Genomic DNA, 57671 nt, shown 5'->3' on the forward strand with positions numbered 1-57671 from the left:
CCTGATGGAAATCCAGCTCCCCTTCGCCGCACTGCGGACAGCTGTCGCCGGTAACTGCATTGCGGAAATCCCCTACCTGCGTCAGCGGGAAGTCCCGGCCAGGCACCACTCCGCGCAGATGGTAATCCTCTGCCCCCGCCCCTGTGACCGCTTCAGTCATGGCTGCAACAGCAGCATCCACCAGGATAGGCACGGACAATCCGGCAGGACCGACATAACCGCTTCCGGTTCCGGCAGCCTCCTGCACATGCTCATAATCAGCCAACGTAATGTCACCGCAGCCGAGGTACTTTTGCACCTTCAGCTCATTCACCTCATGATCTCCACGGACCAGCACGGCAAATGTCTTGCCTCCGCCCGTGTAGATTAATGTCTTGATGATATCCTGCGGTCTGAGCTGACTCTCCTGCTCCAGCTGCTGAATGGTCTTCTGGGCAGGCGTATGGAATCGCTCAGGGGCAGGCCGCCCGGCAAAATCCGGTCTATGCGGTGCGGCCCCGCTCTGCACTTCCACCTGCTCCAGATTCGCGGCATATCCGCACAAGGAGCACACAGCTATCGTATCCTCGCCTATCTCTGACAGTGCCATGAATTCATGATTCTGGCCTTTCCCGCCAATCGCCCCGGCATTCGCCTGCACCGCCCGGTACTTCAGGCCGCAGCGGTCAAAGATCCGCTCATAAACGCTGTACATCACCTGATAAGCCTGATCCAGGCCATCCCAATCCGTATCAAATGAATAGGCATCCTTCATCAGGAACTCTCTGCCCCGCAGAAGCCCCGAGCGCGGACGACGTTCATCCCGGAACTTTGTCTGGATCTGATAGACAGTGACCGGGAGCCGCCGGTAAGAGCTGATCTCTCCGCGCATTAGCGCTGTAACCACTTCCTCATGGGTCGGACCCAGCACGAACTCACGGTCGTGACGGTCCCGGAGCTTCATCAGCTCTTTGCCGTACACCTCATAACGTTCCGATTCTCTCCAGAGCTCTGCTGGCTGTAAGGATGGCATAAGCACCTCCTGCGCACCGGCTGACTCCATTTCCTGGCGCACGATCTGCTCCATCCTGCGCAGCACCCGCCGTCCGAGCGGCAAATAGGTGTATACCCCGGCAGCCACCTGCCGGATATATCCGGCACGCAGCAGCAGCTGGTGGCTCCTTGTCTCTGCTTCGGCAGGAGCTTCGCGCAGAGTGGTAACTAATAGATTGGTTTGACGCATACAGATCAGCCTCTTTCGTTGATAAGTGTGTAAGGGTCCAGATTATTTCGCTGCGTTCATGAGAACGCAAAAAAGGCGCATCCGTCAGGGACGAATGTGCCGTGTTACCACCCTGTTTCAACCCCAAGACTATCCAAGCCTGCGGTCCTCAATCCGGATAACGGCCGGGTCCGGCAGAATTATGCCCATCTTCAGCATAAGCTGCAGCTTCCAAGGCAGGGTTGGAGTCTTACGCACTCGGGGGATCTTTCAGCCGGTGAATCCCCTCTCTGCTTCCGGCGCTTACGGATACCAGGTCCTTGGTCAACGCTGTTACGTTATAAATGTTGGTACTTAATCTATACGATATTCCAGGCCGCGTCAAGCCAGCGATGTATGGATTGTGAATGCAATTAAATAATTTACACCAAATCCTTAAGATATGAAAAGAATGTGTCGATAAACCGAATATATGAGTAGAGTCATTCAGAGAGAAACGGCTACCGATGCTACCAGCCGATTTCCATGTACCAGAGGGGGAACCATTCCAATGTTCAAGTCAGTCAACCGCTTCATCCAACACAAGCTAAGATCACGATCGCTGCAACGAAAAATGATGATGCTGTTCACCATTATGCTGGTGATCCCGATCCTCCTGGTCAGTTATTTTTCTTATTCCAGTGCTAAACAGGAATTGGAAACCAAAATGCAAAAAGCCACACATTCCAGTGTCGATCTGGTCGCCGGGACCATCCAAGAATATGTATCCGCTGCTATGCGGAATGTAGATTTGCTCAGCCGCCAGATCCAATCTTCCGAGGTCGATGGTAAGGCTCCCGCAACACGCACACTCATCGATCAGTTCATGAAGGCACATCCCGAGCTTGAGATTCTTACGGTGGGCAACGAGCAAGGTGCCTGGATGAAGGCCCCGGACCCCGGCAAACAGGATTATGATCCGCGTACACGGGACTGGTATAAGGCGTCCATGCAGAATGCCGGTAGCACTACAATCATTGATCCTTTTGTCTCAGCAACAACCGGCAACTATACGCTGTTCATCTCCCATTCGCTGGAGGATGGCAAAGGAGCTGTGACCACCAGCCTCAATCTCAAGGCAATGAGTGAAAGAATCCATACCACCCATCCAGGTGAAACCGGCTACTTCTACATTGTGGACCGTAATCATAAATTCGTCTCTTATCCCGGCAAAGCTGCAGGTGAAGATGTAGCAGATTATATAGTGAAAATGCTGGTTAACGACAGCGGGGACCTGCACTATACCAATCCGGACACGGAGAAGGAGATGCAGGGTTACTATACAACCGATCCGAATACCGGGTTCAAAATCGTCGGCATCCTGCCTACCCAAGAATTCTCGGATGCCTCACAGCCCATTATCTATACAGGACTTAAGGTTCTGGCCATTGCCCTGCTGGTCGCCCTAACCCTGATGTACCTGATTGTCCGCTCCATCACGAAGCCGATCCGCCGTCTGAACCGTTCTGCACAGCGGGTAAGCGAAGGCTATCTGAATGAGCAGATTCAGATCAACCGAATGGATGAGATCGGTCAGCTGGCACAGAATTACAATCTGATGGTAGGCTCCCTGCGCGGCATCGTCTCGGATATTTCGGGCACCTCGGGACAATTGGCAGCCTCCAGCCAGCAATTGAATGCCACAACAGAAGAGAACTCCAGAGCCACCGCTTACGTGGCTGAACTGGTGCAGGACTCCTCCGAGGGTGCGCAGACACAGACCTCAGCCATGGCAGAAACCTCGCGCGCGATGGAGGAAATGTCCTCCGGTATTCAAAAGATCGCCGAAGCCGCCGCCTCCATCGTCGATTCTTCCGCGAACACTGAAGCAGATGTGCGCAGCGGCAGCCGGAAGATGGAACAGGTCAGCCAGCAAATGGATGCCATCCGGACCTCTACTCACCACTCTTCGCAGCTGATCGGGCAATTAAACGGCCTTAACGATGAGGTATCTGCGATGAGCAGTGCAATTACTACGATCGCTGTACAGACGAATCTCCTGTCGCTGAACGCCGGCATTGAAGCGGCCCGGGCCGGAGAGCAGGGCCGGGGCTTCGCCGTCGTGGCGGCAGAGGTACGGAAGCTGGCCGATCAATCGAAGAATACCGCCGGGGATATTCAAGATACCCTCCAGCAGATGACCCGGTTGATCGACCAGACCTATGAAGCGATCCGGCATACCGTTTCAGCCGATGTGGAGCTGGGTATTCGGGTTACCGCCGAAGCCAAGGAATCGTTCATCAGCATTGAACAGTCTACGGCCACAATCAACAGCCAACTGCATGACATCTCAGCTATCACCGAGCAGATGTCTGCGGGAGCGCAGGAGGTTGCCGCTTCCGTACACGAAATCTCCAGCATCTCCCGGTCCACCTCAGACGCCTTCCAGAGTGTAACGGCAGCTACAGAGGAACAGCTCGCTTCCATGGAAGAGATCTCTGCCTCCTCGATGGAGCTGTCCAAAATGGCGGGCGATCTGCAGCTTAAGATTGAACGGTTCAAGCTGGAAGACTAACCCGGTGATTTTAAGAGCGGTGTATGCCGTTCATTCTCTTAGCCGCATGACAAAAAGCCGTCCCTCAGCAATGCTGAAGGACGGCTTTTTGGTGTATATTCAGTTAAGCAAGTACAGTCGAGCCCATCAGGTATTTATCCACTTCACGCGCTGCTTCGCGGCCCTCGTTGATGGCCCAGACGACCAGACTCTGTCCGCGGCGCATATCTCCGGCTGCGAATACTTTATCCACATTCGTATTGAATTTGCCATAACGGGCCTTCACATTAGTGCGGCGGTCCGTATCCAGCTTAAGCTGCTCAATGATATCCTGCTCCGGTCCGTCGAAGCCAATCGCAATCAGCGCCAGCTGGGCCGGATAGACAGCCTCGGTTCCCGGAACCGGCTGGTAGATCTTCCGTCCCGTCTCGTCTACTGTCCGGCGGATCTGCACTGTGTGCAGCTCCTTGAGGTTGCCTTCTTCATCGCCGACGAACTTCGTCGTCATGATAGAGAATTCACGCGGGTCTTCACCGAAGACCGCCTTGGCTTCCTGCTGGGCATAATCAAGGGTGTAGACATTTGGGAACTGCGGCCAAGGGTTAGCAATCGGATCACGCGTAAGCGGCGCTTTGTCATGGGTGCCGAACTGGGTGATGCTGTTGCAGCCATGCCGCAGGGAAGTCGCTACACAGTCGGAGCCGGTGTCGCCCCCGCCCAGTACGATTACGTCCTTGCCTGCGGCGGATACGTAATTGCCATCCTCCAGATTAGAATTCAGATAGCTCTTGATCGTGCCGTTCAGGTAATCCATGGCATACATAACCCCTTTGAGGTCATTGCCCTCCACGTTGAAGCGTCTTGCCTTGGTAGCACCGCCGCAGAGAACAACGGCATCATATTCATCAACCAGCTGCTGCGCCGGAATGTCTGTGCCAATTTCCGTATTCACCACGAATTCGATACCTTCTGCAGCCAGCAGATCAACGCGGCGCTGTACGACACGTTTGTCCAGCTTCATCGTAGGAATACCGTACATCAGAAGGCCGCCAACCCGGTCACTGCGCTCAAAGACCGTTACCGAATGACCTGCTTTGTTGAGCTGGGCGGCAGCGGCCAGGCCTGCCGGTCCGGAGCCGACAATAGCGATCCGTTTGCCTGTACGCTTCTCCGGCGGACTCGGGACTACCCAGCCCTCTTCAAAGCCCTTGTCCACAATGGCCAGCTCAATTGTCTTAATCGTAACAGGCTGTCCAATCAGACCGACGGTACAGGAGCCCTCGCAGGGTGCAGGACAGATGCTGCCGGTGAATTCAGGGAAGTTATTCGTCTTGTGCAGGCGCTCCAGCGCTTCCTTCCACAAGCCACGGTAGACCAGGTTGTTCCACTCCGGGATCAGGTTATGCACGGGACAGCCTGAAGTACCGCCGCTCATATCCATGCCGGTGTGGCAATACGGTGTGCCGCAATCCATACAACGGGCACCCTGAGTCCGAAGCTCGTCCTCGGTCAGATGCTCGTGGAATTCTTCCCAGTCCTTCACGCGCTGCTCGGGATCGCGGTCCCCTGGGAGCTGGCGCTTATACTCCATAAATCCAGTAGGTGTAGACATATATACGTTTCCCCCATCCGTTCTCTTCGTGTTGATGTATAGTACACCATTTCTAATTTTAATTATATTAGCATTCAATACTTTCGCACTGTAATGGACTAATCTGTTGATTATTTGTACTATTTCACATCTGGTGTCAGAGAAAACGCTTCATTGTCACTCCTTGCGTTCGTAAACGAAAAAACGGTAATCATACGGATTCTGCTCATTCTTGAGTCCCGATGTATTGGAGACTTCCTTCCACTGGCTCCAGTCTACCTCAGGGAACCGCGTATCGCCTTCAATCTCCGCTTCTATCCGTGTAACACGCAGCTTGTCGGCATAGGGCAGCATCAGGCTGTAGATCTCGGCTCCACCGATCACCATCAGCTCATCCTCCTTACGCCCCTCTGTCAGCGCTTCTTCCAGCGAATACACAACCTCAGCCCCTTCGGGCGCGAAGTCCCGGTCACGGGTCAGAATCAGGCTGGTACGGCCCTTCAGCGGCTTGCTGCCCAGCGACTCCCAGGTTTTGCGGCCCATTAGCATCCGCTTGCCGAGTGTCTCTGCTTTGAAATAAGCAAAGTCCAGCGGCAAATGCCAGGGCATATCATTATTTTTACCAATTACGCCATTCGAGGCCATCGCCCAAATCATGGTAATGCTCATATAGCAACCGGTGCCTTGATCCCCGGATGATGGACATAGTCAGTAAATTCAAAATCCTCAAAGGTATAATCAAAAATGCTGTCAGGTACTCTGCGAATCTTAAGCTCCGGCAACGCATATGGCTCGCGCGCGAGCTGGGTGGCTACTTGCTCCATATGATTTGTATATATGTGCACATCTCCGCCTGACCAGATGAATTCTCCGACCGCAAGCCCCGTCTGCTGGGCAACCATATGGGTAAGCAGCGCGTAGCTGGCAATGTTAAAGGGAAGCCCCAGGAAGGTGTCTACCGAACGCATGGTAAGCATACAGGACAGCTTGCCGTCCGCTACATAGAACTGAAACACGAAATGGCAGGGCGGAAGCTTCATCTGCTCAATCTCGCCTACATTCCATGCACTGACGATATGACGGCGTGAATCGGGATTATGCTTAATTGCCTCAATCACATTCGCAATCTGATCAATATGCTGCCCGTCCTTGCTCTCCCAGGCCCGCCACTGCGAACCGTACACCGGTCCCAGCTCCCCGTTCTCATCAGCCCATTCGTCCCAGATCGAGACGCCATTCTCCTTCAAATACGAAGTGTTGGTATCCCCTTTGAGGAACCATAACAGTTCATGCACCACCGACTTCAGATGGATGCGCTTGGTGGTCATCAGCGGGAAGCCCTTCGACAGATCGAAGCGGAGCTGACGCCCGAATACAGACACTGTACCTGTACCGGTCCGGTCGCCTTTGGCTGTACCGTTATCCAGAATATCCTGCAATAAATCCAAGTAATTACGCAAGCAGTATCGCACCCCACTCTCTTTTTCTTCTACCAGTTTACCATGAGCTGACGGTCGTTGTAACTTCCCTAACGATAAAAAAACACAAAAAAACATACATTTCTCTACCCGAATTGGGCTGACTGCCAGCTATTTCCGAACGTTAATGACAGAGACTTTCTTCATCAGCAAGTGGAAACGTCTTTGCCGTCCTTTTAAAGGACGGTACCTTTTCAGCGAGAAATAGAAGGATAAGTTATCATGTGAAACATATAATTTCTTATATTTTCAAAAAAGGATGTTCCCTGACCATCTGCATGGCTTCGGAAACATCCTCTTGAATTCAACCCGCATAAGCTTAAGTGGTTATTATTTCATTACGTGAATCGGGTGGCCTTCTACCAGCTCAGCCGCTTCCATAACGATCTCGCCAAGGGTTGGATGCGCATGGATGGTCAGTGCGATATCTTCAAGCGTTGCGCCCATTTCAATCGCCAGACCCAGCTCAGCGATCAGGTTGGAAGCTTCGATACCGACGATTTGCGCGCCAAGCACCTGATTGTTGTCGCTCTTCGCTACAATCTTGATGAAGCCTTCAGGAGCATTCAGAGACACGGCACGGCCGTTGCCTGCGAACGGGAACTTGCCGGCTTTCACCGCATAGCCCTTATCCTTCGCTTCCTTCTCGGTCAGACCAACGCTCGAGCATTCAGGATCTGTGAATACTACAGCCGGCATTACCTTGTAATCCACAACCGATTTATGTCCGGAAATGGCTTCCGCAGCAATCTTACCTTCGTAAGAAGCTTTGTGTGCCAGGGCAAGACCCGGAACGATATCGCCGATTGCAAAAATATTAGGAATGTTAGTCCGTCCCTGATGGTCTACCTTCACCAAACCACGGTCGTCCAGCTCAACGCCGATCAGATCCAGGCCCAGTTCGCCGTCAGTGTTAGGACGACGGCCGACAGTTACCAGCAGGTACTCAGCAGTTACTTCTTTGGACTCTCCGCCTACGGAGTACTTCACAGTAACTTCCTTGTCGTTCTGAACTGCAGATTCCGCTTTGGCGTTGGTTACAATTTCAATGCCGGTCTTAGCCATATTCTTGGCCACCAGACGGGTCATGTCTTTGTCGAAGCCAGGCAGAACAGTATCCAGACCTTCGATGATTGTAACCTTGGTGCCGAATTTAGAGTACATCTGACCCAGCTCTGCACCAATGTAGCCGCCGCCAATAACGATCATGCTCTTAGGGATTTCAGGCAGATCCAGCGCTTCCGTGGAGGACAGGATGCGTCCGCCGAACGGGAATGGCTTCAGTTCAATCGGACGGGAGCCCGTTGCGATAATGCAGTTGTTGAACTTGTAGCGTGGGGATTCATGATCATTGAACAAACGGGCTTCGTTTGTGCTAATGAACATAGCTTCTCCGTTGAATACTTCGATCTTGTTGCCCTTCATCAGGCTAGTAACGCCGGAAGTCATTTTCTTGACTACGCCGTTCTTGAAGGCCTGAGTCTTGGACCAGTCTACCTTAACGTTCTCGGCAGTAACCCCGAATACTTCCCCGTGCTGGGCAGCCTCGAATTGATGAGCTGCCGAGATCAGGGCTTTGGAAGGAATACAGCCGCGGTTTAAGCACACGCCGCCGAGTTCCGATTTATCTACAATGATGACCTTCTGGCCGAGCTGGGCGGCACGAATTGCCGCCACATACCCGCCGGGACCTGCACCAATTACCAATGTGTCGATTTCGATTGAAGCGTCTCCGACTACCATTAATTACACCTCCATAACTAACATATCAGGATTTGAAAGCAGGGTCTTAATGTAGTTCATGAAATTCTGTGCTGTTGCGCCGTCAATAATACGGTGGTCAAAGCTCAGGGACAGAGCCATTACAGGTGCCGCTACGATTTCGCCATTCTTCACAACAGGCTTCTCAGTGATACGTCCGGTTCCGAGAATAGCAACCTCTGGGAAGTTGATGATCGGAGTGAAGAACATACCGCCGGCAGAGCCGATGTTGCTGATCGAGATCGTGCTGCCCTTCATTTCGTTAGGGGCCAGCTTGCCGTCGCGTCCGCGCACAGCCAGATCTGTAATACTACTAGCGATCATCCAGATACTCTTGCGGTCAGCGTCCTTAATGACAGGAACGATCAGGCCGTTGTCTGTATCTGTAGCGATACCGATGTTGTAGTATTTTTTGTAGACAATTTCGTTCGTAGCTTCGTCAATCATTGCGTTAAGCGCAGGGAACTGGCGGGAAGCGGCAACGAGTGCCTTCACGATGAACGGAAGATAAGTAACCTTCACGCCCTTCTTCTCGGCTACCGGCTTCATGCGGGCACGGAAGGCTACAAGCTCCGTAACATCCACTTCGTCCATGATGGTAACATGCGGAGCAGTGTAAGCCGATTTAACCATAGCATTGGCAATCGCTTTACGGATACCCTTGAATGGTACGCGTTCTTCTTCCAGGCTTGCATTACCGGAAGCTGCAGCTGGTGCTGCTTCTTTCGCTTTGGCTTGCGGTGCTGCTGCCGCCGCTGGTGCAGATGCTGCCGGAGCCGCTGCCGCAGGGGCAGAGCCGCCCTTCAGGAAAGCTTCCACATCTTCAAGTGTGATCTTGCCGTTCTTGCCGGAGCCGTTCACCTTGGAGATATCTACGCTCTTGTCACGGGCATATTTGCGCACGCTTGGTGTTGCCAGCACTTCACGGTCAGGGGCTGGAGCTGCTGCCGCTGCAGGAGCTGTTCCTTGGGAAGGAGCTGCTGCCTGGGCACCGGATGCTTCAGCATGTCCGCCCTCCTGGTGAGGAACATCACCTTCTGCAGCAATGATAGCCACAACTTCACCTACGCGGCAGACCTGGCCGTCTTTGGTGAACACTTCGACTACAGTACCGTTGACTGGAGAAGGAACTTCCACCACCGCTTTATCATTCTGAACTTCCATAATGATATCGTCGTCAGTGATTTTGTCTCCAACCTTGATGTGCATCTTGATGATTTCCCCTTCATGCAGGCCTTCGCCCAGTTCAGGGAACTTGTATTCGAAGTTCGTTGCTCCGCCAGTAGCCGGGCTGCTGGTTGCCGGAGAAGAAGTTGTATCTGCTCCGCCTTTGGCTGCGTCAGCTTCCTGGGAAGCCTGTTCTGCCGGATGGCCGCCCTCTTGCTCAGGGATATCGCCTTCTGCATCAATAATCGCTACAACTTCGCCTACACGGCATACTTGGCCGTCCTTGGTGAAGACTTCAAGCACTGTGCCGTTGACCGGACAAGGCACCTCTACTACCGCCTTGTCATTCTGAACTTCCATTACGATATCGTCATCGGTTACTTTATCGCCGGCTTTAATATGCATTTTGATAATTTCGCCCTCATGCAGACCTTCGCCCAGCTCAGGGAACCGGTACTCAAATTTTGCCACCTTGATAACCTCCTAAAAGTTATGTTGAGATCTTCCGAGCTATTCCGTCAATCGCAGAAACGGCTGCCGCCCTTTTTCAAGGACGGCAAGGTCGTTACTTCCTAGAATTCCATGACTTTCTTAACTGCCGCAATGACGCGTGCAGGTGTAGGAATCCAGGTATCTTCGATTTGTGCGAATGGGTAGATCGTATCAGGACCTGCTACACGAAGCACTGGGGCTTCCAGGTGCAGCAGAGCTTTTTCGTTAATCTGAGCAATGACCTCTGCGGCTACGCCAGAGCTCTTCTGCGCTTCTTGTACAACAATCGCACGGTTGGTCTTCTTAATAGAAGCAACAATGGTGTCGATATCAATCGGGCTAACGGTACGCAGGTCGATAATTTCGGCTTTGATGCCGTCCTTCTCAAGCTGATCAGCCGCTTTGGTAGCAGTATGCACCATTAGGCCGTAGGTAATAATGGAGACATCCGTACCTTCGCGTACTACATTAGCTTTACCAAGTTCAACGGTATATTCACCTTCAGGCACTTCTGCACGGAAAGCATGGTACAGATTCAAGTGTTCCATGAAGAATACAGGGTCATTATCGCGGATCGAAGCGATCAGCAGTCCTTTGGCATCGTAAGGGTTGGAAGGAATAACCACCTTGATCCCCGGACTCTGGGCAATCAGGCCTTCAAGGGAATCGGTATGAAGTTCAGCAGCTTTAACGCCGCCGCCGAATGGAGTGCGGAAGACTACAGGAGCATTAAATCTGCCCCCGGAACGCCAGCGCAGGCGAGCCGCCTGAATAACGATCTGATCAAGAGCTTCAAAGATGAAGCCCACGAACTGGATTTCGGCAATCGGACGGAAGCCCTGTACGCCGAGACCGAAGGCCAAACCGCCAATAGCGGACTCTGCCAGAGGTGTATCGAATACGCGTTCTTCGCCAAATTCCTTCTGCAGCCCTTCCGTTACACGGAATACGCCGCCAACATTACCAACGTCTTCTCCGAAGATAAGAACATTAGGGTCACGAGTCAGTTCAACGCGCATTGCGTCACGGATTGCTTCTTTCATATTCATCTGTGCCATTGCCTGATATCCCCCTTATTCAAAATCGGCTTTTTGTTCTTCAAGATGTTTCGGAGTTACCTCGAACATGCTGTCGATCAAGCCGGGAATGGTCATTTTTTCGGTCTGTTCTGCTTTTTTAATCTGCTCGTTTACAGTAGCTTTCGCTTCTTCTCTTACGCGCAGAGTGTCTTCTTCGGTCCAGAGGCCTTTTTTCTCCAGGTACTTGGCAAGACGGGCAATCGGATCTTTCTCATTCCATTGTCCTTCTTCTTCCTTCGTACGGTACTTACTGGCATCGTCGGACAGGGAATGCGGACGGAAACGGTAAGTTACTGCTTCAATCAGCGTCGCACCTTCACCCTTACGGGCACGTTCAGCAGCCTGCTGTACAGCAGCGATTACTGCAAATACGTCCATACCGTCGATCTTGATTCCGGGAATCCCTGCGGCAACCGCCTTGTGGGCGATGGATTTCGCTGCCGTCTGCTTCGAGAACGGAGTGGTGATGGCATAGCCGTTGTTCTGAACAAAGAAGATCACCGGCAGCTTAAAGACTCCTGCATAGTTAAGGCCTTCGTAGAAGTCGCCTTCAGACGAACCGCCGTCACCGGTGTATGTGATCGCAACGTTCTGCTGTTTCTTCAATTTGAAGCCCATAGCAATACCGGTAGCATGAAGGATCTGTGCTCCGATAATGATCTGCGGCATAAGTACATTAACGCCTTCAGGAATCTGTCCGCCATGCTGATGTCCGCGGGAATACAGGAAAGCCTGATATAATGGAAGTCCATGCCATACGAGCTGCGGAATATCGCGGTAGCCCGGGCAGACGAAGTCTTCCTTCTGCAGAGCGAACTCGCTGCCGATCATTGTCGCTTCTTGTCCGGATACCGGTGCATAGAAGCCCAGACGGCCTTGGCGACCCAGATTGACAGCACGGTCATCCCAGGTACGGGTAAATACCATACGGTACATAATTTCTTTCAGTTGGTCGTCGGTAAGGTCAGGCATCATTTCCTTGTTGATAATTTCTCCATCCGGGGAAAGAACCGAAAGGGCCTCAACGTCCTCTGTATACACTTCATAGGGAACCTTAGTCATTATCTTCACCTCAATAAAAAAATTTGAATATCAGTGGTCTCTGTTATAGAATTATTATACACCTGTTGTATCTGTTTCGTCAAAGAAATACGCATAAAATTTATGTTTCCATAAATTTTGTATGTATAACAGGCGTTTTAATATCCTATAACAGATTAAAGGATATTTATCAAGTAAATGATATATCCCACATTCTCTGCTTGGGTATTTTTAACGTAACACTAAGTTTTAAGCAAAAAATTCGACATGAAAGGCGACGATTTGACAATGAGCGAACCTGTTTTTCTGAAACGTACAATTGTGAAACAAACACTGTGGAGCGAACACCTGCAGGAAGAGCGCAAGCTGCGTATCTATCTTCCCCCCGGATATAATGAAGTACTCAGCTATCCCGTCATCTACTGCCAGGATGGGGAAGAATTCTTCAACTTCGGCCGGATTGCTACCCTTGCAGGCCAGCTGATTCTGGAGCAGGATGTGGAACCCTTCATTATAGTGGGCGTTGAAGTCAACGTGGCTGTCCGCACCGCCGAATACGCTCCGTTCGGCAGCCGCTTCAAGCAGTACCTCGCATGCTTCGCCGAAGAGATTATTCCCTACATTGAACATAATTATCCTGTCCGGCGTACACCCGGGGAACGAATCGTAGCCGGTGATTCCCTTGGCGGCAGTGTCTCCCTCCACCTCGCGCTGGCCTATCCGGGATTGTTCAGCCGTGTGCTCAGCCTCTCCGGTGCTTACTATCCAGAGACCCGTGAGCTGATAGCACAAGAAGAGGATCTCTCCTGGCTTCAGATCAATATGGTTGTCGGGCTTCAAGAGAGAGACTACAAGACCGATACCGGAGTCTATGATTTCGTTGAAATGAACCGGGAGACCAAGGCAATGCTTGAATCCAAAGGAGCCACCGTATCCTACCGCGAGAAGGATGGCCAGCATCTTTGGGGTTTTTGGCAAAAAGAGCTCCCGGAATCATTACTCTATTTCTTCAGCTCCTGAAACAGCAAATAGAACCCCAAAAGTGAACATCTTACGAACTTATGTATGCGGCATGATTGACTACGCTTTCATCGCCAGACGGACGCACGGTGCCGATCCTTCAATCATGAGGACGGCAACCGGTCCGGCTGTAGCACTATGCCTGCTGTAGCTTCTCCTGAATAATCCGTTCCAGCAGCACATCACAACCGGCATTTATTAAATCATAGACCTGCTCGAAATTTCCGGTGAAATACGGGTCAGGTACTTCACGCAGCTCCTCATCAGGCAGCAGGTCCATGAAGAACAGCAGCGTCGACTGCTCACCGCCGGGAATTTTGCGCACATTCTCTCCATTGGACTTGTCCATGCAGATGATGTATTCGAATTTCTCGAAATCCTCACCGGCTACCAGTCTTGCTCTCATATTCTCATAGCTGATGCCATGCAGATCAAGAATACGCCTTGTTCCTTCATGCGGCGCTTTCCCGATATGCCAGTCTCCGGTTCCTGCAGAATCCACAGTGATCTGATCCGCAAGCTGACGCTGCTCAATCTTATTGCGCAGCACAGCTTCTGCCATCGGCGACCTGCAAATATTCCCCAGACATACAAACAACACGTTAACGATCCCTCTCACCTCCTGCGATCTAGCATCCTTATCATCCATGACGGATGGGTGCAGCGAACCGCACTAACCTTATTTTAGCGTCAGCGCGGCAATTGTACAACTTTTGAAACTGCTATATACTGTTCAGGATGATGAACTTAAATGTACAACAAGGAGGGGAATCTATTGCCATCCGGGCGTATCGTAATCGTTGCAGGCGGTGAACTGACAGCGGAGTGCCTGCACTTATTAGATGAAGAAGATTTTATTATCGGGGCTGACCGGGGGGCACTGTTCCTGATTGACCATGGATTCACCCCCCAGCTTGCCGTTGGTGATTTCGATTCCGTCTCTCCTGAGTCCTTAGAGCGGATTCAGGCGGGAAGCAAGGAGACTATAAGCTGTGATCCGGTCAACAAAGACCTTACCGACAGTGAAATGGCCCTGGATCTTGCCCTGAACCTCCAGCCGCAGTCTATTCTGATGATCGGGGTAACGGGTTCCCGCATGGACCATACACTGGCCAGTATTCAGATGATGACAAGAGCACTGCAGCGGCAGGTAGCCTGCTCTATTATGGATGCGAACAACTATATTACGCTTACAGGTTCACAGGCGGTTGTGGAGGAACTAGGGTATACTTATGTCTCCTTGCTGCCTCTGACTCCCGAGGTTACAGGAATTACCCTGCAGGGCTTCCAATATCCTTTGGAGAATGCCACGCTCAAGTTAGGCCAGTCTCTGGCGGTAAGCAATGTGCTGCTGGAGCGCAGTGGAACCGTTCAAATTGAGAGCGGACTTCTGCTGATTATTCAGAGCAAGGACTGAATACATAGATCTTTGGAGACATCGCTGTAACCTTTGTTTCAAAATCTTAAAGTCGGGAAACCCCTTGATATTAAAGGGTTTTTCGGCTTTTTTTGTGTAGCAAATTATCTAAATATTAATATTTTGTAACTTTTAATGCGATTTTAATAAAACGCTTACATTGTATATCCCGCCTGCATTTAGCCCCTCTCTTCCATAATTTAGGTCTGCCATAACCTGCTATACTACGAATCAGACGAACGAAATTACTAGAATTCATTACAACCTTGGAGGTATACAACATGAATAAGCAACAATGGTTCAAGCAAGCAATGACAATTGGTCTGTGCACTACAATCGGGTTCAGTACCTTACTCGCAACCGGAGCAGGAACAGCCCCTGCCGCCGCTTCAGCTGTATCCGCTGATTCTGTATCTGCCGATTCCGTATCCGCATCTGCTGCCGGTTCCAAAGTGGTTAGCTTCGGCAAAAAGTACCTGGGTACGCGTTACCAGTTCGGTGCCTCCACTTCGACTACACGTTATTTTGACTGCTCCTCCTTTACTCGATATATTTTTAAAAAATATGGGGTAGATCTGCCCCGTACGTCCGTAGCCCAATCTAAAATGGGTAAATCGGTCAGCAAAGCCAATCTGCGTGTCGGCGATCTGGTGTTCTTCTCCAGCGGAAGCCGGGCCAACGGCAAGAACGTAACCCATGTGGCTGTATATGCCGGCAATGGCAAGATTCTTCACACTTACGGCTCACCCGGCGTGACCATTTCAGATCTGAATTCAGGGAACTGGAAAAAAACCTACCTGAAATCACGCCGCGTACTGTAACAGCGCGAAGTTCAAATGTAGCTTGTACCAAGAGTGTACAAATCCTAATAACCGGAGAGCTGCTTCGCAGCGGCCGTCAGCTTGTGGCCCCGCTCTCCGGTGTCCGCAGTACATATCCGGTTCCACGCACCGTATGAATCAGTTTATTCCGGCGTCCTTTATCCACCTTCAGCCGCAGATGCCGGATGTACACATCCACCACATTGGTGTCCGCATGAAAATGATACCCCCATACCTGCTGTAATATCTCAGCACGGGGACAGACTTCACCCAGATTCTCTGCCAGATAATACAGCAGATCAAACTCCTTGGGGGTCATCTTCAGCTCCGTTCCATCCCGGCTGACCTGCCGGCGGCCGGGATCGAGGAGCAATCCGTCCACCTTAAGCAGCGAGGCCGTATCTCTCCGGCGGCCTGTAAGCTTAAGTAAATTCAAAATTCTGCGTTTGAACTCACCGGTATGTACAGGCTTCTCCATATATTCGTTGCCTCCGGCATCGAAGACGGAGACAGCCGCTTCCCCTTTCATCCCAGATGCGTCCCAGGATAGGACCATCACCGGCAGAATCATCCCCTCCTTCCGCACCTCCGAGACGGCTTCCCAGCCCGCCCAGCCTCCGGGTTCATCCAGCTCCGCGAGCAGAAGCACAGGCTCACCGCCTGAGAGCAATAAGCGAAGACTATCCAGGTCTTCGCTTATTGCTGTTGTCATTCCAAGGCTATGGATGGCCTCCTCAAGCCCGGCATGGCCGGAATCCCGATCGTCAGCATCAGCTTCAAGGCTATCCGGGTGCGGTCCGGGTATGTACCATGCTATCTTTTCATTCACCGGGATAGTCCCCCTCTACCAGTCTTGCACCGGCTGTGCCGCCGCAGATGATGCTTAGAATTCCCGCAAAACAAAGAGACCATTCGGGGGAATGGTCTCTTTACGGCATTAATTATAACCTTACACAAGCGGAAACGGCTTTGCCGTCCTTTTAAAGGACGGTACCTATATTTGTACGAAATCGATCTCCTGGAATGCAGCCACCTGAATGTCCCAGCGTTCTGTTACAAATGCCTGGTGCGCCGGATGATTATTGTAGGCATCATAAGCCGCCTGATCGGCGAACTCCATCGAGAAGCCGTACTGGTGCTCACACTTGGCGCTGACCTGACGCAGCACCTCGAAATTCTCCACCACCGGAATAGCGCTAAGAATCTCAGCTCCGTCCCGCAGGAAAGCTCTGGTCTCCTCCGAATCCGGAGCGGATTTCAGTGTAAATACAGCCATATGACGGATGGTTCCTTTGTTCATTGCGTTTCTCCTCCATTTAACCGAAATACCGGTGATAATAACTGCGGGCAGCAGCGATATCACTGGTTCCATGTATTAAGGCTCTCCCGTCTGCGAACACAACCATCCGGTACGGCTCCTCAGTAAAAGAAACCAGATACGGATTGCTCTCCACCTTGCCGCTAGTCAGCCTGGACAAGCGGGCGGCCGTCTCCTCCAGATCAAGACTTCTGCGGTGTGCCGGACGGATCTGCACCGTATCCCTGCCGCACAGCACATCGCTGCGCTCTGTGTTAGCCGCCGACAGATACGGATAGCTGCGTGATTCACCACAAGAGGGACAGTCCGTCTTCTTCGCCGTCTTGACGCCAATCTCCTGCTGCTCATTACGCCAGACATCGAAGGTCAGCAGCTTGCCGCGCAGCTTGTCCTTATATCCACCGAGCAGCTTCAGCGCCTCCGCAGTTCCATTCGCTGTTACCAGCTGCACCGCTTGCGGAAGAATCCCCGCCGTATCGCAGGTATCCCCGCCCAGCGGGATCGTCCCCAGCAGACAATTCAGACAGGGGGTCTCCCCCGGCAAAATGGTATATGTAATGCCGTAACTTCCCACACAGGCTCCGTAGATCCAGGGGATGCCGTGCTTTTGCGCCAGGTCATTGATGATCAGCCGGGTGTCGAAGTTATCCGTTCCGTCCATAATCAGATCCACGCCGGGGAGCAGGCTCTCCAGCTCCTCTGCACGCACATCCAGCACATGGGCCTCAATCACAATCTCCGAATTGACTGCCATCAGCCGGGTACGGGCTGCAGCCGCCTTGGGCGTGCGCACACGGGCGTCTTCTTCCGTGTACAACTGCTGGCGCTGCAAATTGCTCCACTCCACATAGTCACGGTCCACCAGTATAAGCCGTCCTACCCCGCAGCGGGCTAAGGTCTCGGCAATGCCAGTCCCCAGCGCCCCCATGCCAACGACCAGCACACTGGAGCGTGACAGCCCCTTTTGTCCTGCTGCGCCGAACGGCGTGAAGCGGACCTGTCTTGAATATCTCCCGTCCCTGCCGGCTAATGAAGCAGGAACTGGCGTGTTTTGATTAGGACCCATCTCTGAACAGCCCCCTATGTACTTAGGTTATTGGTAAAAAAACGGGAAAAGCGCAAACCTCCACTTTTCCCGGAATCCATTGTTATACGGTCTGTGCAGACCACTGCTCTACATTCCAGACCTTCGTCACCCAATCCTCGTAAAATTCCGGTTCATGGGATACCAGCAGAATTGTGCCCTTGTATTCCTGGAGCGCCCGCTTAAGCTCAGCCTTGGCCACAATATCAAGGTGATTCGTAGGCTCATCGAACAGAATCCAGTTGCTCTCGCGCATCAGCAGCTTGCACAGGCGTACCTTGGCCTGCTCACCGCCGCTCAGCATGCTGAGCGGACGGGTAATATGTTCGTTTTTCAGCCCGCAGCGCGCCAGATGTCCACGCACTTCATTCTGGGTCAGACCGGAGAATTCACTCCACACATCTTCAATCGGCGTGATATTCTCCGCCTTCATTTCCTGCTGGAAATACGCTGAACTCAGGTAATCTCCCAAGTAGGTTTTTCCGCTGTACGTAGGGATGACACCCAGGATGGTTTTGAGCAGCGTAGATTTACCGACCCCATTGTAGCCGACAATCGCAATCTTCTCTCCGCGTTCAATCATCATATTCAGCTTGCTTGGCAGCAACGGGCGGTCATACCCAATCTCGAAATCAACGCCCTCGAACACGGTCTTGCCGCTGGCCCGGCTCTCCTTGAACTGGAACGTAGGCTTCATCGCCTCTTCCGGCTTGTCGATCCGCTCCATCTTGCCAAGCTGCTTCTCACGGCTCTTGGCCCGGCCCGAAGTGGAGGCACGCGCTTTGTTGCGCTGGATGAAATCCTCCTGCTTTTTGATGAAATCCTGCTGCTTCTCGTACGCATCAATATGCTGGGCCTTGTTCATCCCCGCCATCTCCAGGAATTTCTCGTAATTGGCCGTATAGCGGGTCAGCTTGGAGAACTCCAGATGATAGATCACATCGACCACTTTATTCATGAATTCCGTATCATGGGAGATCAGCATGAAGGCATACGGATATTGCTTCAGATAATTCGACAGCCAGTCAATATGCTCCACATCGAGATAGTTGGTAGGCTCATCGAGCAGCAGTACATTCGGTTTCTCCAGCAGCAGCTTCGCCAGCAGTACCTTGGTCCGCTGTCCCCCGCTGAGGGAAGTGACATCCCGGTCCAGACCGATCGCCGTCAGGCCCAGTCCGTTCGCCATTTCTTCAACCTTCACATCAATGAGGTAAAAGTCACCGATATCAAGCTGCTCCTGAATGTCGCCCATCTGCTCAAGCAACAGGTCCAGCTCCTCGGGAGTTGCCTCCCCCATTTTATCGGTAATCGCCAGCATCTCGTGCTCCAGCTCCAGCAGCGGCAGAAATGCATCCTTAAGCACATCGCGTACGGTTTTACCGGCGGTAAGCAGGGTATGCTGATCCAGATATCCATAACGGACCCGCGGCGTCCATTCCACCTTGCCGTTGTCCTTCAATAATTTGCCGGTCAAAATATTCATCAGCGTCGATTTGCCTACGCCGTTCGCGCCTACAATACCTACATGCTCTCCATCCAGCAGACGGAAAGACACATCCTTGAACAACACCCGGTCCCCAAAATTGTGGGAAACGTCTTCTACACTAAGTAAACTCATAATTTCTCCGCAAGCTCCTGTCTATATTGTAAATACTAAGAGGTCCATAACTTATAGATATCACTACATTTTAGCACAACTTCACCCTGCTCCGAAATAGAAATTAAGCCTAATTTCTGAAAAACAGCCGAAAAAACCTGAGAGTTCAACTTTTTTTCTGAAATATTCCAATGTGTTTTGCAGGAAAACGGCCACCCTTCATCGGTCCAAACATTGCCCTGATGGCCTGAATCAGCTTGCCTTTGCTCTGAAAAGGGTCCTGCTGAAGCGGCAGGCTGCATACGCTGGCAGGCTCAAGCAGAGAAGCCAGCAGCGCCACCGTATGCTCCCCGGCCAGCGGCAGACCGATCTGCCATTCCGGCCGGGGAGTCAGACCTCTGCGGCGCAGCCAGTGCAGAGTATCCTCCAGGCGCCAGTCTGCACCGGAGGCGATCAATAACGGGCACCTGCTGCCGGTGAACGCTTCCAGCGCCCCCTCACTTCCGCCGGTTCCAAGATCCAGGACGATGTAAGCATAGGCTTGATCCGGCAGCTGCGGGAGTCCCTCCGAAGGGGCAAGCTTCCAGTAGTCCACACCCATCCAGGTGAACGGTTGCGCCTGTGTCCCCTGAACACCGCTTATTTTCAGGGCTCCCCGCCATTTCCTTCATGCGGTTAAATACCTGCGAACCGGGACTTCCGTCTACCCATGCCGTCCGTCCCGCGGGCGACAGGCAGCGGCTGACAGCAAGCGAGGTATGCGTGGTCCCTAGCCCGGGGGATACCCCTAATACAGCCACCACAACAGCGGAATGCTGCGATTGTATGTTTTCCGCAGCCTTGCGCATTAGCGCCCGCTTATACCTTGCTTCCCCCGCACCGCCAGTTTCCAGCTGCTTGAGGGCCGCTCTTACCTCCTCAGCACTGCCATACCGTTCCTCCGGATGATACCGCAGCAGCCGTCTGATGACCGGAATCATCCGGTCCGGGAGCTGACCCTGCAGCTTGCGCTCCATCCCGGGCTGCCACGCGCTGAACTCACCGCCGGAGGCCATATACAGCAGCAGCGCGCCAAGTCCGTACAGATCCGACACCGGGCTGCTCTGCCCGCCGCCATATTGCTCCGGGGCAGCGAATCCGGCTGTTCCTAGCTTCTCCGTGTCCTCACCAGCGCTGCTCCTCAACCTGCGCGCAATCCCGAAATCAATGACCTTCAGTTCATGCTCTCCAGTCAGCATGATATTCGAAGGCTTGAGATCCCGGTAGATGATTGGCGGCTGATGGCTGTGCAAATAATGCAGCACCTCCAGCAGCTGCCGGGCATAGCTGAGGATTCGCTCTCCCGTCATTGCAGCGGGCTGCTCTGCCATATATTGATGCAGGGTGATGCCCTCAATATAATCCATCACCAGGTAGGTGTAGCCGTCAGAGTCCGGCGGGAAGAAATCCGCAATCCGCGGCAGCAGGGGGTGATGCAGTGAGATTAACAGCTCCGCTTCCGCCTGAATGGCTCCTGCACCATAACTCCCCTCCCGGATTACGCTCTCTTTAATGGCACGCAGCATGCCGGGCAGCCGTTCATCCTCCGCCAGATATACCCGGCTCATTCCACCCGTCCCTATCAGCCCGGTTACATAATAGCGCCCGCCCAGGATCTGTCCGGGACTTAACTTTCCTGTGAATTCCATCTCTTCCCCGCCTGTTCTTATAGAATGATGTGTAACGCAAAAAAGCCCCCACTGCCCGCACCCGAACCGGCACGAAGCCGGAGGTGCAGACTGCGGGATGCTTTCCCTTAATCCTGCAAATATGAATTAATACTTAATCATATAAAGTGTAATCTCATCCCGGTTGTGGAACAGCTGCTTCGCGCGCTGAACCTGCATCCGCTGGCCTTCAAACAGGGTGATAATCTCATTGATCATCGCCATTGGCTTCTTATGCATCAGCTTCACGGTAACAATTGCGCTGCCGCCCGGTGTCAGGCTGTGCAGCAGCTCTGTGACCAGCTTGGCCATCAGCTTGGGGCTCCAGCTCATATCGCAGACCAGCAGATCGAATTCATTCTCGCGGAATTTGACCTCTCCGGCATTTTTGCGCAGAATCTTGAGTGCCGGATGCTTGCGCAGGGATTCGTGCATGAGCGCCGGATCAACAGCGGTAACCTTGAGGCCGCGCTCCAGCAGGAACGAGGTCCACCCGCCCGGGGAAGCGCCGATATCGACCGCATTCTTGAAGCTGTAGAACGGAATGGCGAATTCCTTCTCCGCCTCCATCAGCTTGAATTTGGCCCGCGAGATCTGCCCGTCATCCTTACGGAAGCGGATCATGCCGCCATTCCAGCTGGACAGGTTCGCCTCCGGCCGGGATACACCGGCATATAGCGCGTCGCCGTCTGCATAGACGGAGATCACCCAAGCAGGCTCCTGCACGGTGAATTCGGCACCCAAACTATCAAGCCTGCCCTGCAGCCATTCGCGCAGCTCGCCAGGACTCTGCTCCCAGAAGGAGGACAAGCCTTTACGGACATGCAGCGCCACCTTCTCCCCTTGCAGCTCCGTACGCTGGCTTACGTATACCGCCAGCCGTTCCAGAGCCGGCAGATCGCCAGTATCCTGGAAATCTACAGGCTGAATGTGGCGCAGGAAGACCGGCAGGTTCTGTGCCAGCCGCTGCGTTACCTCCTCAGGCTCCGCCTCAAGCGTGGCCAGGAAGATTTCTCCCGGCAGCAGCAAGGTGCTTTTCACCGCTCCAAACAGACGGCGAAGCTCCTCCTGAGCATAGGGGGCGAAGCCATGGTTCGCCGTGCAGATATATCTCGAACTAATCTTGTCTTGCGGGGCAGTATCCTGCTCCGGCATGTCTTCCGTAAAATCGTTCAAATTGATGTGCCTCCAGAACTTATTTTAATCCAGGGACGGCCGTTGTCCCAATCAACCGTGACCGGAATGTCAAAGGTAGCCATCAGCATCTCCTGAGTCAACACCTCTTCCTTGGGACCGGCTCCTGCCAGCTTCCCGTCACGGATCAGCGCCACATGAGTGAAGAGCGGTACAATCTCCTCCACATGATGCGTGACATACACCACTCCAACATTACGCTGCCGCAGCTTGTCAATTTCGGCGAGCATTTTCTCCCGTTCATATAAATCCAGACCGGCACAAGGCTCGTCCATAATAAGCAGCTTAGGCTCTGCGATCAGGCAGCGGGCCAGCATAGCCTTCTTGCGCTCCCCCTGGGATAACAAGCCGAACGGATGATAGGCAAGCTCGCCGAGGTTCATCTCCTCCAGCAGCGTAAGCGCCTGGTCCTTCACAATTTGCGGAATCTCCTCGTAGAAGCGTAAATACGCATAGGCGCCAGTAGCGACAACCTCCCAGACAGGGTCGGTAAGCGAGAGCTTTTCCATCAGGGACGGGCCGATATAACCAATTTCCTTGCGCACCTCACGCAGATCGCATTGACCGTATTTGTACCCCAGCACTTCAACCGAGCCTTTGCTTGGGAACAGGTAGCCGGTCATCATTTCCAGCAGGGTGGTTTTGCCGGAGCCGTTACGCCCCAGAATGACCCAGTTCTCCCCTTGCTTCATGTCCAGCGATACATCGTCAAGAATCTGGCTCTCTTCCCTGCGCAGAGATAGATGTTGTAAAGATATCATTATGAAGTCACTCTCCTTATGTATGCCAGCACCCGTTCTACAGAGTGTATGGAATATATGATTTCAGGCTCAGCGCTGCGGTCAGCAGACACGGCCAGCAGAGCAGGCACACTTGAGATTTGATAGGTGTTCACCAGATCAGGGAGCCTATTCACATTCCCCTCCGCAATCAAAAGACCAGGCGGAAGCAAATGCTCCGCCACCTCAATCATCCGCCGGGCTGCCTTACAGGTTCCGCATAGCGGGGTATGCAGAAACAGGACAAGCGGCTCGCCCTTCGTGGCCAGCAGCTCCAGCAGCTCCGGCTGATTCATTTCCTTCATCCTCAATCCTCCCCCGCCTCAAACCAGGTCCTCACAGCAGCAATTTCCGCTCTGTGCGTGCCATCCGGTCCCTTTTCTGTTTCCATAACGATCACTTTATCAGCCAGGGCCTCCATCTTCAAAAGCTGGCTAAGCGCCGCTCCCCCGATATATCCGCTGCCGATCCCAGCATGTCTGTCCCGCCTTGAGCCGTAGGGGAACCGGGAGTCATTCAAATGCACAGCCTTCAGATTAGCCCAGTACCCCAGCCTCTCTCCGCGCATGATAAGCTCCTCCGTCTGCTCCGGATTCCAGATACCCGCAGCGTAAGCATGGCAGGTATCGAAGCAAAAGCCGATCTTCTCCGGGTAGCGGCAGAGCTCACGGACCTTGACCAGCTCTTCGGGCGTCATGCCCTCATGCCCATGATTCCCTGCCATATTCTCAAGAAGCAGCTTGGTATGCCCCGTCCAGTCTGACAGTACCTCGTTCATACATTGTATAATATTTTGATAACCCTGTAACGGCTCCATCCCGGCAAAATGTCCGAAATGCACCACAATGCCCACCGATCCGCAGGCTTCCGCTATCTCCAGATCATTGCGAAGGGAGGCAGTCATCACCTCTCTGTCTCCCGGAGCAGCAGCCAGATTCGTCGGATACGGGGTATGGGCAATGGAAGCCATCCCCTGCTCACGGCAGTATTCTGCGCAGCTGCTTGCATCGCGGTAGTCTACCGGCTTCAGCTTCAGACTGCGCGGATTCTTCGGAAAATACTGAAAACATGTAGCACCGCTCTCCCTGGCGGACCGGGCAGCCTGCCCGTACCCGCCACGTATGCTGACATGCGCCCCTATGAAGGGGCTATGCGTCATGCTGGCAATCCGGGCAATAGAATACCTTGCGTCCGGACAGCTCTGTCTTCACTATCGTTCCCCCGCCGCGCAGGCAAGGCTCGCCTTCACGGTCATACACTTTACAAGCATCATTATAAGAACCGGTCACCGTGTCGCCGGTCATGAACGGCATTTCCATATACCCGCCGATTTCAGTGGCATCCGTCAACACCTTACGCACGCTATCGTACAGCCGGGTCACTGCTTCCGGTGACAGATTCTGAACAAGCGTAGACGGAAGCAGCCGGGCTTCATAAGCAATCTCGTCGGCATAGCAGTTGCCGATTCCAGCCATTACATGCTGGTTGACCAGCAGGCTCTTCAGCGCACCGCGCCGCCCTTTGAGCAGTCCGGCGAAGCGTTCGGCCGTCATCCGGCGGTCCAGCAGCTCGGGTCCAAGCTTCCCCATTGCCGCTTCACCTTCCTTGACAGTTAGCAGATGCAGGTACCCCAGGCGCAGTCCCATGAAGTAGAGGATATGCTCACCGAATGCCAGCTCCACCTGTGTAGTACGGTCAGGACGTTCTTCCTCTGTACCATAGAACAGTAGTCCGCCCAGCATCAGATGCAGCAGCAGTCTGCGGCCGTCATGCAGGTGGAAGAGGATATGCTTGGCGCGGCGTTCCACGAATACAATTCGAGCCCCGACCAGCCCCTTCACGAATTCTTCAGTCTCCATATTAATGGTCTTTTCTCTATTTACGGTTACCCCTGTAATGGGTACATTTATTAGATGTTGGCTAAGCAGCTTTCTGTAATTCTCCATTTCCGGCAATTCCGGCATATTGTCATCTTCCCTTCTTGGATGGTCAAAAGGTCACCTTTGTCATTATACACCGAGCAGTACCATAAGTTCAGCTAAATCAGCACAAATTTCATCAGGCTTGACTCCGGTCAGCTGCTGGTAATGCTCCAGATTATCCCGGGTTGTAAGTCCCGTAAGCACCAGCACAGTCCGGCAGCCTGCGTTAGCCCCCGCCAAGATATCCGTTCTCATATTGTCGCCCACCAGCACCGCATCCTCCGGCTTGATGCCGAGCAGAGATGTCGCATACGTCACCAGATGCGTCTCCGGCTTGCCGATGACCACGGGTGCCACACCGCTGGCTGCTTCAATAGCTGCACCAATCGTACCTGCACCGGGCATCACTCCGTCATCGGAGGGAAGCATCAGGTCGGGATTGGTCAGGACGAATCTGGCCCCTTCACGAATCCAGCGCGAGGCGCGGGCCAGGGCTTCATATGTAAAAGAACGGTCGATCCCCTGCACGACATACTGCGGATGCTCGGTGACCAGAGTTAACCCTGCCTCTGTGCAGGCTTCCACCAGCCCCTCTTCTCCAAGTATCGCCACGGATGCTCCTGGAGATTCTCCAGCAATATAACGGGCGGCAGCCAGCGACGAGGTGCAGACCTCTTCCGGCTTTGCTTCAATGCCCATTGCGCGTAAGTGTCCAGCTACACTGGCTGGTGTCCGTGAAGAGTTGTTCGTCACAAACAGGAACGGGATACCGGCTGTCCGCAGCGCTTCTATCAGCTGCTGCGCCCCGGGGATCATTCTTCCGCCATGATACAAGGTGCCATCCAGATCAATTAACAAGCCTCCGATATTGTTCATAACTCCTCCTGTAGACTAGAACTAAGTGGTTCATCTTATTTATTATTAATTATATGAACTATATTTCAGAGCAGCGGGAGCTTCTCCGGGAAGCGCGCTGCGAATGGATTTATTGCCCGCCTGTTGCGATTTTTAACCGCTTTGTTTCGGCATTTTCTCTACTGCTTCGTACCCTTAATCCTTAGCTTTTACTTTAAATTTAACGTTCTTCGTCGAACGCTAGCGAACTCCTGCATCCCCCGGCTGTTTTTGGCACAGCCCTGTCATTTCCTGCGCTTTCCCGGAAAATAATTCATTCCCCAGGGTCATTTCCCGGGGTTCTCCGGTAGACCGGGAAGGTGCAGAATTCCTCTGCCAGCAGTGTATTCGGGAAGATCTCCTGCGCTTCCTTCAGCAGCGGAGCGAGCTCCTCCTGCGAAGTATAACGCGAGCTGAAGTGGGTCAGCAGCAGCTCAGCCCCGCCTGCATCCCTTGCCAGTTCCGCGGCTTGCCGTGCTGTACTGTGATGATATTGATGGGCCATTTCCGCCAGTTCATGGGCAAATGTCGCCTCATGAATAATGAGATCAGCATCCTGCGCCAGCGGCAGTGAACCCGCACAAGGCCTGGTATCTCCCAGAATAACTACGATACGTCCGCGCTTGGGAGCATGGATCACCTCGGCCGCCCGGATTAGCACGCCTTCATCGGTAGTGATGTCCTCGCCTTTTTTTAACCGGCCATACAGCGGTCCCGGCTTCAGTCCATAGCTCTTGAGAAGTTCTGTATTCAGGTTACCCGGACTGTCCTTCTCCGTGACCCGGTAGCCATAGCTGTCAATCCGGTGCTCCAACAGCCCCGCTTCCACCTTGAAGGTCTCATCCTCAAAAATCAGCCCGCCGCTGTGCTCCACAATCTCCAGCTTATAAGGAATGCGGGACTGGCTGACAGACAGCGATATGTCCAGATATGCCTTGAGCCCGGGAGGTCCGTACACCGTAAGCGGTGAAGTCCCGCCCTGGTAGCCCCTGCTGGAGATGAGTCCGGGCAGGCCAAACAGATGATCACCGTGCAGATGGGTGATAAACAGCTTCTCCAGCTTGCCCAGCCGCAGCGGCGAACGCAGAACCTGATGCTGTGTTCCTTCCCCGCAGTCGAACATCCAGAAGGTGCGCCGTTCTTCAAGCAGCCGGAGCGCAACCGAAGTCACATTGCGCTGCAGCGTCGGCACCCCGGCATTCGTTCCCAAAAAATAGATTTCCATCATGCCCCTCCTCTCTCGCTTCTAAGGTCTTGATTACTTTTTGTGATCTTGCCCGTTCTTATGACAAGAATTCTACTCTGTTTTGGCTGCAAAAGCATCTTTTACAGCGCCTCGAAGGTAATTCTTATACTCCAACAAAAAACCTCCCGGTAACGGGAGGTTCCGAAAAGTCAGGGCAAAGCCCCTTCTGGACGGTGAGCATGCGGAAGGCTTAGAGCTTCTCCACATTGAAGTATTGCGCTTCCGGGTGGGCAAAGACCATCGCGGAGACCGAAGCCTCCGGCTCCATCATGAAGCCCTCGGTAAGCTGCACGCCGATATCCTCGGGCTTCAGGAGCTTGAATAACGGCCCCTGATCCTCCAGATCCGGGCAGGCCGGGTAGCCGAAGGATACCCGGATACCCTGGTAACGTGCGCCGTGTCTTTGCTTCATCGTCATATCTGCCGGGTCCGGGAACCCCCAGGTATCGCGCATCATATGATGGACACGTTCAGCCAACCCTTCCGCGACCTCAAGAGCGACAGCCTGCAGAGCATGGGAACGGAGATAATCTCCCTTATCCTTAAGTACAGTCGATAATTCACGGACGCCATGGCCCGCAGTAACCACCAGGAAGCCTACATAGTCCATGACCCCGCTCTCCACTGGCTTCAGGAAGTCAGCAAGACAGAGATACGGCTCCACATTCTGGCGCGGGAAGGTGAAGGTATGCAGCACCTTTGCCTGATCCTGCGGATCATAGATCAGAATGTCATTGCCGCGTGACTGGGCCGGGAAGAACTGGTACATCGCATGCGGCACGATCGTGCCCTCGAGCATCGCCTGATGCAGAATATCGTCCACGGTCTCTTTCAATTCTACGGTACGCGGATCCCGCGCTGCCAGTTGCGCCTCTACAGAACCGCGCAGACCAAGATGATGGCCGAGCAACATCTGCATATTCACATAAGGAATCACATGTCCCAGCGGATAACCCCGCAGGACATGACGCTCCACATCGGGTGGGATGAACACTGGGGCATCCCCCGAGATCTTGGAGCGGACTGCCCGCGTAAGCTCGGGAAGGGGCGCTTGCGGAGCGACAGCTACGGCAGCCTCAGCCTCCTCGCGGACCTCCTCCTCAATCTTCACCCGCTCCAGCGGGTTCATCAGCCGGTTGGCAATATCCAGACCATCCATGGCATCCTTGGCATATAAGACGAGCCCGTCATATTCCGGACGGATTCGGGTCTTGGTGAATTTGCGGGTCAATGCCGCACCACCCACCATAATCGGCACATCAATACCGGCGGCGCGCAGATCCTGCGCAGTCAGCACCATCTGCTGGGCCGACTTTACCAACAGACCGGATAAGCCGATGGCGTCAGCTTTTTCCTTGCGGAAGGCTTCAATAATATTCTCTGGCGGAACCTTGATCCCCAGATTGACGATCTCATAACCGTTGTTGGAGAGAATAATCTCGACCAGGTTTTTGCCGATATCATGCACATCACCCTTGACAGTTGCAAGCATAATTCTCCCTTTAACAGAGGTCTCATCCTTCTGCATGAACTGTTCCAGATGATTCACAGAGGCCTTCATAACCTCCGCGCTCTGCAGCACCTCGGCCACAATTAATTCATTGTTATTGAACAGCCGCCCGACCTCAGACATCCCCGCCATCAGCGGACCATTAATGATCTCCAGCGGAGCCGATGTCTTCAGCGCTTCATCCAGATCCGGGATCAGACCCTCCTTAGTGCCTTCTACCACATAGGAAGCAAGGCGCTCCTCCAAGGAGAGATTGGAGATTTTCTCCTTCTTCTCTATCTTCTTGCCGCGAAAAGCCGCCACAAACGCAGACAAGGTATCGTCATTTGTATTATAGATCAGCTCTTCAGCGAGCTTCCGCTCTTCTTCAGAGATCGATGCATACCGCTCCACCTTCTCCGTGTTCACAATGGCATAATCCAGCCCCGCCTTGGTGCACTCGTACAGGAATACCGAGTTCAGAACCTCGCGGCCGGCTTCCGGCAGACCGAAGGAGACATTGCTGATGCCGAGAATGGTGTGAACAGCGGGCATAGCCTCCTTGATCAGACGAATACCGTCAATCGTCTCCTTGGCGGAGCCGATATACTGCTCATCCCCGGTTCCTACAGGGAACACAAGGGTATCGAAGATCAGATCCTCGGGAGCCAGACCATATTTGTTGACCAGCAAATCGTAGGAACGTCTGGCCACCTCCAGCTTGTCTTTAGCCAAGATGGCCTGGCCGGTCTCATCGATGGTACCTACTACAATCGCTGCCCCGTATTTATGAATCAGTGGCGTGACAAGCTCGAACTTCTCTTCACCATCTTCAAGGTTAATGGAGTTAATGATCGCTTTGCCCTGACAATACTGCAAGGCCAAATCAATAACCTTCGGGTCCGTCGTATCGATCATTAACGGCACCTTGACCTTCTTCACGACCAGCTCCAGGAACCGCATAATGTCTTCCGTCTCATCCCGGTCCGGGTCCTGGACGCAGACATCAATAACCTGTGCGCCACTCTTCACCTGGGCACGGGCAATCTCCGAAGCTTCCTCATATTTTCCCTCAACGATTAGACGTTTGAACTTCCGGGAACCAAGAACATTGGTCCGTTCACCGACCATGTATGGACGGTTCTCACTCTCCACGTACACCGGCTCGATCCCCGACAAGGCCGGGGGATGCTGGCCATCAAGCTTGCGCGGCGGGTAGGCCGCCATAACTTCAGCCATCGCACGTATATGATCCGGTGTGGTTCCGCAGCAGCCGCCGGCAATGTTCAGCCAGCCCTTCTCGGCGAAGCCGCCCAGCTTACGGGCCAGGGAATCCGGGGACTCATGATAATTCCCGTTCTCATCCGGCAGACCCGCATTCGGGTAGCAGCTGACGGCTGCAGAAGAGATCGCGGACAGCGAGCGGATGTGATCACGCATGAACTCCGGTCCTGTAGCACAGTTCAATCCGATGGACACTGGCTTCAGATGCTCCAGTGAAATATAGAAGGCTTCGATATTCTGTCCAGCCAGCGTGGTTCCCATAGGTTCAATGGTCCCCGAGATCATCACCGGCAGCGTAATTCCGCTCTTCTCGAAGGCGTTACGGATACCAATGCTTCCAGCCTTCACGTTCAGAGTATCCTGGGATGTCTCCAGCAGCAGCGCGTCCACCTTGCCGTCGATCAGGGCAACCGCCTGTTCTTCATAGCTGTCTACAAGGTCCTTGAACGTGACTCCTCCGGTGACAGAGAGCGTTTTCGTGGTCGGTCCCATAGCTCCAACTACATAACGCGGGCGCTGCGGTGTATCATATTTATCTGCGGCATTACGTGCAAGTCTGGCGGCCGCAAGGTTAATCTCCCGGGCACGATCCTGTATATCATATTCGGCAAGCACCACTGAAGTGGCACCGAAGGTGTTCGTCTCAATCAGATCCGCACCGGCCTCCAGGTATTTCTCATGAATATCCTGTATAACCTCCGGCCGGGTCAGCACCAGCATTTCATTACAGCCATCCAGGTCATCCCCGCCGAAATCCTCGCCGGTGAGCGGCACCTGTTGAATCATGGTACCCATAGCTCCATCCAGTATCAATATGCGCTGCTGCAAGCTCTCAGCAAGTGTGTATTTGGCCACTTTCCATCCCCCCAGTGAAACATTAGAGTAATTTTAGCAGAATAAAGGGATTTCGGAAAGCCTTCCTTTCCACCCTGCTTTATTTGTATTTCCATTGATTTCAATTCTATTACGGCGCTACCACAAGTTTCTTACTCGGCATGGAATGCTGCGTCCGGGCAGTCACATGTGAAGTGACACTGAATTCGCCCGCCTCTTCAAAGGTGTGCTCCCCGACATAAGCCCCTTCTCCAGCACTTTCACCCTTGATTTCAACCTTCTGGGTCTTATCCGCTGCCTCGTTGACCTCAAACATTACTTCTCTAGCATCATCTACCGGTTCACCGTCCTGTGTCACCACAGCCTTGAAGCTAACTGCCGTACCTGCGTTTACTTGCTCCGGGGTCCAGCTCAGCTCCACCTTAATCGGTGACATGGAGGAGTTAGCCGCAGCATGCATCTGCATCTGCATCTCATCTTCCTTATTCCCCGAGCATCCGGCAAGCGTCATCCCCATCACTATGCATATAAGTCCCCTGCGTATCCTTGGCTTCATCATCTGAAGTCCTCCCGGTTCATAGGTAGATTCTTCTTCATCCATGGAACATATCAATTCTATATTACAATGAAAGTCAGATCGCTACTCTTCTTATTATACACATTTTATTCAATTTGCCTTAAAGAAGCTGCATGATTCACTCCTTAACATGAGAATAGTCATATCCTTGATTGTGAGCACTAGGGTGGACGCTCCGCGAACGGACCGTTGTTTAAGCGGGGTGCGAAAATACTTTTTAAATAAAAAAACAAAGAGCAACAATTCTCCAGTGACGGGAGGACCGTTGCTCTTTGACCTTTTACAATTTTAAAAACACAGATGTTTCAATTATAAGGAGTCTACCAGCGGCAGAAGCTCTGAAAGATGGCTGATCTGGTAATCCGGCGTAATCTCCGGGTCGGAGGCTTTCGCATTACGGTTGATCCAGACCGTGGTCAGTCCGGCAGACAAGCCACCAAGAATATCCGTAGTAAGCTTATCGCCAACCATTACACCTTGCTCCGGAGCAATATCCAGCAGGCCGAGCGCATGCTCGAAGATTCCTTTGTCCGGCTTGCCTTTGCCGAAACTTCCCGAAATCACAATATGGTCAAAATACGGAGTAAGCTCCGGTACACCATCCAGCTTCTCCTGCTGAAGTGCCGGGCAGCCGTTCGTCAGCAGCAGCAGCTTCACCTTACCACGCAGCTCGTCCAGCACCTGAAGGGTCTCTTCATAGATATAGGGACGGCTGCGGCGCTCAGCGGCGAACTTGTCGGCCAGCCGGGCAGCCAGCGCTTCATCCTCAACTCCGAGCGAGGCCAGGCCACGGCGCCAGGATTCGGTACGGTAGACGGGGGCAAGCTGTTCCAGTTGACGGAATTCCGGCTGTTCACCGGCAGTGAAGTTAGCCCACAGCGCTTCATAAGGATTAATACCGATCAGCTTCGTGAATGGATACGTCTCATAGGATTCATAGAGTGCACGGGCTTCCCTGCGCACAGCAGCTTCCAGCTCCTGCGGATCAACGGAATCTCCGGCAGCCTCAGAAGCGCAGCGGAAGGCTTCTTCCACGCTACGGTCATCCCACAGCAGTGTGTCGTCAAGGTCAAATAGTACGGCGGTAATCGGCATTTGTTCTCCCACTCCCTATATCCTGATCTGTCTTCCTATTCGTGCACGACTTCAATGTTGTTGTTCTTGGCGAATTGCTCCAGACGTTCACCCATTGCAGCGGTGTCATAACGGTTAATCAGCTTGGAGAAAATCCACTGCTTGCGCTTGCCCTTATACTTAATAGTAACTACACTGCGCGATAAGGTGATCTTCTCAATATCCGCCGCAGGCAGGAAGCGTTCGCGGTTATATTTAATAGTAGAAATACGCGCACGTTCAACCTTAAGGAACGGACGGCGGAAGAACAGCAGCGCAGCGAGCAGGAAATACAGCACTACACCCAGCCAGTTGGCCAGAATCCCGCTTCCTTTTGCTTCGTCAATCGAGCCGACCACCCAGAACATGATGCCAAGCAGCATCAATACAACGGGGAATATAATATTCCGGCCTTTGAAAATATCGATGCTTTTTGCGGTAGCCTTAGTGCTGGAAGCATAAATGGAATCCTTCCCCTGCTTCTTTCTTTGCTGGTTAATTTGCTTTGTGTTGCGTTGAACCATTCTTTCCCAAGAACGGGCCATGTGAGTTCCCCCTAGTCATCCTGTATTATCTATGAAAAGGCAACAGGCTAATGCTTAAGTCCGTTATTGCCTTCTTCATGCTCCGGATTGTCCACAATTTCGATGGTATTAAGCTGGGCCCGAAAGTTGCTGCGGATATTCCCCAGGTAAATCTCACGGAGCTTGGCACGTTCGGCCAATTCCTCTTCATTCAGGCCGCCGTTCTTAGCTTTGCGTGCCAGTTCATTGATGCGTGCGACCAATTCGTCAATATTCAATACGTTTCCCTCCCTCTAAATTCATTTTAACTTTGCCATGAGAAAAAGAGCTTGTCAAGGTCTACCCCCTGAAAGCTCTTTGAGTCGATCATTAGTCTGCTTCATTCCTTCAGTATAAAGGTAAAATCAGAATATCTCCGGCCTTAATGACGCTGTTCTCCAAATGATTCGTCTTCATTATTCCTTCTATATATACGGCTGTCTTCATGTCCTCAGGCTTGTTACTTAACGCAAGGCTCCATAAGGTATCCCCTCGTTCGACTACGATCCGCTTATCTGGCTTCATGGAAGAGACCGAACCGGCAAAAACATTCCCCACCACAGTGAATCCCGAAATAACAAGCATCAGCACCAGAACCATCTTCATCAGGCTGACCTGACGGAATAACCATGAGAGCGCAGCGAGAGTATGAAGAATCGCATCCTTGATCTTGCTAACATAATTATGAGCAGTTGGATTACCGGGAGCGGACACCTTGATATCCTCATTATTATAGATGCTGTTGTATGTACTATACTTTAACATTATCATCATCCTCCAAACACATGTTCTTGCTTTCGAAAATAATATAACACGAACATGTGTTTCGATCAATAGTTTTTTCGGAACGTTTGTTCTCTTTATTTTCACTCTCTTATTTTCCTCATTTTAGAACTTATGTTTGTACGAACGGAAGTTCTATGTTATAATTTTCCCAAACATAGTATATGGGGTTGATTCCGATGTCAAAGATTTCTAGTCGTCAGCTGGCGATCCTGGAATTTATACGTAATGAAGTCCGCAGCAAGGGTTATCCTCCGTCCGTCCGCGAGATTGGCGAGGCTGTCGGCCTGGCCTCCAGCTCTACCGTGCATGGTCACTTGGACCGGCTTGAGAAGAAGGGCCTGATCCGGCGCGACCCTACGAAACCGCGTGCCATTGAGTTACTCGGGCAGGAAGATTCAGAGAATGTGCATCAATTCGTCCAGACCGTCACCCGCATCCCGGTAGTGGGTAAGGTTACAGCTGGTGTTCCTATTACAGCTACAGAGAATATTGAGGATTACTTCCCATTGCCTGCTCATTATGTAGGCGATAACAAGGTATTTATGCTATCTGTCCTTGGTGACAGTATGGTGGATGCCGGAATTATGAACGGGGATTATGTCATCGTGCGCCAGCAGCAGACTGCCGACAACGGCGATATTGTTGTAGCGATGACCGAAGAAGATGAAGCAACTGTTAAGACCTTCTACAAGGAACGGGATCATATCAGGCTGCAGCCGGAGAATCCGGCGTACGAGCCTCTTCGCCTTAACCGCGTTACGATTTTGGGACGGGTCATCGGATTATTCCGCGATATCCACTAATCTACTCCCCGCTTCAGAACAGGCTGCTCCGCACCATGCGAAGCAGCCTGTTTTCTGTTTATTTCACTTAGCGTAGTGGCAAAAAAGCCGTATGCAAACATTTGTTCGCATACGGCTTTTTTGCCACTTTTTCTGTGAACCGCTGTACGGCTCCGCACATATCCTGATATTAAAGGAGTGCTGATCTGTATGCCCAATTATCGAATTATCGTCGATCTGTCACAGCGTATGCTGTACCTGCTGGATAATGACGTTGTCACCAGAGGCTTCCCTGTCGGCATCGGCAAAATGTTAACCGTCTCGCCAGTAGGCGAGTACACCATCATTAACAAGCAGCCCAATCCGGGCGGCCCGTTCGGTGCCTTTTGGATGGGTCTGTCCAAGCCGCATTACGGCATCCACGGAACCAACGACCCGTCCTCCATCGGCCACATGGTCTCTCACGGCTGTATCCGTATGTATAACGCAGATGTTCTGGCTCTGGCCGCCACCGTACCTATCGGCACGCGTGTTACGATTAGAGAATAGACCGCAGCTGCAACCTGCTGCTCCCGGATCTCACGACAAAAACACCCCCGAAGGGGTGTCTTGTTCGCATCATCTCAGCCACCAGGGCGGATACAGATTACAGCAGCACACTCCGTAACAAGCGAATGGCAGCTGTATTCAGGCGAATGGCTTCACGGATGGAGGCTCTGGCCGCCAATAGCTCTCTTCTGGCCCGCGAACCTCTAGGCACACTGCGCAGATTCTCATTGATTTCTTCAAGCCGCTCCAGCAGGATCGCTCTCTGGGTAAGCAGCACATTAATGGCTCTGCGGATTCTGTTGCGTTCTCTTTGGGTCATCTTAACACCTCTTTTACACTTGGATAGTATAAGAGATGCTGAATATACCGTAGAAGATTGTGTGATTCGGCAGTAATGTTAGGAGCAGCGGTTAGCGGGCAGCGAATCTGCTCACTTCTTGTTCAATCGTACCCGGAATTCAAATTCATCGCGTCTATAAGTCATTCCGGCCAGCACTATGTACTCCGGTGTCCATTTCTGTACAGGTCCGGCATAATCAGCAATCACATGCGGTTTGCCATCAACCAGCTGAACGACGTAGACCTGTACCTGTGCCAGTGCGGCAGCGAATAGATCAGCATCACTGGACAGTACTTTATAAGCCGTATTCAACTTCGTTCCTCCTTGTTCCACAACCATGATATAAAGATTCCGCCAACAATCTATTTAATTATACCGGGTTATGGAACAATATGTAAACCAAATTTACAGCTTGATAAAAAGGATTTTGAACAATCCAATATATTTCTTAGTAGCCCCGCCATCCCCGCTAAAAAAATTGGTCTTCTTAAGGTCCGGCACACTGAATACAGAGAATAAAATGTAGTTATCCCTCTCAGTCAATGACTCAACTACAGGCTGGGCTACCAGCTTGGTAATTCCGTCGCCTATTTCCTGATCAAGCGTATTCTCCAGATTCTTTACAGAATATTCACTGAATGCTTCCTTCCCCGGATTCGTAACAGCCATCACAACCAGAACAACAAGGATAAGGACCAGTAACGATTTACCGCCCGATCTTCTGCGGACTCTGCGTGCAGGACTCGGCGTATCATAACGCGAATTCATTCTTTTCCCCCTCAACTACAGAATATACAGCATCTCTTGCAACATGACCCCCAGTGGATTCATCATCATCCGGCACACGAACAGCATCCCATCTACAATTCCACTGCCTCCGATATCCATGCTGCTCCAATCCCACACCGGCTGAGCCGGTGCATCCAGCCCATATTGCTCCATAAGCCTCTCTCGGGTCTCCGCAGGCACAGCCACTCCTTCCGCCCCAGCCACCGGACCTATCAACGCCAGGATGAGCATCAGCGAAAGCATAATCTTATATGTATTCTTCATCATCCACTCCCATATCTCCCACTCGAATTCTCTTCTGGTTAAGTATATAGGAGATGGAATAGTATGTAAAATGATTTGATTTGGAGTTATAATTCCTTTATATTATGATGTAAGGGCTTTGCTCCGTCTCCGTCTTCATCTTCACTCTCTCCCCCACACTAAAAATCGGGAGAGTTTTTTTATTTAGGAGGTAAATGTATGAATGGAAATAAAGTTATCATCATTCTTCTGTCCATATCCATACTGGGTGTACTGCTTTACTTCTTAATAGCTTATGGACTGCTATGGTATGCCTTCCGGTCCTCGGTTCCCATTGAAGAATAATCTAAGAACATCGGGTGATCATTTGAAGAAATATAACAGAACCGAAAAAGTCATTCTTGGAGTGCTGCTTGGCATGACTGCTGTGCTATTTTTGGGAAGCCTGTTTTTTTGGTATGTCTTCAGCACAATATAAAATACCCCCCTCGCGCTCACGGGGGACTGTAAGCCCATATTTATGGCGGCTTTTTGTTTATTCATGGCATAAAAATAGAAGGCAGGAAAAGTTTCCTGACCTTCTGTAATCTTTCATACTTCTATGGATTAATAATATCATTGGTTTTATTCGGTGTTACTACGTATAATTGACTATTCTTCATTAGTAGGGGCTATTAAATCTACAATGGCATCAGGAACGTGATCCCTAACCCCTTCTGGCAACATCTCTCTAGTTAGTGCAACTAATGCACTCATTGTTTTGGGATTACGCTTACGCCAATTCATTGATTTTACTAATAATGATTTAATCCAATTTTCCTTAGTGAGCAGTTGAATTTGTGACTTGAGAAATTCGATTTCTTTATCAACATTATTGAGTTCATTTCTTAATTTTTGTTTGTCCTGAATTTCCTCCTCCAACCTTGCCTCAAATTCTTCTTGAAATTTGTTTAATTTCTCAATCAAGTTTGCTATTTCTTCTCTAGTAAAATCACCTTGGCCAATATCTTTAACTGAATTTTCTAAATCTGATAATTGGCGGTTTACCTCGGCTTTATGTTCCACCAATTCTCTTAATATCGGGGCGGCCTTCGTTTCATCCTCGATATTGTTCAACCACTGGTTAATAGCCGATAATATTCCACCTTTTCCAACAACGACAAGATTCTCGCTTTCTGCCATTTCTCCAGGTTTTCTACTTAAGTTTATTTGATCTCCAGTTTTGAAATATAGCTCAAATTGAGGGTTATATAAATAAGTAATTGTAACGCTTAACCCACCTTTTTGCTCTCTTTTTGTTGATATATCAAAATCTTCGCTTGAAAGATACTTTGAATTAAGCGCAGATTGAAGTTCTTTATGAAATGCCATACTGATTATCATAATCCTATTCTCCATTCATCATCATTTGCTCAATTCTATCAAATGATGAAATGTTAATAAAGCATTATTTGGTAATCAATTGCGCTTTATGGAGACGCTCCAATACTAGGAAGCATCACATGTATATTGCCGTCCGATAGTCACGCCGCCAATTGACGGAACCATGATATGTTCTGGTGTTTCAACCATGAATTCTCCGAACGAGACCACGCTTTTTCATATCATCCTGCTCTCCAAGATCATCTTACCTGTTGAGGTCATACGCCACTTTCTTGTAGCCAGCTGCGAGACTAGAGTATCGTCATCGGGTATCTGCATAACCCCCGGTTCTCCATTAATAAAGTTGGTCAAATTGCTTTCCAAGTCCGTCCTAATAGACCGCCACATCTCCGTGACTAGGTCGGCACAGTAATCATCCAAAGATGATGAACCATTGTTAACCGGCACTACCTCCCAGCCATAACCTTCTTCGTTAATGACTTCGATCAGACGATCCGTTACGCCACCGCCGACACCTGTATCATCGACATTGAACTTTACATGCTCGACCTCTGGATACTGCTGTAACATATCTTTAGCTAATCGAATCGCATTTCCCACCGTGACCATCGTGCTTTCTTTTGAAGTGGCTTTGCTGGCCGACTGTCTTTTTGCCTATACCGGCATACATCGCCGTTTCATCATCACCATAACGGGCAACGTCTACACCGATGACCAGTGTTGTTCCGGTAACCTTGATTTGGACCTCTTTGGCTGCATGTTCCGCAGCTTCAAGCGTTATGAATGTGCCGGCCTCACCTCGTGGAAACTGACCTTGCACACGAACTCGGTAAACGTCACTGCCCTCACCATACTTGCGCTTGAGCATTTCAATATTCTCTTTGCTTGTGCGTGGACTGTCCAGGCATGATACTTGATGCGTCTTGTATATACCTCGGTCTCTATTATGAGAATCAAAAAAGAACCCACTTGTTTTAGTTGGGTTCCCGCACATGAATAGCTTATTAAATTCACCTGATAGCGTACCGAAAATTGCAGCCATGATCCTATCATCTACGCCGGAGGCTTCATCTACAATGAACAGCATGTAATCCTCATGAAACCCCTGCATATTTTCCGGCTTGGTCGCTGTCCTTGCTGTAGCAAACCAGCGCTCCTCATGGTTCTTCATGTAAACCTTTGTTTTGGTCCATTTGAGGATACGTTTGAGGATCGGGCTTTTAGATTGCCACTAACTATCTCTGCCCATAGGACATCGTTTAGTTGCTGCCTTGTAGGTGCTGTACAAACCACTCGGGGATACGGAAAGCAGCATAGGAACCATAACGCTATAGCTGCTTCAAGAGCCGTCTTTCCCACTCCTTGGCCTGATCGAACTGTCACGAAGCGATGATTTGCAATATCACTTGAAACTTCATCTTGCCATTGATCTGGGATAAAGTTAAGGATCTCTTTAAAGAACGTTTTCGGGCTCTTTCGATAAATCGGTATCCTTTGTTTGAAAGCTATCATTCTTTTTGTAATACTCTCCGTCTTATGCATTACAAATGCCCCCCAATTGTTCACTCTAAAATTAATCTTAGGATCTACTTATATTTTAGCATCCACTAACTTTGGCATTACTGCGTTCTCTGTCCATGCTACATTTCCACCTCCCAAAGAAAATCCATGCATAGAACGTACTTTTATTGAATACAATAAGATTGTTTCACAATAACTAAATCAGGAGGTAGACCACCATGAAGGAGACTTATATTTCCTTTGGGTTTTTGGGAATTTGGGTAACAATCATGTTGGTCAGACCTTAGTGTCTGACCGGTTAGGAAGGGGTGATCTCCCCTACCTAACCGGTTAATAAATAAATATAAAAAAATCATCGATTTTCAACAAAAAAGAGCCTATGAACGGCTCTTTTTTCATATTTATTCATTAAATCTCATTCATCTGTAGTTAATTCAGCAGATGTGCTAAGGCTTCATCATCCCAGCGGCCAGACACTTTGTTCAGGAGCAAGGTTCAGCAACCGCCCCGCTCCGGGTTCGAGTTGACTACTGATACGGTCCTGCTCATATACTAGGACTTTATACCGCTAATGACCACCGACCATGTTACCAGTCTGCTCATTCCAAACGATTGGGTCAACGTAGCCAAATTCGTCCAGGCTGCGGCGAAGCTTCTCATACTCTGGGTCTCCTGGTTGAAGGCAGATGCGGGGATTATAGACAGCTGCATTGAGCTGCTCAATTGGCATAATTCTAATGTCTACTTAACCCACTCCTTAAAAATAATTTCAATGCTCTCAACCAAATTCACCTATGCAGCGATAGTTAAGGTGACAATATTGGAGGGGAGCGAAATTTGATGTTTACGATAATTCTGAGTACGACTCCGACTATCTGTAATGCACTAGCAGCGTTTTACTTGTTTAAAACAACTGTAGTAAAATCCAAGCGTTTGAGATGAGCAAAAAGGGCAACCTTGTTGGTTAGCCCTTTTTTTGATTTGAGTCGTTTTTTTCTCTACGACAGGATGGATCTTACCCATAAGTCTCCATCCATAATTTTTAATACTGATGTTAATACTAAGTTCAAATATCAAAAGGAGTTGAAATCATGGCAGGTTTTTTACCAAAAATATCCATTCCTAACGTTTCTCTTCCTAACATCCCTGTCCCTAACATCCCTGTTCCCGACTTCAAAGTTCCCGACTTCAAAGTTCCTGACTTCAAAGTTCCCGACTTCAAAGTTCCCGACTTCAAAGTTCCCGACTTCAAAGTTCCCGACTTCAAAGTTCCTGAGTTTCCCACGACAGGATATGAAACTAATAAGTTTGATTTAAAAGCCCAAGTCGAAAGTGGACCTCCTCCATGGAATGTCGCTTGGGCTGATGACATTACAGAACAGGATGCAATGATAGGGATTGTTTCTGTAGGTGTTTCCATTTTTGCCGAGAACCCGGCTCCTTTTTATCTCTGGATTGAAAACTTGATTAACCGTACAGTTTCTTCGTTATTACAAAGCGGTGAAAATTTCCCTAATGCTATAATAAATCAAGCTAAAGAACTTGCTGCAAATGCGATAAGACAGGCTATATCCGGAAATAATCCTATTGAAGTATTTCAGAACTATGACACTGTAGATTTTAAAGCAGGTGCCATAAAATATTCAGGAAGGAATCTCCTACTTGGTCAGACAGCTTCACCAACGTTCGGATTAAAACCATATGTCGCATTTCGATGGAGAGCAAGTGGCATTCCTGTTTATTATTATTGATATTATTTAATTTTCCGGGAAAAATTTAATCAATTCCAGATTTCTTCATATTAATTTGACATTTAATGCTTAAACAAAACTGCGAAGAACCTTCTTACCTGCCCCAGATACACTGTTTACACTTCTGCGGTTGCTGGGGCAGGCCAATATAATGGATTCGTTTTTTATTCATTGCTACTTTAACTCCTTATTTACATAATAAAAAGCCGCCCAATAATGAGCGACTTCGGAATATGTATACAGTTACGCCGTGCATTGAGCAGGTCCAGATCAGTGGCGTCCGCTCCGCATCCGCAGCAAATGCGCTGCGCTCTTTGCTTAAAATCTTTACGGACTTTGTAACAAAGGCGGACAAGACCATTTTACAGAGCCGATGAAATAAGAGTCAATGATACCATCGGTGAATATAGGTCTTGAGCACATCTATTCACATATCATACTGTTTATTTCTCACTATTTCGCGTTAAGCGCTCGTCTTAGCTTTATTGGCTTTTTTTACAGCTGTTATCTTCTCTCTCATTTGCAGAAGCATTTCAATAAGCTCTTCACGGCCAATGAGACGCACATTATTTGATTTTGCTAGCTTGTAAGCCTGCTCAGTATAATCTCTGTTCGTTACAACCCAAGCAGCTGAGGCACCGTAATGTGAAACTGCCCCACGAACCTCTTGTACTGCCTTCAGACCGACATTTTTGCTGTACCGCTTAGCTTGGACAACAATTCGTTTTCCGTCTTTTGCTAGGACCAGATCGGCACCGTAATCACAGGCTGCTTGAGTAACCTCAGCTTTGTATCCTTGAGATCGGAACAAATGACCAAGGTACTGCTCAAACTGCACGCCTTCCATTTTATCAATCTCAGCAATACCAGATTTCTTTAAGCGTTCGGCCCGCTTCTGCCCTATCACAATCATCAATGCAACTACAACAGCCACACCGATAGCCGCTCCAACTATAGCGCCCTGTAAGGTTTTGGTAAAATAGTATCCTCCGAGTGCTAGTCCCATTGCTGCTAAGCCAGCCAATCCCTGAAAAAACTCTTCTTCTTGTTTTGCCTTACTCTTTCTTCTTGCCACTTGAAACCCCTCCGCGAGTATGATCGTATAGGTCTGTATTCGTCACAAAGGAAGGAATTCCCTCTTTTGGTGTCGAACTTTAGTCCTACAAATAACGGAGGTGACTATACTTATGGATAGAGTGAGCGAAGCTTTTAAACCAGTCATATTAAAAATGCTTTTTGGTGGTGCATCAATAGCCATGATCTTCAAGCTACTTCAAATGTTTTCTTAGAAAAAGCGAGAGGAGGTACTCCCCGGATAAGCGCCGCAAGTGCGGCCGTACGTGTCACTCTCTTCTAATTTCCACAGTACAAATATATCATGTTAAAAGCCTAATAGACGGTCATTGTGCGGTCAAATTCCGGTCAAAAAACGGTCATGATAAAAGGGGGAACTGAAATGAGTTTAATGCATAAAACAATAGAACAAATAAATGAGGACGATTTAATATATTTAAAAGAGTCCGAAGTACAGGAAAGTAGGGTAATTGAATACAAAGAAATGCTCCCCTCCGATCAAGAAGAGGCGAAAAAAGAATTTCTAGCCGATGTCTCTTCATTTGCTAATGCTGGCGGAGGGGATATTTTATTTGGAGTTTCAGCGACTAAAGGTGTACCTACTAGTTTTCCTGGCTTAGACATTGATGATATTGATTCAGTTATTTTAAAGTACGAAAATTTAATTCGAACAGGCGTAGAGCCGAGAATTTTCGGCATTCAAACTCAAGCAATTCCTCTTTCTAATAAAAATATTATTTTAGTTATACGAATCCCAAATAGCTTTAACTCTCCACATATGATGACCTTAAAAAAAAGCCAGAAATTTTTCACCCGAAATTCTGCTGGAAAACATCAGATGGACATAACAGAAATTCGTTCAAGTTTTCTTAACACTTCTGTCATGTCTCATCGAATAAGAGATTTCCAGGCTGAACGAAATTCATTAATACAAATAAACGAGGCTAGTGTTTCGCTCTTAAATAATTCCTGCTTTATTACTTTACACCTTATTCCCTACAATGCTTGGGGAAATCAGCTGTATGACTTAACTAGATTTCATCAAGAACCAACGACTCTCCCTCCTTTATACGGATCAATAAGTGACTTTAGATTTAATCTTGAGGGATTCGTAACATTCTCAAAATTTTCTGTTAATGAACATCCGCATTCGTATGTACAAATTTTCCGCAATGGCATTATTGAAGCAGTAGATAAAGGCATGATTAAAGTAGATAGCAAGAAAAATCTAATTCCTTCTGTTGCTTTTGAAAAGAATATAATTGAAAAATTAAATAGATATTTTATAGAACTTAAAAATCTTCGCATTGTCCCTCCAGTAGTATTGCTGCTTTCAGTAAATGGAATTAAAAATTTCAAACTTGCTGTGTCCCCTGAAATTTGGGGTCCTGATAATGATGGATTCACAAAAAACAACATTCTTTTACCCGAAGTAATTTTCGAAACTTTCCCTGAGAATCCATATGCTTTAGCGAGATCCCTTAAGCCTTTGTTTGATACGTTTTGGAATGCTGGCGGTTGGTCAAAATCTATGAATTACGATGAACAAGGTGAATGGAATCCAGGTCAATAAAAAAAAGGGGGGTATCCTCCCCTTTTTTAAATTACATCAACTAATACTTCTAATCCTAATGCACAGGCCAATATATAAATCGCCCTTGAGTTGACTCGCCGGTACTTCCGCTCAATCATTCAAAGTTTCCAACTCAGTATCGAATTATATTCATGCTCATAATTTCGTAGTTAAAACATTCCTATCAATCTTTATTTAGCGTCCCCTTCAGCAGTAACTGCTTCAACCCAATTTTCTATTAGATCATCCTCAGAATCTCCGCCTCCGTTTTTGAGTTTCTCAATTTCAAGTCGTGTCTTCTCAATCTCAATTTTCATACGTTCCAGCTTCAGGCGGCGCTCATCTTTTTCTGGAGCAATCTCAATGAACTGCTTTATTGCTGATCTGAGTTCCTTCATGACGGTAGCCTCTGCTTTTATGTCGCTATTGTACTTATCCCAGGCTTGTTGATACTCCCACTCTTGCTCGGTTCCAAACATGCCGGGCTTTTTCTTTTTAAGAACCTTTGTAACATCGTCCTTATCCTTAACATGCGTGATACGGCGTCCCCAAATAAGCCGTTGATACAGACTAATTACGTTTTCCCAGAGCATATCTGCCGGACTCATGGTTTCAACAATCTCGCGGATCTCCATGAACTCAGGGTCCTGAGGCATGAACTTACTAAAAAACCCATGCTTGAGCGCCTTCTGATTTCCTTCAGGCCCACCCTTACCGCCTTTGTTCCCCTTTGCATTTTGGTTGCCCTTCTTAGCTCCTCGCGGTCTGCCAGATGCCGGTATTTCATCCCATTGATCAGTGCTTTTCCACCTACGAACCATTGAAGGGTTGATCCCAAGGTCTGCCGCGATTTCAGTGGATTTTTTCTGCCGCCCACTCTTCAACCACATCTTCAGCGCCTTTTCACGATCCGGGCTTTTCTCTCTTGTCAACTAACTTCACCTCGGCCTTACTGCGTATTTGAGTTGGACCCTCATTTTAAAGGTCTAAATAGGTCAAACGTTACTAATGAAAATAAGCCTCAGATTGAACTCAGGCTTTGGCTGCTTGCTGTATTCTACTAATATTTGTTAATTGAATTCACTTTAATATATATTGTATGTCATTCGTAAAGTACGGATTTTCATTGATGTGATTTGTTTTGTTCTTTACTCCCTCAAATGAATTCATCATGACCCTATTGTAGTACATTCGTTAGAGTTCAAAGTCCTCTAAAGCATCGTCTAGGGTATCCTGTAGTAGCCCTACATACCTCAGAGTCACCTTTTCCTCCGAATGATTGAAGTGATCCATTAGTAACGCTATGTCCTTCGTTTCGAGGTACAATCTATAACCGAATATCTTCCTCATGGAGTGCGTACCGATCTCTTCAAGATTATGCTCTTTGGCAGCGCCTCTAATAATTTTGTACGCCATGTTTGGTGTGATCGGATATGCCTTTCCTCTTTTACGCTTCCTGCTGGGAAACAAATATTCAAAATCGGCTTTTTCTTTGATGTAGGCATCGAGTGCTTTCCGAAGTGATTTACGAATATGCACACTCTTTACTTTCTTTGTCTTTTTTCGGTTATTGTAATGTGAGTACCTTTTACATCTCGGACTGTAAGTGGAAGTATGTCTGATATGCGAAATCCTGTATTGATTCCAACAAAGAAGATGATGAAGTCACGAATATTTTTGAAATATAAGTATTTCTTTATAGCATCTAGTTTTTGGGGATCTCGTATTGGTTGTACGAACTTCATTTCATCACCTCCAATATAGTGTTAAGGAAAACTTTCCTGAGCAAAAGAAAAAGCGCTTCAGTGGGCGCTCTTGGTAAAGAGGGATTTGTTATATGTACAATGTATCAATTATTTGATTCTGTAGTGCTGCGGATTTATTTAGTGTCAATCAACCGCTCTCAACGGTGGATTATAAGCAATGAGATCTTCGCCACTTTCGTAGGTGTTTGAATACTCTTGGCTTTTACTCTTTAATCTCCTTAAAACGGATCTCTTTAACTTATATTTCCTACCCAAAGAATCCTCAACGTAGAGCGCCCTGAGTCTCATATGAAAAATATGAGGTGCCTCTTTATAAAAAAGTATAGAATCCATTGGACTTATGGTTTCTGAATTGCCAACATCCGCTAGTGAAAAATACCCCCTCCCCTCACTCATGTTAATTGTCCCTGAAATACTCTTCACTCGTAATGGTTTATCTGTTAGATTAATCAATTTGTATTCAACAAAATCACCAGCATACGGGCTTTCTTCCGTCCCTCTTAAATAAACAATTCTACATTCCAATTTAAGTCTTCGTTTATTGAGTCTCCAAGTTAAGACATTCCACGCAAAAGTTGATGTAGCTATTATTGCAGCATATATTGCTATGTACTCAGTTGTTTTCATCAAATCACCTCTATCCAAAGATTAGCAGAACATCGCTATATCGTCAGTAAAAATGGCGTTCAGTCCTCGACTGTTTTTATAATGTCAGAAACTTATTAGCACGTCCAGACCGATACGTTCTCGATCCATATCTTTAGCCACTGAGATTCACGGTCGCCAGGAAGTGGTAGGCATGAGCTGCGGGGTGATATGCCCGTCACAGATTACCGCAACCAGATATGTAATAGTAAGAAGGCCCTCGCCTCAATATCTTTATTATATTTGGGACTCATGCTGGTACACTACGGAATTCACGCCATATTATGTTGTTGGGCAAAAAACTTCTCCAGTTATCTACCCGTCACAGTTGTTGAGTTATCTTAATCGATTTCACCATCTTTCTTCCTACCCAGTCCATAATCGATTGTTACGAAGTCCAAATCACCACTGAATATCAGCGTACTCGCCAGTGAAGCAATGACGTCATCTCTAGTCTGTTGATAGAGCATGTAGCTAAATATTTTCAAGAGATATTCGGGTCACGGAAGTGTGCAAAGCACTTCAGACTTCTACACTCACAAATATGGTAACCTTGTGATAATGTCCTCTTTTATCATAACTCCCCCTCAACTTCCCACAAATACAAAAAAGCCCCCAGCGCGTATAGCGCCAAGGGCTGCTGTATCCTAGTAAAGCGTCATGTACTGATCTCTTTCCCACTCGTGGACCTGGGTGCGGTAGATATCCCATTCGATTTCCTTCAGCTCGTAGAAGTGGGCCAAGGCATGTTCGCCTAGGGCTTCGGTGATCACGTGGCTGCGGATCATTTCGTTCAGGGCTTCCTTCAGATCGGACGGCAGGCTTGGAATGCCTTCTTCAATCCGCTCTTCTTCGGACATGACATAGATGTTACGGTCAATCGGCGCTGGAAGATCCAGCTTACGCTTGATTCCATCGAGACCTGCCTTCAACATTACAGCCAGTGCAAGGTACGGGTTAGCCGCCGGGTCCGGATTACGAACCTCAACGCGTGTACTAAGCCCTCTCGAAGCCGGAATACGGATCATCGGGCTGCGATTGCTTGCAGACCATGCAACATAGCAAGGTGCTTCATAACCTGGAACCAGACGTTTGTAAGAGTTAACCGTCGGGTTGGTGATTGCAGCAAAAGCACGTGCGTGCTTCAGAATCCCTGCCATGTAATAACGGGCTGTCTTGCTAAGACCCAGTTTATCGCTCTCATCGTAGAACATATTCTCGCTGCCATTGAACAGGGATTGGTGGGCGTGCATACCCGATCCGTTCATGCCGAACAAAGGCTTAGGCATAAAGGTTGCATGCAGGCCGTGATGACGGGCTATCGTCTTCACGACAAGCTTAAAGGTCTGAATCTGATCCGCTGCCTTGATGGCATCGGCGTATTTGAAGTCAATCTCATGCTGGCCGGAAGCCACTTCATGGTGGGAAGCTTCAACCTCAAAGCCCATTTCCTCCAATGTCAACACGATCTCACGACGGCAGTTCTCCCCAAGATCCATCGGCGCCAAATCGAAATATCCACCCTGGTCATTCAGCTCAGTGGTCGGATTGCCCTTCTCATCAGTTCTGAACAGGAAGAATTCCGGCTCAGGTCCAACGTTCATAGCAGTGAAGCCCATTTCTTCCGCTTCCTGCAGACAACGTTTGAGGATACCGCGCGGATCTCCGGCAAACGGTGTTCCGTCCGGCATGTACACATCACAAATCAAACGTGCTACACGGCTGTCTGTCACCCAAGGGAAGATTACCCAAGTGCTCAGGTCCGGAAACAGATACATGTCGGATTCTTCAATCCGCACATAACCTTCGATGGAAGAGCCATCGAACATCATTTTATTGTCGAGTGCTTTTTCAAGCTGGCTTACTGGAATCTCAACATTCTTGATCGTTCCCAGCAAATCGGTGAATTGCAGGCGAATAAACCGGACGTTCTCGTCCTTGGAAATGCGCAGAATATCCTCTTTAGTAAAGCTCACGTTACCCTCTCCCTTTCAACAGCTCTATATTATTTATTAAAAAACCGGGATAGCTCACCTTGGATTAGAGACACTTGTCCCGGTCTTTTACCGGAAACCAGCTCCTGCTTCAGCAGACGGTGAAGCTGCGAATCAGACAACTCTCTACGTCTCACCTCTGTGTCAGGGGTAATAACCGTAGCTTCTTCAGATTCCTTCGAGACAGGATTCATCACCTGCTTGATGCCGGCAATATTTACACCCTTCTCAATCAACGCCTTGATCTCAAGCAGACGTTCGACATCATTAAAAGAGAACAAACGCTGGTTGCCGGAGGTACGCGCAGGTACGATCAGGCTGTGCTGCTCATAATAACGAATTTGTCTGGCAGATAGATCAGTTAACTTCATTACGATTCCAATAGGGAATAATGCCATATTTCTGCGGATTTCATCACCCATGACTCATCCAACCTTCCAATGATCTTTTTCTCATCTCATTGTACATTTCCTAATATGGCGTGTCAATGGTATGTGAGTTTTTCTCACAAGATTTCTTTCACCCATTGTGAGATTAAGAGATTAAAGTGCCAGATGCATGGGATCAGGCTCCCCGAAGTATATCACATAGAGCAATCCTCACGCAAAATCACAGGCTGCTGCAAAGGCTGCGGCAAGCCTGTATTCGACATCACAGTCCCGGTATCCCGCTTCATGTCATGTTATGCTTCAATGACCCATTCCCCTTCTCCCGCCGGCGTCTCGAATCCGTTCAGGAAACGGGTCAGAATCTCCTCGGTAATGGTGAATGCCGCATTGGCGTCAAAGCGAGCGCTGCGGATGCGGAGCCTTCGGCGCAGCTCTTCCGGCTCTACCTTCAGGTGAACCAAAACCCACTGCCCGCCGTGCTGCTCGATCAGCTGTTTGTATTCGTCGCGTCTTCGCTGCTGCCAGAAACTGAAATCAACCACGACATGGCGCTTTCCGGCAAGCAGCTCTATTAGCTCCTTACGCAGCTTGCGTTCCGACTGCTCTTTGAAGGATTCATAAGCCTCTTCCGGGTAATCAAGGCCATAACGGCCATGGGTACTCCAGATATCCTCATCGATGGACAGCCGGGCGAATCCCTCCTGCTCCAGCTTGAGCGCAAAGGTCGTCTTGCCCGATCCCGCTACTCCACACATCATTACAGCGACGGCAGCTTCATTGTCCTGCTTTCTCTGGAGTAAGTTTTCAATAGCTGCTGCTTCCTGCAAGGTCTACTCTCCTCTCCAAGCCTGACATATGAACATAACGGCTTCTATGCCGCACAGATGCTACAGCAGCTTGCGCTCCCTCATGCTCTGCAGAGCCATTAACACCCCGTATTTTACATGGGAGTAAGTTAGTCCACCTTGCATATACCCGATATACGGAGCACGGATCGGCGCGTCCGCAGACAGTTCCAGACTTCCGCCCTGGATGAATGTCCCGGCAGCCATGATGACTGGATGTTCATATCCGGGCATGTCCCAAGGCTCAGGCACGACATGGCTGTCTACCGCTGCTGCGCGCTGAATACCTTGTACGAAGGCAATCAGATGCTCGGGTCCGTCAAAAGCCACCGCCTGGATCAGATCCGTGCGCGGTTCATGCCAGGCAGGCTTGGTGGTGAAGCCGCAGCGCTGGAATACCGCCGATGCGAAGATACTTCCCTTCACAGCCTGTCCCACCGTATGTGGAGCCATGAATAGACCTTGATACAAGCCGCGCGTCGTGCCGAGCATCGCTCCTACCTCCCCGCCGATTCCTGGTGCTGTCAGGCGGTAGGCCGCCAGTTCCACCAGCTCTGCGCGGCCGCAGATATAACCGCCGGTCTCGGCGATTCCGCCGCCGGGATTCTTGATCAGCGAACCGGCCACCAGATCAGCGCCTACCTGCGGCGGCTCCAGTGTCTCGGTGAATTCTCCATAACAGTTATCCACGAATACGATGACATCCGGTTTAATGGCTTTTACCCGTGCTGCCATCTCGCCAATCTCAGCGACCGTGAAGGACGAACGCCAGTCATAGCCGCGTGAACGCTGGATTCCGATGACCTTGGTCTTGTCGCTGATCGCCAAAGCGACTTCATCCCAGTCAACCTTCCCCTCTTCTGTCAGCGCAGTCTCACGGTAGCCGATGCCGAAATCCGCCAGAGAGCCAGTCCCATCCCCCGGCTTGCCAACTACCTTATGCAGCGTATCATAGGGGCGTCCTGTAATGTACAGAAGCTCATCTCCAGGCCGTAGCACACCGAACAGAGCTGTAGATATTGTATGAGTTCCTGAAGCGAAATGCGGCCGGACTAGCGCAGCTTCCGCACCGAATACTTCGGCATAGACCAGATCCAGCACCTCGCGCCCCCGGTCATTGTAGGCATATCCGGTAGAACCCGCGAAGTGAAAATCACTCACATGCTGACGCTGGAAGGCTTCGATCACCTTCCACTGATTATGATCCACAATCCGGTCCAGCGCCTTAACCGCACCTTCGATTTCAAGCTCTGCAGCTTCCGCTGCCTGTAATAAATCCTCTGCAAATCCTGCCATGTCCCCTTCATCTCTCCTAACATTCCTGTATAATGATGTTCCGCTTCTGCATCAGGGAAAACCCGCACAGCAAAGCCTGCCTGGATCAATATCCGAAGCAGACTGTTGCAATGCGGGGCTATGAATGCTTCATTTCTAACCAGCCAAGTAAGCTCCAAACGGGGTCAGATAAGCAATTATTGCGGCTCCACGAATTCAGCCAGCTTGTAGCTCCATTTATCATAATCCTCTTTATTCAGCCTCACGTTGTAGAGCACATCGCTGCCGTCGTAATTCTGTTCAAGCACCTCGCCCACCCGGTAGAGCAGAGAGGACAGATCCCCCCGGTCTCCGGGAATGCGGAAGATTAGAGTATCCCCGGCCAGCTGATCGCTGATGATCTCTGTGATCCGTGAGAGGTCGTCCTCATTAAAAGCACTGATCTTCAGGAAGCCCTCACCGGTCGGGAGCATTTCCAGTTGCTCCGGCTGACACAGGTCGGACTTGTTGAACAGAACGATCTGCGGTTTGCCTGCCGCGCCCAGATCCTGCAGAATCGTCTGAACGACCTGCATCTGTTCCTCACGCATCGGAGATGAGGCATCCACCACATGCAGCACCAGATTGGCTTCATTCACTTCCTCCAGGGTAGCGCGGAAGGAGGCTACGAGATCATGCGGCAGATTCTGAATGAAGCCGACGGTGTCCGTAAGCACGACCTCCTTGCCGCCTGGAAGCTGAAGCACACGTGAGGTAGGATCAAGGGTTGCGAACAGCTGGTTCTCGATGTACACATCGGCATCGGTCAGCTGCTTCAGCAGCGTGGATTTGCCGGCGTTGGTATAGCCAACAAGCGCCACCTGAACCGCACCGCTCTTGCGGCGGTTTTCGCGGTGCAGCCCTCGGGTCTTAACCACCTCGTCCAGATGGCGCTTCAGCTCGGTAATCCGGTCACGGATATGCCGGCGGTCCGTCTCCAGCTTGCTCTCTCCGGGACCTCTCGTACCGATTCCGCCTCCCTGACGCGACAGATTCTTGCCTTGCCCGGACAGGCGCGGCAGCAGATAAGACAACTGGGCCAGCTCCACCTGGATGATCCCTTCCCGGGTCTTCGCGCGTCCGGCGAAGATATCGAGAATCAGCTGCGTACGGTCAATGATTTTGAGATCCAGCGCCTCTTCCAGATTGCGTACCTGCGCCCCGGACAGCTCCTGATCGAAGATGGCGGTATTCGCGCCAAGCCCGTCAGCGGCCATGCGAAGCTCTTCCACCTTGCCTTTACCGATAAACCATCTCGAATCCGGGGTCTCCTTATTCTGCCGCAGTACATCCAGCACCTCTACCCCGGCAGTCTCGGCTAATTGTACCAGTTCCTGAAGCGAAAGCTCTGGATCTATGCCCGTGCGTTTAATTTTGTCCGTAACCAGACTGACAAGGATCGCGCGGTCCTGCATTTCGGTCTCTGTATCATGTGTTGTAATTGCCATTCATTCCATGCTCCTTATCTATTCTTCCTATACTATCCTTTGAAATCCTCAATCCGCAGCGTCATCAGCTCCTGCTTGCCCGGACTTGTGCTCTCATATTGGTTCAGTAACCGTACAGCCTGTGCACGTACAGCCTTCTCAATACTATTGCGTACAAACCTTGCATTGCTGAAAGCGTGCAGACTCTCTGTCTTCTCCGTAAGCAAATGCTGCTTAAGTCTGAGTATGGCCTGCGGCATCAAAATATAATCACGGTCCTTGGCCATCAGCTCGGCAATCTGCAGCAGCTGGTCGATGGTATAATCGGGAAATTCTACCTGGATCGGAAACCGCGAGGGCAGACCCGGATTGCTCATCAGAAAATAATCAATCTCGCCGGAATACCCGGCCAGAATCAGTACAAACTGGCTGCGGTGGTCCTCCATCGATTTCACTAATGTATCGATGGCCTCCTTGCCGAAATCCTTGTCTCCGCCGCGGGCCAGACTGTAAGCTTCATCGATAAAAAGAATGCCGCCGAGCGCTTTTTTAACCAGATCCCGCGTCTTCTGGGCCGTATGTCCGATATATTCGCCTACCAGATCAGCGCGCTCTACTTCGATCAGATGCCCTTTGCTGAGCACACCCATCCGCTGGAACAACTTCGCCACAATCCGGGCAACCGTGGTTTTGCCTGTCCCCGGATTGCCCTTGAATACCATATGGTAGGCCTGGCCTCCGGTGGCAAGTCCGGCTTCACTGCGCATCTGGGCCACCTGCAGCAGGGCATAGATCTCGAAGACCAGCTCTTTGATGTTATCCAGACCTACAAGTGCATCCAGTTCCCGGCTCAGCTCCTGGAACAGTCCGCTGTGACTGCCGGTCTTGGGAGTTGCCGTGCCGCCAACGCTATCAGCCGGCAAGCCGGACACCGGGGCCGGAGCCTGATTATTCAGCACAATATTAATCTGCCTGGACGGTCTGCGTTCTTCCCGTCCACTGCTTGCCGCCGCTACATGTCCGTTCACCTAGTTCACCTCATTATACAGGTCTGACTTGCTCTAACCAGTCTATTCCAGTATAAAAGGCGTTATTAGCAGTTTTGGAAATTAGCAGATTTACAGCGACAGCTCCTGGAATTTCCATTTGGTATAGGCCAGGATTTCGCGGGGCTTATACTTAAGCATCGACATCACTTTAGACTCCGTCACACCAAGCTCAGGGTTCTTATACCCCAGCTTACGCGCAATCTCCAAGGCGCGGCGGCCATGGAAATCATGGGTAATTACGACGGCTGAAGACAATCCTTCCTGCTGCATGACTGTCTTACTGAAGAGAAGGTTCTCGTAAGTGCTGGTAGACTGGTCCTCCAGATTGATCAACTTGTCCGGTACTCCATGGGCAACCAGATACCTCTTCATGCCTTCGGCTTCTGTGTACTTATACTCCGGCTGATCCAGCCCTCCGGAGACGACAAAATGGCTGAATGCACCAGATTTATACAGCTCAAGCGCATAATCCAGCCTTTCCTTCAGCCCCGGACTCGGTTCATCCCCCCACATCGACATCCCCAGAATGACTCCGGCGTCCGCCTTCACCATAGGCGTGGTGGTATCTGCACTGTTAATTCTGTTAAAGGCCACTCCGCACCAGATGAATCCAGCCACAATCAGTACCAGCAGCGAAACCGTCAGTACCCTCTTCGTACGATGTTGGCGCTTGCGCGACACTTTGCGGATCGGGGATGAACCCCGTTGATAGACATACCAATCCATGATCTACTTCCTCCTAAATTCTCCATGATGAAACAATTCGGCACGATGCTTCAGTGAAAGGGAGAAATACGGAAAGGCATGAGCGTCTATTGCACGCAGTATTGCATTGGCTGTCGACCAGGCTAACTGATAATCACTGTCCGTGATATCCTCCCGTTCCAGCGCTTCCTCCAGCTCATCCTCATCCAGCAAGAACACTTCACCGTTCCACAGCACTACAACATCCAGATACAGATCATCGAACCAGGGAACCCCTTGATCGGTCACGCCCTGGACCTTGCAGGTGTCGATATACCACTGCACAATATTTTGCCGTTCATCAAACATGGCCGTCACAATATAGTTACCGTCCTTGGGAAAATACTGCAGCCATGAATATCCCTTGTCCGCTATGCGGTATGTATGCCTGCCGTAACTCTTCCATAGCGGCTCTTTCAGCCCGTATATGGTGTAGAGTGTGATATAACCGCTGAATTCCCGGGTCTCCACATAGCGGCAGGCAAAATGGCGGCGGGTAATCCTGCGCCAATTGGCCCGGTCTCCGAATTTACGTTTCATATGAATAACCCTCTTCTGATAATGTTGCCTTCAGCTTAACACATTTTGCAGAGACACTCAAAACAAGTGTTACCGGCATTACGGCAAAAAGCTGAAGAAAACCCCGACCTCCGGCAATTCTGCATAGCGCAGAGCTCCCGGAGCTGTCAGGGTTATCGTTAATGCTATGAATTTGACTTCATGTCAGTCTAATGCACATTGCCGGGTCCTTCGACAAAACCGCTGCCCGGATCACTTGCCGGATCGGTTCCGGCATTCGGGTCAGGGATGATTCCGGGATCGACAGTACCGCTCGTCGCCTCCGGTGCCGGTGTCGCTAACGGCTCTGGCGTGGCTGGCGCAGGCGGCGGTGTCATCTCAGGCGGGGATGTGGCTGCTCCGCTGCCGTTATCCCCTCCTTGGCCATTGCCGTTATTACCTGGACCGTGATTGCCTGGACCATTATTACCTGATCCGTTATTCCCAGGTCCATTGTCTGGCGGATTGCCGCCGTTCTCTCCATTTCCCGAATTGCCGCCGTTATCGGGGTTATCCGTAGGCAGATTCGGGTCAGGTGTCACCTCTGGCTCTGGAGTCTGAAGCTCATCCTGGACAGACACTGTTACAGTCCCGGACGGCTCGCTCTCCTGGTCAAGCTCCTGATAATACGCGGTAACATAATATTCGTAAGACAGTCCCGGCATCGCACTGATGTCCCCGATATTCGAAGCCATAGTGTTCATGAGCGGGGTGAAGTCTGCTTCAGACGTCTCGCGGCGGTAAATACGGTATTCTACACCGCTGGCCGCAGCAGGATTCCAGCTCATATTGACCGTCATCGTGGATGGATCATACGCAGCCTGGAAGCCCGTTACTGCCGATACCGCTTCAGGCGTCGGCGTAGCCTCTACCTCTACAGCAGCGCCCTTCGGTACCGGGAACTGCTTGGCAGGTACACCTTCGAGCGCCTTCTCCATGACCTTGCCCCAGAAGGCAGCGGCCAGCGGACTGCTGTTCTTCAGCAGATGGGTCTTGCTCGGCTTGTCGTAGCCCATCCATACCGCTGCCGTCCATTCCGGCGTATAGCCGACGAACCAGACATCACGGTTCGAGCTGATGCCCTTATATCCGCTTTGTGTTGTACCGGTCTTACCGGCTACCGGACGGTTAATTTTTGCTTTTTTACCTGTACCGTCCTGTACAACACGTTGCATCATCTCTGTCATCTGATAAGCCGTCTGTTCACTCATTACACGGTCTGGCTTGGTGTTTGCCTTGTAGACAGTCTTATCATCAGCATCAGCTATAGACTTGATGGCATATGCCTCCCGCAGCTCTCCGCCATTGGCAAAGGCACTGTAGGCCTGGGCCATCTCCAGCGTATTCGTCCCTTTACTCATGCCCCCGAGGGCAAGAGACAGGTTCTTGTCTTCATCCTTCAGATCGATGCCCAGCTTCTTAGCGAACTGGAAGCCGGTATTCACACCGATCTCATTCAGCAGCCAGACTGCCGGAATATTCTCCGACTTCGTCAGCGCATCGCTCATACTGATCGACTTCGAGTATCCGTGCAGGTTGTTCGGACAATATTTGCCGAAGCACTGCTTCTCATTGCTCAGCATGGAATCATTCGTGAATTTGCCGGATTCCAGTGCCGGTGCATAGGATACCAGGGGCTTGAAGGCAGACCCCGGTGAGCGGCGGCTGCCGTCGATCCGGCTGTAGCCTTTTTTCTCATAATTACGTCCGCCCATCAAGGCTACAACGCTGCCGTTCTCCTGATTCACAATGGTCATCGAGCCTTGTACCAGCTCATCGTCCACACTTTTCTCAAAGTTATCACTATCGGCAAAAGCATCCTCAATCGTCTCCTGGGCATGCTTATCCATGGTTGTATAAATCTTGTACCCGCCGATGTTGAGATCATCCTCGGTCAGCCCGAATTTGTCCTCAGCCTCACCAATCGCATAATCAATGAATGCCTGGTAACGCTGCTTCTTTTCAGGCGGCTTGTAGTTGTAATCCACGACCTTAGCCTCGTCCATTTGCTCCTTGGTAATCTTTTTCTGATCATACATCAGCTGAAGCACAACACCGCGGCGTTCCTTCGACAGCTCGGGATTGCGCAGCGGATTGTAGCGGGAAGGCCCCTTAGGCATTGCAGCCAGCGTAGCCATTTCCCACAGCTTGAGATCTTTCAGATTCTCCTTGCCGAAGTATCGGATGGAAGCGGCCTTGATCCCATAGATGGTTCCGCCGAAAGGAATCCGGTTCAGGTACATCTTAATGATGTCTTCTTTGGTTTCGTTTTTCTCGAGTGCTACAGCAATCGAAACCTCGGTCGCTTTGCGGAAAAAGGTCTTATCCCGGGTCAGGAAGATATTCTTCGCCAGCTGCTGGGTGATCGTACTCCCGCCTTCAACCATGCTGCGTGCCGCAATATCCTTGACAGCCGCGCGTCCAATGGACCAGAGATCCACCCCGTTGTGCTCGAAGAACCGTTTATCCTCGGTCGCCACAAACGCGGTAATCAGCAGCTCGGGAATATCCTGGTATTCCACCGGATCACTCTTCTCCAACGACAGCTCGCCGATCAGATTGCGGTTCCGGTCAAAGATCTGCGTCGGCGGATTCACCGTCAGCTTGTCCCTGTTCTCATCTAGCAGCTTCTGCCCGTTCAGCATGATGAACAAGTAACCGCCCAGCGCACAAAAAATAGCCAGCGCAACTGAAAAAAACAAACTCCACAGCACACGTTTTTTGGTTAAGAATCTTTTCTTTTTTTTCTTCGGCTTCCCTTGAGAGCTTGGCGGCTGACTTCCTCTGTTTCTATTGCCGCCGCTCCGGGTTAGTTGGTCTCTGGACATGCTGCCTCCTGACTCCCTTAACGGAAAAAACATAAATGATGTTCACGAATGAAAAGAACAACCTTCTCAGGTTGCTCTCTCGCACTCTCTATTCAAACGATTTATAAACAAAAAGGT

At 50.3% G+C, this 57671-nt stretch carries 57 protein-coding genes and 1 pseudogene (1 of these 58 only partly in view); 10 read left to right on the forward strand and 48 right to left on the reverse strand.

Features of this window, described 5'->3' with window-relative positions:
• Positions 1-1222, reverse strand: the 5' portion of a protein-coding gene (locus tag ACFSX3_RS24395; RefSeq protein WP_209989794.1) for a proline--tRNA ligase. Its footprint begins 509 nt before the window's first position; 1222 of the gene's 1731 nt are visible here — the first part of the coding sequence; the start codon lies at positions 1220-1222; the stop codon falls past the left edge of the window.
• Between the two features lie 529 nt (positions 1223-1751).
• Here ACFSX3_RS24395 and ACFSX3_RS24400 point away from each other — a divergent pair.
• On the forward strand, positions 1752-3755 hold the full coding sequence (locus tag ACFSX3_RS24400) for a methyl-accepting chemotaxis protein (RefSeq protein ID WP_209989791.1): 2004 nt from the start codon (positions 1752-1754) through the stop codon (positions 3753-3755).
• Positions 3756-3858: 103 nt separating this feature from the next.
• Here the strand turns inward: ACFSX3_RS24400 and ACFSX3_RS24405 are convergent, their stop codons facing one another.
• The 7 genes from ACFSX3_RS24405 to pdhA all read right to left on the reverse strand — a co-directional run bounded on the left by ACFSX3_RS24405 (position 3859) and on the right by pdhA (position 12364).
• Entirely contained in the window at positions 3859-5346 is a 1488-nt protein-coding gene (locus ACFSX3_RS24405) for a glutamate synthase subunit beta (RefSeq protein WP_209989788.1), read from the reverse strand.
• A 156-nt stretch (positions 5347-5502) separates the two neighbouring features.
• A complete protein-coding gene (locus ACFSX3_RS24410) occupies positions 5503-5994 on the reverse strand; it encodes a dihydrofolate reductase (RefSeq protein ID WP_209989785.1) in 492 nt (163 codons plus the stop codon).
• A complete protein-coding gene (locus ACFSX3_RS24415) occupies positions 5991-6785 on the reverse strand; it encodes a thymidylate synthase (protein WP_379313358.1) in 795 nt (264 codons plus the stop codon). The genes ACFSX3_RS24410 and ACFSX3_RS24415 overlap by 4 nt, the downstream gene beginning before the upstream one ends.
• 348 nt (positions 6786-7133) lie before the next feature.
• Positions 7134-8546: a dihydrolipoyl dehydrogenase gene (gene lpdA, locus ACFSX3_RS24420; RefSeq protein WP_209989780.1), complete on the reverse strand. Its 1413-nt coding sequence runs from the start codon at positions 8544-8546 to the stop codon at positions 7134-7136.
• A gap of 3 nt (positions 8547-8549) precedes the next feature.
• Positions 8550-10202, reverse strand: a complete 1653-nt coding sequence (locus ACFSX3_RS24425; protein WP_209989777.1) for a 2-oxo acid dehydrogenase subunit E2 — start codon at positions 10200-10202, stop codon at positions 8550-8552.
• A gap of 101 nt (positions 10203-10303) precedes the next feature.
• Positions 10304-11281 carry an alpha-ketoacid dehydrogenase subunit beta gene (locus ACFSX3_RS24430; RefSeq protein WP_209989773.1) on the reverse strand — a complete coding sequence of 326 codons (978 nt, stop codon included), beginning with the start codon at positions 11279-11281 and terminating at the stop codon, positions 10304-10306.
• Between the two features lie 15 nt (positions 11282-11296).
• On the reverse strand, positions 11297-12364 hold the full coding sequence (gene pdhA, locus ACFSX3_RS24435; protein WP_209989771.1) for a pyruvate dehydrogenase (acetyl-transferring) E1 component subunit alpha: 1068 nt from the start codon (positions 12362-12364) through the stop codon (positions 11297-11299).
• Positions 12365-12631: 267 nt separating this feature from the next.
• Between pdhA and ACFSX3_RS24440 the strand changes: the two genes are divergently transcribed.
• Complete coding sequence (locus ACFSX3_RS24440) at positions 12632-13363, forward strand: alpha/beta hydrolase (protein ID WP_209989767.1); 732 nt, start codon at positions 12632-12634, stop codon at positions 13361-13363.
• A gap of 136 nt (positions 13364-13499) precedes the next feature.
• Here the strand turns inward: ACFSX3_RS24440 and ACFSX3_RS24445 are convergent, their stop codons facing one another.
• Positions 13500-13973, reverse strand: a complete 474-nt coding sequence (locus tag ACFSX3_RS24445; RefSeq protein WP_209990219.1) for a low molecular weight protein-tyrosine-phosphatase — start codon at positions 13971-13973, stop codon at positions 13500-13502.
• 165 nt (positions 13974-14138) lie between these two features.
• Between ACFSX3_RS24445 and ACFSX3_RS24450 the strand changes: the two genes are divergently transcribed.
• Positions 14139-14780: a thiamine diphosphokinase gene (locus ACFSX3_RS24450; RefSeq protein WP_209990216.1), complete on the forward strand. Its 642-nt coding sequence runs from the start codon at positions 14139-14141 to the stop codon at positions 14778-14780.
• Positions 14781-15061: 281 nt separating this feature from the next.
• Positions 15062-15601, forward strand: coding sequence for a C40 family peptidase (locus ACFSX3_RS24455; protein ID WP_209989765.1), 540 nt, complete (start codon positions 15062-15064; stop codon positions 15599-15601).
• Positions 15602-15677: 76 nt separating this feature from the next.
• Here ACFSX3_RS24455 and ACFSX3_RS24460 read toward each other — a convergent pair whose 3' ends face one another.
• The 19 genes from ACFSX3_RS24460 to ACFSX3_RS24550 all read right to left on the reverse strand — a co-directional run bounded on the left by ACFSX3_RS24460 (position 15678) and on the right by ACFSX3_RS24550 (position 33969).
• A complete protein-coding gene (locus ACFSX3_RS24460) occupies positions 15678-16430 on the reverse strand; it encodes a winged helix-turn-helix domain-containing protein (protein WP_209989762.1) in 753 nt (250 codons plus the stop codon).
• Positions 16431-16595: 165 nt separating this feature from the next.
• Positions 16596-16901, reverse strand: a complete 306-nt coding sequence (locus ACFSX3_RS24465) for a Dabb family protein (RefSeq protein WP_209989759.1) — start codon at positions 16899-16901, stop codon at positions 16596-16598.
• Positions 16902-16917: 16 nt separating this feature from the next.
• Complete coding sequence (locus ACFSX3_RS24470; RefSeq protein ID WP_209989756.1) at positions 16918-17985, reverse strand: ThiF family adenylyltransferase; 1068 nt, start codon at positions 17983-17985, stop codon at positions 16918-16920.
• A gap of 82 nt (positions 17986-18067) precedes the next feature.
• Positions 18068-19624 (reverse strand): ABC-F family ATP-binding cassette domain-containing protein, encoded by a 1557-nt coding sequence (locus ACFSX3_RS24475; RefSeq protein WP_209989753.1) that lies wholly within the window; start codon positions 19622-19624, stop codon positions 18068-18070.
• Positions 19625-19769: 145 nt separating this feature from the next.
• Complete coding sequence (locus tag ACFSX3_RS24480) at positions 19770-20198, reverse strand: hypothetical protein (RefSeq protein WP_209989750.1); 429 nt, start codon at positions 20196-20198, stop codon at positions 19770-19772.
• Complete coding sequence (locus tag ACFSX3_RS24485) at positions 20101-21291, reverse strand: serine/threonine protein kinase (RefSeq protein WP_209989747.1); 1191 nt, start codon at positions 21289-21291, stop codon at positions 20101-20103. Before ACFSX3_RS24485 ends, ACFSX3_RS24480 begins: the two co-directional genes overlap by 98 nt.
• Before the next feature lie 126 nt (positions 21292-21417).
• Positions 21418-22464, reverse strand: a complete 1047-nt coding sequence (locus ACFSX3_RS24490; RefSeq protein ID WP_209990214.1) for an SAM-dependent methyltransferase — start codon at positions 22462-22464, stop codon at positions 21418-21420.
• 17 nt (positions 22465-22481) lie between these two features.
• On the reverse strand, positions 22482-23264 hold the full coding sequence (locus ACFSX3_RS24495; RefSeq protein WP_209989744.1) for an ABC transporter ATP-binding protein: 783 nt from the start codon (positions 23262-23264) through the stop codon (positions 22482-22484).
• Positions 23264-23587: a thioredoxin family protein gene (locus tag ACFSX3_RS24500; protein ID WP_209989742.1), complete on the reverse strand. Its 324-nt coding sequence runs from the start codon at positions 23585-23587 to the stop codon at positions 23264-23266. The genes ACFSX3_RS24495 and ACFSX3_RS24500 overlap by 1 nt, the downstream gene beginning before the upstream one ends.
• 2 nt (positions 23588-23589) lie before the next feature.
• A complete protein-coding gene (locus tag ACFSX3_RS24505) occupies positions 23590-24441 on the reverse strand; it encodes a deoxyribonuclease IV (protein ID WP_209989740.1) in 852 nt (283 codons plus the stop codon).
• Entirely contained in the window at positions 24431-25246 is an 816-nt protein-coding gene (locus tag ACFSX3_RS24510) for an Fpg/Nei family DNA glycosylase (RefSeq protein ID WP_209989737.1), read from the reverse strand. The genes ACFSX3_RS24505 and ACFSX3_RS24510 overlap by 11 nt, the downstream gene beginning before the upstream one ends.
• A 45-nt stretch (positions 25247-25291) precedes the next feature.
• The gene (locus tag ACFSX3_RS24515) at positions 25292-26080 is read right to left on the reverse strand and encodes a TIGR01457 family HAD-type hydrolase (RefSeq protein ID WP_209989732.1); all 789 of its coding nucleotides are present in this window, start codon (positions 26078-26080) and stop codon (positions 25292-25294) included.
• 292 nt (positions 26081-26372) lie between these two features.
• Positions 26373-27323, reverse strand: coding sequence for a ribonuclease Z (gene rnz / locus ACFSX3_RS24520; protein WP_209989729.1), 951 nt, complete (start codon positions 27321-27323; stop codon positions 26373-26375).
• Between the two features lie 211 nt (positions 27324-27534).
• Complete coding sequence (gene metH, locus ACFSX3_RS24525) at positions 27535-30912, reverse strand: methionine synthase (protein WP_379258731.1); 3378 nt, start codon at positions 30910-30912, stop codon at positions 27535-27537.
• A gap of 169 nt (positions 30913-31081) precedes the next feature.
• On the reverse strand, positions 31082-31510 hold the full coding sequence (locus ACFSX3_RS24530; protein WP_339218115.1) for a FixH family protein: 429 nt from the start codon (positions 31508-31510) through the stop codon (positions 31082-31084).
• A gap of 327 nt (positions 31511-31837) precedes the next feature.
• Positions 31838-32623, reverse strand: a complete 786-nt coding sequence (locus ACFSX3_RS24535) for an HAD family hydrolase (RefSeq protein WP_209990208.1) — start codon at positions 32621-32623, stop codon at positions 31838-31840.
• A gap of 35 nt (positions 32624-32658) precedes the next feature.
• Complete coding sequence (locus tag ACFSX3_RS24540) at positions 32659-33186, reverse strand: hypothetical protein (protein ID WP_209989720.1); 528 nt, start codon at positions 33184-33186, stop codon at positions 32659-32661.
• Between the two features lie 47 nt (positions 33187-33233).
• The gene (locus ACFSX3_RS24545; RefSeq protein ID WP_209989717.1) at positions 33234-33443 is read right to left on the reverse strand and encodes a DUF896 domain-containing protein; all 210 of its coding nucleotides are present in this window, start codon (positions 33441-33443) and stop codon (positions 33234-33236) included.
• A gap of 109 nt (positions 33444-33552) precedes the next feature.
• Positions 33553-33969, reverse strand: coding sequence for a LysM peptidoglycan-binding domain-containing protein (locus ACFSX3_RS24550; RefSeq protein ID WP_209989714.1), 417 nt, complete (start codon positions 33967-33969; stop codon positions 33553-33555).
• A 197-nt stretch (positions 33970-34166) separates the two neighbouring features.
• Between ACFSX3_RS24550 and lexA the strand changes: the two genes are divergently transcribed.
• Positions 34167-34793: a transcriptional repressor LexA gene (lexA, locus tag ACFSX3_RS24555; protein ID WP_036695466.1), complete on the forward strand. Its 627-nt coding sequence runs from the start codon at positions 34167-34169 to the stop codon at positions 34791-34793.
• A 189-nt stretch (positions 34794-34982) separates the two neighbouring features.
• On the forward strand, positions 34983-35321 hold the full coding sequence (locus ACFSX3_RS24560) for a L,D-transpeptidase (RefSeq protein ID WP_209989711.1): 339 nt from the start codon (positions 34983-34985) through the stop codon (positions 35319-35321).
• 97 nt (positions 35322-35418) lie between these two features.
• Here ACFSX3_RS24560 and ACFSX3_RS24565 read toward each other — a convergent pair whose 3' ends face one another.
• The 4 genes from ACFSX3_RS24565 to ACFSX3_RS24580 form a co-directional block, all read right to left on the reverse strand.
• Positions 35419-35640 carry a hypothetical protein gene (locus ACFSX3_RS24565; RefSeq protein ID WP_209989708.1) on the reverse strand — a complete coding sequence of 74 codons (222 nt, stop codon included), beginning with the start codon at positions 35638-35640 and terminating at the stop codon, positions 35419-35421.
• Between the two features lie 111 nt (positions 35641-35751).
• The gene (locus ACFSX3_RS24570; RefSeq protein WP_036695469.1) at positions 35752-35973 is read right to left on the reverse strand and encodes a hypothetical protein; all 222 of its coding nucleotides are present in this window, start codon (positions 35971-35973) and stop codon (positions 35752-35754) included.
• 93 nt (positions 35974-36066) lie between these two features.
• Positions 36067-36429, reverse strand: a complete 363-nt coding sequence (locus tag ACFSX3_RS24575; RefSeq protein WP_209989704.1) for a DUF4359 domain-containing protein — start codon at positions 36427-36429, stop codon at positions 36067-36069.
• A gap of 15 nt (positions 36430-36444) precedes the next feature.
• Positions 36445-36717: a hypothetical protein gene (locus tag ACFSX3_RS24580; RefSeq protein WP_209989701.1), complete on the reverse strand. Its 273-nt coding sequence runs from the start codon at positions 36715-36717 to the stop codon at positions 36445-36447.
• 195 nt (positions 36718-36912) lie between these two features.
• Between ACFSX3_RS24580 and ACFSX3_RS24585 the strand changes: the two genes are divergently transcribed.
• Positions 36913-37038 (forward strand): hypothetical protein, encoded by a 126-nt coding sequence (locus ACFSX3_RS24585; protein ID WP_379256440.1) that lies wholly within the window; start codon positions 36913-36915, stop codon positions 37036-37038.
• Positions 37039-37344: 306 nt separating this feature from the next.
• Here ACFSX3_RS24585 and ACFSX3_RS24590 read toward each other — a convergent pair whose 3' ends face one another.
• The 3 genes from ACFSX3_RS24590 to ACFSX3_RS24600 form a co-directional block, all read right to left on the reverse strand.
• On the reverse strand, positions 37345-38076 hold the full coding sequence (locus ACFSX3_RS24590; protein WP_209989699.1) for a hypothetical protein: 732 nt from the start codon (positions 38074-38076) through the stop codon (positions 37345-37347).
• Positions 38077-38292: 216 nt separating this feature from the next.
• Positions 38293-38685, reverse strand: a complete 393-nt coding sequence (locus ACFSX3_RS24595; protein WP_379313364.1) for a hypothetical protein — start codon at positions 38683-38685, stop codon at positions 38293-38295.
• Positions 38651-39247: a hypothetical protein gene (locus ACFSX3_RS24600; protein ID WP_379256438.1), complete on the reverse strand. Its 597-nt coding sequence runs from the start codon at positions 39245-39247 to the stop codon at positions 38651-38653. The genes ACFSX3_RS24595 and ACFSX3_RS24600 overlap by 35 nt, the downstream gene beginning before the upstream one ends.
• 921 nt (positions 39248-40168) lie before the next feature.
• Here ACFSX3_RS24600 and ACFSX3_RS24605 point away from each other — a divergent pair.
• Both ACFSX3_RS24605 and ACFSX3_RS24610 read left to right on the forward strand, forming a co-directional pair.
• A complete protein-coding gene (locus ACFSX3_RS24605) occupies positions 40169-40438 on the forward strand; it encodes a hypothetical protein (protein ID WP_379256437.1) in 270 nt (89 codons plus the stop codon).
• A 250-nt stretch (positions 40439-40688) separates the two neighbouring features.
• The gene (locus ACFSX3_RS24610) at positions 40689-41348 is read left to right on the forward strand and encodes a hypothetical protein (RefSeq protein ID WP_209989692.1); all 660 of its coding nucleotides are present in this window, start codon (positions 40689-40691) and stop codon (positions 41346-41348) included.
• Positions 41349-41811: 463 nt separating this feature from the next.
• Here the strand turns inward: ACFSX3_RS24610 and ACFSX3_RS24615 are convergent, their stop codons facing one another.
• A complete protein-coding gene (locus tag ACFSX3_RS24615) occupies positions 41812-42423 on the reverse strand; it encodes a restriction endonuclease (protein ID WP_379256436.1) in 612 nt (203 codons plus the stop codon).
• 381 nt (positions 42424-42804) lie between these two features.
• Between ACFSX3_RS24615 and ACFSX3_RS24620 the strand changes: the two genes are divergently transcribed.
• A complete protein-coding gene (locus ACFSX3_RS24620) occupies positions 42805-43995 on the forward strand; it encodes an AlbA family DNA-binding domain-containing protein (RefSeq protein ID WP_209989690.1) in 1191 nt (396 codons plus the stop codon).
• A gap of 191 nt (positions 43996-44186) precedes the next feature.
• On the opposite strand, the gene terS is transcribed toward ACFSX3_RS24620, so the two are convergent.
• The 12 genes and pseudogenes from terS to ACFSX3_RS24680 all read right to left on the reverse strand — a co-directional run bounded on the left by terS (position 44187) and on the right by ACFSX3_RS24680 (position 57554).
• A complete protein-coding gene (gene terS, locus ACFSX3_RS24625; RefSeq protein ID WP_209989687.1) occupies positions 44187-44927 on the reverse strand; it encodes a phage terminase small subunit in 741 nt (246 codons plus the stop codon).
• A 262-nt stretch (positions 44928-45189) separates the two neighbouring features.
• Positions 45190-45740 (reverse strand): annotated as a pseudogene (locus ACFSX3_RS24630) (tyrosine-type recombinase/integrase).
• 144 nt (positions 45741-45884) lie between these two features.
• Positions 45885-46388, reverse strand: a complete 504-nt coding sequence (locus tag ACFSX3_RS24635) for a hypothetical protein (RefSeq protein WP_209989683.1) — start codon at positions 46386-46388, stop codon at positions 45885-45887.
• Between the two features lie 665 nt (positions 46389-47053).
• Complete coding sequence (gene glnA, locus ACFSX3_RS24640; RefSeq protein WP_209989681.1) at positions 47054-48382, reverse strand: type I glutamate--ammonia ligase; 1329 nt, start codon at positions 48380-48382, stop codon at positions 47054-47056.
• A gap of 29 nt (positions 48383-48411) precedes the next feature.
• Complete coding sequence (locus tag ACFSX3_RS24645; RefSeq protein ID WP_019910684.1) at positions 48412-48822, reverse strand: MerR family transcriptional regulator; 411 nt, start codon at positions 48820-48822, stop codon at positions 48412-48414.
• A gap of 260 nt (positions 48823-49082) precedes the next feature.
• The gene (locus tag ACFSX3_RS24650) at positions 49083-49616 is read right to left on the reverse strand and encodes an AAA family ATPase (protein ID WP_379256433.1); all 534 of its coding nucleotides are present in this window, start codon (positions 49614-49616) and stop codon (positions 49083-49085) included.
• A gap of 60 nt (positions 49617-49676) precedes the next feature.
• Positions 49677-50930: a methionine gamma-lyase family protein gene (locus ACFSX3_RS24655; RefSeq protein ID WP_209989678.1), complete on the reverse strand. Its 1254-nt coding sequence runs from the start codon at positions 50928-50930 to the stop codon at positions 49677-49679.
• 176 nt (positions 50931-51106) lie between these two features.
• Complete coding sequence (hflX, locus tag ACFSX3_RS24660) at positions 51107-52396, reverse strand: GTPase HflX (protein ID WP_209989675.1); 1290 nt, start codon at positions 52394-52396, stop codon at positions 51107-51109.
• A 32-nt stretch (positions 52397-52428) separates the two neighbouring features.
• Positions 52429-53403: an AAA family ATPase gene (locus tag ACFSX3_RS24665; protein WP_209989672.1), complete on the reverse strand. Its 975-nt coding sequence runs from the start codon at positions 53401-53403 to the stop codon at positions 52429-52431.
• 90 nt (positions 53404-53493) lie between these two features.
• The gene (locus ACFSX3_RS24670; protein ID WP_209989670.1) at positions 53494-54150 is read right to left on the reverse strand and encodes a YdcF family protein; all 657 of its coding nucleotides are present in this window, start codon (positions 54148-54150) and stop codon (positions 53494-53496) included.
• Positions 54151-54153: 3 nt separating this feature from the next.
• Positions 54154-54708: a DUF402 domain-containing protein gene (locus ACFSX3_RS24675; protein ID WP_209989668.1), complete on the reverse strand. Its 555-nt coding sequence runs from the start codon at positions 54706-54708 to the stop codon at positions 54154-54156.
• Positions 54709-54896: 188 nt separating this feature from the next.
• Positions 54897-57554, reverse strand: coding sequence for a transglycosylase domain-containing protein (locus ACFSX3_RS24680; protein ID WP_209989665.1), 2658 nt, complete (start codon positions 57552-57554; stop codon positions 54897-54899).
• Positions 57555-57671 lie beyond the last annotated feature (117 nt).

Source organism: Paenibacillus rhizoplanae (assembly GCF_042684125.1).
GTDB lineage: Bacteria > Bacillota > Bacilli > Paenibacillales > Paenibacillaceae > Paenibacillus_AQ > Paenibacillus_AQ rhizoplanae.

Coding starts and splice junctions, on each gene's coding strand:
- ACFSX3_RS24675 (WP_209989668.1), bottom strand. CDS start 54,708: ATGAAACGTAAATTCGGAGACCGGGCCAATTGGCGCAGGATTACCCGC.
- ACFSX3_RS24440 (WP_209989767.1), top strand. CDS start 12,632: ATGAGCGAACCTGTTTTTCTGAAACGTACAATTGTGAAACAAACACTG.
- ACFSX3_RS24590 (WP_209989699.1), bottom strand. CDS start 38,076: ATGATAATCAGTATGGCATTTCATAAAGAACTTCAATCTGCGCTTAAT.
- ACFSX3_RS24400 (WP_209989791.1), top strand. CDS start 1,752: ATGTTCAAGTCAGTCAACCGCTTCATCCAACACAAGCTAAGATCACGA.
- lpdA (WP_209989780.1), bottom strand. CDS start 8,546: ATGGTAGTCGGAGACGCTTCAATCGAAATCGACACATTGGTAATTGGT.
- pdhA (WP_209989771.1), bottom strand. CDS start 12,364: ATGACTAAGGTTCCCTATGAAGTGTATACAGAGGACGTTGAGGCCCTT.
- ACFSX3_RS24505 (WP_209989740.1), bottom strand. CDS start 24,441: ATGACGCATAGCCCCTTCATAGGGGCGCATGTCAGCATACGTGGCGGG.
- ACFSX3_RS24595 (WP_379313364.1), bottom strand. CDS start 38,685: ATGGTCACGGTGGGAAATGCGATTCGATTAGCTAAAGATATGTTACAG.
- ACFSX3_RS24490 (WP_209990214.1), bottom strand. CDS start 22,464: ATGCCGGAGCAGGATACTGCCCCGCAAGACAAGATTAGTTCGAGATAT.
- hflX (WP_209989675.1), bottom strand. CDS start 52,396: ATGGCAATTACAACACATGATACAGAGACCGAAATGCAGGACCGCGCG.
- ACFSX3_RS24455 (WP_209989765.1), top strand. CDS start 15,062: ATGAATAAGCAACAATGGTTCAAGCAAGCAATGACAATTGGTCTGTGC.
- ACFSX3_RS24485 (WP_209989747.1), bottom strand. CDS start 21,291: ATGGAATTCACAGGAAAGTTAAGTCCCGGACAGATCCTGGGCGGGCGC.
- rnz (WP_209989729.1), bottom strand. CDS start 27,323: ATGGAAATCTATTTTTTGGGAACGAATGCCGGGGTGCCGACGCTGCAG.
- ACFSX3_RS24585 (WP_379256440.1), top strand. CDS start 36,913: ATGAATGGAAATAAAGTTATCATCATTCTTCTGTCCATATCCATACTG.
- ACFSX3_RS24515 (WP_209989732.1), bottom strand. CDS start 26,080: ATGAACAATATCGGAGGCTTGTTAATTGATCTGGATGGCACCTTGTAT.
- lexA (WP_036695466.1), top strand. CDS start 34,167: ATGTCAAAGATTTCTAGTCGTCAGCTGGCGATCCTGGAATTTATACGT.
- metH (WP_379258731.1), bottom strand. CDS start 30,912: ATGGGTACCATGATTCAACAGGTGCCGCTCACCGGCGAGGATTTCGGC.
- ACFSX3_RS24535 (WP_209990208.1), bottom strand. CDS start 32,623: ATGCCGATTACCGCCGTACTATTTGACCTTGACGACACACTGCTGTGG.
- ACFSX3_RS24495 (WP_209989744.1), bottom strand. CDS start 23,264: ATGATATCTTTACAACATCTATCTCTGCGCAGGGAAGAGAGCCAGATT.
- ACFSX3_RS24500 (WP_209989742.1), bottom strand. CDS start 23,587: ATGAAGGAAATGAATCAGCCGGAGCTGCTGGAGCTGCTGGCCACGAAG.
- ACFSX3_RS24560 (WP_209989711.1), top strand. CDS start 34,983: ATGCCCAATTATCGAATTATCGTCGATCTGTCACAGCGTATGCTGTAC.
- ACFSX3_RS24575 (WP_209989704.1), bottom strand. CDS start 36,429: ATGAATTCGCGTTATGATACGCCGAGTCCTGCACGCAGAGTCCGCAGA.
- ACFSX3_RS24510 (WP_209989737.1), bottom strand. CDS start 25,246: ATGCCGGAATTGCCGGAAATGGAGAATTACAGAAAGCTGCTTAGCCAA.
- ACFSX3_RS24405 (WP_209989788.1), bottom strand. CDS start 5,346: ATGTCTACACCTACTGGATTTATGGAGTATAAGCGCCAGCTCCCAGGG.
- ACFSX3_RS24430 (WP_209989773.1), bottom strand. CDS start 11,281: ATGGCACAGATGAATATGAAAGAAGCAATCCGTGACGCAATGCGCGTT.
- ACFSX3_RS24540 (WP_209989720.1), bottom strand. CDS start 33,186: ATGGCCCGTTCTTGGGAAAGAATGGTTCAACGCAACACAAAGCAAATT.
- ACFSX3_RS24620 (WP_209989690.1), top strand. CDS start 42,805: ATGAGTTTAATGCATAAAACAATAGAACAAATAAATGAGGACGATTTA.
- ACFSX3_RS24465 (WP_209989759.1), bottom strand. CDS start 16,901: ATGAACAAAGGAACCATCCGTCATATGGCTGTATTTACACTGAAATCC.
- ACFSX3_RS24670 (WP_209989670.1), bottom strand. CDS start 54,150: ATGGATTGGTATGTCTATCAACGGGGTTCATCCCCGATCCGCAAAGTG.
- ACFSX3_RS24645 (WP_019910684.1), bottom strand. CDS start 48,822: ATGGGTGATGAAATCCGCAGAAATATGGCATTATTCCCTATTGGAATC.
- ACFSX3_RS24475 (WP_209989753.1), bottom strand. CDS start 19,624: ATGAGTTTACTTAGTGTAGAAGACGTTTCCCACAATTTTGGGGACCGG.
- ACFSX3_RS24410 (WP_209989785.1), bottom strand. CDS start 5,994: ATGAGCATTACCATGATTTGGGCGATGGCCTCGAATGGCGTAATTGGT.
- ACFSX3_RS24580 (WP_209989701.1), bottom strand. CDS start 36,717: ATGATGAAGAATACATATAAGATTATGCTTTCGCTGATGCTCATCCTG.
- ACFSX3_RS24655 (WP_209989678.1), bottom strand. CDS start 50,930: ATGGCAGGATTTGCAGAGGATTTATTACAGGCAGCGGAAGCTGCAGAG.
- ACFSX3_RS24680 (WP_209989665.1), bottom strand. CDS start 57,554: ATGTCCAGAGACCAACTAACCCGGAGCGGCGGCAATAGAAACAGAGGA.
- ACFSX3_RS24550 (WP_209989714.1), bottom strand. CDS start 33,969: ATGTTAAAGTATAGTACATACAACAGCATCTATAATAATGAGGATATC.
- ACFSX3_RS24610 (WP_209989692.1), top strand. CDS start 40,689: ATGGCAGGTTTTTTACCAAAAATATCCATTCCTAACGTTTCTCTTCCT.
- ACFSX3_RS24565 (WP_209989708.1), bottom strand. CDS start 35,640: ATGACCCAAAGAGAACGCAACAGAATCCGCAGAGCCATTAATGTGCTG.
- ACFSX3_RS24600 (WP_379256438.1), bottom strand. CDS start 39,247: ATGAAGAACCATGAGGAGCGCTGGTTTGCTACAGCAAGGACAGCGACC.
- ACFSX3_RS24530 (WP_339218115.1), bottom strand. CDS start 31,510: ATGATGAAGCCAAGGATACGCAGGGGACTTATATGCATAGTGATGGGG.
- ACFSX3_RS24635 (WP_209989683.1), bottom strand. CDS start 46,388: ATGAAAACAACTGAGTACATAGCAATATATGCTGCAATAATAGCTACA.
- ACFSX3_RS24470 (WP_209989756.1), bottom strand. CDS start 17,985: ATGGGTCCTAATCAAAACACGCCAGTTCCTGCTTCATTAGCCGGCAGG.
- ACFSX3_RS24605 (WP_379256437.1), top strand. CDS start 40,169: ATGACCACCGACCATGTTACCAGTCTGCTCATTCCAAACGATTGGGTC.